The organism is Paraburkholderia diazotrophica (genome assembly GCF_038900755.1).
In the GTDB taxonomy this organism is placed as follows: Bacteria; Pseudomonadota; Gammaproteobacteria; order Burkholderiales; family Burkholderiaceae; genus Paraburkholderia; species Paraburkholderia diazotrophica_A.
On sequence record NZ_JBBPEN010000010.1, the window covers coordinates 229,963 to 286,573 of the forward strand.

51 protein-coding genes, 1 other RNA gene and 1 riboswitch (2 of these 53 running past the window's edge) are annotated in these 56,611 nt (G+C 64.9%); of the genes, 25 read left to right on the forward strand and 27 right to left on the reverse strand.

From position 1 onward, the window contains the following. Positions 1 to 82, reverse strand: partial view of a class I SAM-dependent methyltransferase gene (locus AABE10_RS28020; RefSeq protein ID WP_342936457.1) — the 5' end (the start) only. It extends 671 nt beyond the left edge of the window; only the first 82 of its 753 coding nucleotides appear in the window; its start codon is at positions 80 to 82; its stop codon lies beyond the left edge, outside the window. Positions 83 to 272: 190 nt separating this feature from the next. Between AABE10_RS28020 and AABE10_RS28025 the strand changes: the two genes are divergently transcribed. The 3 genes from AABE10_RS28025 to AABE10_RS28035 all read left to right on the forward strand — a co-directional run bounded on the left by AABE10_RS28025 (position 273) and on the right by AABE10_RS28035 (position 3,721). Beyond that, a complete protein-coding gene (locus tag AABE10_RS28025) occupies positions 273 to 1,088 on the forward strand; it encodes a helix-turn-helix transcriptional regulator (protein WP_342936458.1) in 816 nt (271 codons plus the stop codon). Between the two features lie 150 nt (positions 1,089 to 1,238). Beyond that, the gene (gene argH, locus AABE10_RS28030) at positions 1,239 to 2,645 is read left to right on the forward strand and encodes an argininosuccinate lyase (RefSeq protein WP_342936459.1); all 1,407 of its coding nucleotides are present in this window, start codon (positions 1,239 to 1,241) and stop codon (positions 2,643 to 2,645) included. Between the two features lie 155 nt (positions 2,646 to 2,800). Beyond that, positions 2,801 to 3,721, forward strand: coding sequence for a bestrophin family protein (locus AABE10_RS28035; protein WP_342936460.1), 921 nt, complete (start codon positions 2,801 to 2,803; stop codon positions 3,719 to 3,721). Positions 3,722 to 3,746: 25 nt separating this feature from the next. Here AABE10_RS28035 and AABE10_RS28040 read toward each other — a convergent pair whose 3' ends face one another. The 5 genes from AABE10_RS28040 to apbC form a co-directional block, all read right to left on the reverse strand. Beyond that, on the reverse strand, positions 3,747 to 4,484 hold the full coding sequence (locus AABE10_RS28040; RefSeq protein WP_342936461.1) for a lysozyme inhibitor LprI family protein: 738 nt from the start codon (positions 4,482 to 4,484) through the stop codon (positions 3,747 to 3,749). A 2-nt stretch (positions 4,485 to 4,486) separates the two neighbouring features. Then, on the reverse strand, positions 4,487 to 6,769 hold the full coding sequence (locus AABE10_RS28045) for an arginine/lysine/ornithine decarboxylase (protein WP_342936462.1): 2,283 nt from the start codon (positions 6,767 to 6,769) through the stop codon (positions 4,487 to 4,489). Positions 6,770 to 6,852: 83 nt separating this feature from the next. Continuing rightward, the gene (gene dcd, locus AABE10_RS28050; protein WP_087734426.1) at positions 6,853 to 7,422 is read right to left on the reverse strand and encodes a dCTP deaminase; all 570 of its coding nucleotides are present in this window, start codon (positions 7,420 to 7,422) and stop codon (positions 6,853 to 6,855) included. A 305-nt stretch (positions 7,423 to 7,727) separates the two neighbouring features. Then, complete coding sequence (locus AABE10_RS28055) at positions 7,728 to 8,258, reverse strand: superoxide dismutase family protein (RefSeq protein WP_342936463.1); 531 nt, start codon at positions 8,256 to 8,258, stop codon at positions 7,728 to 7,730. 237 nt (positions 8,259 to 8,495) lie between these two features. Beyond that, positions 8,496 to 9,584 (reverse strand): iron-sulfur cluster carrier protein ApbC, encoded by a 1,089-nt coding sequence (apbC, locus tag AABE10_RS28060; RefSeq protein ID WP_342936464.1) that lies wholly within the window; start codon positions 9,582 to 9,584, stop codon positions 8,496 to 8,498. Between the two features lie 280 nt (positions 9,585 to 9,864). Between apbC and AABE10_RS28065 the strand changes: the two genes are divergently transcribed. The 3 genes from AABE10_RS28065 (at position 9,865) to AABE10_RS28075 (ending at position 15,543) form a co-directional block, all read left to right on the forward strand. Continuing rightward, positions 9,865 to 10,515: an OmpA family protein gene (locus AABE10_RS28065; protein ID WP_342936465.1), complete on the forward strand. Its 651-nt coding sequence runs from the start codon at positions 9,865 to 9,867 to the stop codon at positions 10,513 to 10,515. 678 nt (positions 10,516 to 11,193) lie between these two features. Then, on the forward strand, positions 11,194 to 13,380 hold the full coding sequence (gene metG / locus AABE10_RS28070; protein ID WP_342936466.1) for a methionine--tRNA ligase: 2,187 nt from the start codon (positions 11,194 to 11,196) through the stop codon (positions 13,378 to 13,380). Positions 13,381 to 13,671: 291 nt separating this feature from the next. Next, entirely contained in the window at positions 13,672 to 15,543 is a 1,872-nt protein-coding gene (locus tag AABE10_RS28075; RefSeq protein ID WP_342936467.1) for an adhesin, read from the forward strand. 68 nt (positions 15,544 to 15,611) lie between these two features. Here the strand turns inward: AABE10_RS28075 and AABE10_RS28080 are convergent, their stop codons facing one another. Both AABE10_RS28080 and AABE10_RS28085 read right to left on the reverse strand, forming a co-directional pair. Continuing rightward, entirely contained in the window at positions 15,612 to 19,991 is a 4,380-nt protein-coding gene (locus AABE10_RS28080) for a translocation/assembly module TamB domain-containing protein (RefSeq protein ID WP_342936468.1), read from the reverse strand. 43 nt (positions 19,992 to 20,034) lie between these two features. Next, positions 20,035 to 21,885, reverse strand: coding sequence for an autotransporter assembly complex family protein (locus tag AABE10_RS28085; protein WP_342936469.1), 1,851 nt, complete (start codon positions 21,883 to 21,885; stop codon positions 20,035 to 20,037). Positions 21,886 to 22,210: 325 nt separating this feature from the next. Here AABE10_RS28085 and AABE10_RS28090 point away from each other — a divergent pair, with 325 nt between their 5' ends. From AABE10_RS28090 to panD, 4 genes are all read left to right on the forward strand, one after another. Beyond that, on the forward strand, positions 22,211 to 22,396 hold the full coding sequence (locus tag AABE10_RS28090) for a DUF3460 family protein (protein ID WP_090864585.1): 186 nt from the start codon (positions 22,211 to 22,213) through the stop codon (positions 22,394 to 22,396). Next, positions 22,397 to 23,269 carry a ScpA family protein gene (locus AABE10_RS28095; RefSeq protein ID WP_342936470.1) on the forward strand — a complete coding sequence of 291 codons (873 nt, stop codon included), beginning with the start codon at positions 22,397 to 22,399 and terminating at the stop codon, positions 23,267 to 23,269. It begins immediately after the preceding gene. Positions 23,270 to 23,617: 348 nt separating this feature from the next. After that, a complete protein-coding gene (gene panC / locus AABE10_RS28100; protein ID WP_342936471.1) occupies positions 23,618 to 24,451 on the forward strand; it encodes a pantoate--beta-alanine ligase in 834 nt (277 codons plus the stop codon). A 126-nt stretch (positions 24,452 to 24,577) separates the two neighbouring features. Then, positions 24,578 to 24,964 (forward strand): aspartate 1-decarboxylase, encoded by a 387-nt coding sequence (panD, locus tag AABE10_RS28105; protein ID WP_342936472.1) that lies wholly within the window; start codon positions 24,578 to 24,580, stop codon positions 24,962 to 24,964. 78 nt (positions 24,965 to 25,042) lie between these two features. Here panD and AABE10_RS28110 read toward each other — a convergent pair whose 3' ends face one another. Continuing rightward, positions 25,043 to 25,702 (reverse strand): ParA family protein, encoded by a 660-nt coding sequence (locus AABE10_RS28110; protein ID WP_342936473.1) that lies wholly within the window; start codon positions 25,700 to 25,702, stop codon positions 25,043 to 25,045. A gap of 215 nt (positions 25,703 to 25,917) precedes the next feature. Here AABE10_RS28110 and AABE10_RS28115 point away from each other — a divergent pair, with 215 nt between their 5' ends. Further along, on the forward strand, positions 25,918 to 26,337 hold the full coding sequence (locus AABE10_RS28115) for a PaaI family thioesterase (RefSeq protein WP_342936474.1): 420 nt from the start codon (positions 25,918 to 25,920) through the stop codon (positions 26,335 to 26,337). Between the two features lie 120 nt (positions 26,338 to 26,457). Here AABE10_RS28115 and AABE10_RS28120 read toward each other — a convergent pair whose 3' ends face one another. Continuing rightward, a complete protein-coding gene (locus tag AABE10_RS28120) occupies positions 26,458 to 26,892 on the reverse strand; it encodes a DoxX family protein (RefSeq protein ID WP_342936475.1) in 435 nt (144 codons plus the stop codon). Positions 26,893 to 27,016: 124 nt separating this feature from the next. Then, positions 27,017 to 28,519 (reverse strand): cobyric acid synthase, encoded by a 1,503-nt coding sequence (locus AABE10_RS28125; RefSeq protein WP_428983402.1) that lies wholly within the window; start codon positions 28,517 to 28,519, stop codon positions 27,017 to 27,019. A gap of 159 nt (positions 28,520 to 28,678) precedes the next feature. Between AABE10_RS28125 and cobU the strand changes: the two genes are divergently transcribed. From cobU to AABE10_RS28145, 4 genes are read left to right on the forward strand one after another with little or no spacing between them, the layout of a single operon-like run. Further along, positions 28,679 to 29,227 carry a bifunctional adenosylcobinamide kinase/adenosylcobinamide-phosphate guanylyltransferase gene (gene cobU, locus AABE10_RS28130; protein ID WP_342936477.1) on the forward strand — a complete coding sequence of 183 codons (549 nt, stop codon included), beginning with the start codon at positions 28,679 to 28,681 and terminating at the stop codon, positions 29,225 to 29,227. Next, on the forward strand, positions 29,224 to 30,165 hold the full coding sequence (gene cbiB, locus AABE10_RS28135; protein WP_342936478.1) for an adenosylcobinamide-phosphate synthase CbiB: 942 nt from the start codon (positions 29,224 to 29,226) through the stop codon (positions 30,163 to 30,165). Before cobU ends, cbiB begins: the two co-directional genes overlap by 4 nt. Positions 30,166 to 30,168: 3 nt before the next feature. Then, positions 30,169 to 31,170 carry a threonine-phosphate decarboxylase CobD gene (gene cobD / locus AABE10_RS28140; RefSeq protein ID WP_342936479.1) on the forward strand — a complete coding sequence of 334 codons (1,002 nt, stop codon included), beginning with the start codon at positions 30,169 to 30,171 and terminating at the stop codon, positions 31,168 to 31,170. A gap of 19 nt (positions 31,171 to 31,189) precedes the next feature. After that, the gene (locus AABE10_RS28145) at positions 31,190 to 32,116 is read left to right on the forward strand and encodes a cobalamin-binding protein (RefSeq protein WP_342936480.1); all 927 of its coding nucleotides are present in this window, start codon (positions 31,190 to 31,192) and stop codon (positions 32,114 to 32,116) included. Positions 32,117 to 32,149: 33 nt separating this feature from the next. Here AABE10_RS28145 and cobC read toward each other — a convergent pair whose 3' ends face one another. The 6 genes from cobC to AABE10_RS28175 all read right to left on the reverse strand — a co-directional run bounded on the left by cobC (position 32,150) and on the right by AABE10_RS28175 (position 38,546). Continuing rightward, positions 32,150 to 32,740: an alpha-ribazole phosphatase gene (cobC, locus tag AABE10_RS28150; RefSeq protein WP_342936481.1), complete on the reverse strand. Its 591-nt coding sequence runs from the start codon at positions 32,738 to 32,740 to the stop codon at positions 32,150 to 32,152. Beyond that, complete coding sequence (locus AABE10_RS28155) at positions 32,725 to 33,474, reverse strand: adenosylcobinamide-GDP ribazoletransferase (protein WP_342936482.1); 750 nt, start codon at positions 33,472 to 33,474, stop codon at positions 32,725 to 32,727. The genes cobC and AABE10_RS28155 overlap by 16 nt, the downstream gene beginning before the upstream one ends. An 87-nt stretch (positions 33,475 to 33,561) precedes the next feature. Continuing rightward, positions 33,562 to 34,632, reverse strand: coding sequence for a nicotinate-nucleotide--dimethylbenzimidazole phosphoribosyltransferase (gene cobT / locus AABE10_RS28160; RefSeq protein WP_342936483.1), 1,071 nt, complete (start codon positions 34,630 to 34,632; stop codon positions 33,562 to 33,564). Positions 34,633 to 34,668: 36 nt separating this feature from the next. Beyond that, entirely contained in the window at positions 34,669 to 35,478 is an 810-nt protein-coding gene (locus tag AABE10_RS28165; RefSeq protein WP_342936484.1) for an ABC transporter ATP-binding protein, read from the reverse strand. After that, on the reverse strand, positions 35,475 to 36,524 hold the full coding sequence (locus AABE10_RS28170; protein ID WP_342936485.1) for an iron ABC transporter permease: 1,050 nt from the start codon (positions 36,522 to 36,524) through the stop codon (positions 35,475 to 35,477). Before AABE10_RS28170 ends, AABE10_RS28165 begins: the two co-directional genes overlap by 4 nt. 6 nt (positions 36,525 to 36,530) lie before the next feature. Then, positions 36,531 to 38,546, reverse strand: a complete 2,016-nt coding sequence (locus tag AABE10_RS28175; protein ID WP_342936486.1) for a TonB-dependent receptor domain-containing protein — start codon at positions 38,544 to 38,546, stop codon at positions 36,531 to 36,533. A gap of 64 nt (positions 38,547 to 38,610) precedes the next feature. Continuing rightward, positions 38,611 to 38,873, reverse strand: a riboswitch (cobalamin riboswitch). Between the two features lie 221 nt (positions 38,874 to 39,094). Between AABE10_RS28175 and AABE10_RS28180 the strand changes: the two genes are divergently transcribed. The 5 genes from AABE10_RS28180 (at position 39,095) to AABE10_RS28200 (ending at position 41,553) form a co-directional block, all read left to right on the forward strand. Next, positions 39,095 to 39,460, forward strand: a complete 366-nt coding sequence (locus AABE10_RS28180; RefSeq protein ID WP_342936487.1) for an ATPase — start codon at positions 39,095 to 39,097, stop codon at positions 39,458 to 39,460. Next, a complete protein-coding gene (locus AABE10_RS28185; protein ID WP_342936488.1) occupies positions 39,457 to 39,771 on the forward strand; it encodes a cell division protein ZapA in 315 nt (104 codons plus the stop codon). Before AABE10_RS28180 ends, AABE10_RS28185 begins: the two co-directional genes overlap by 4 nt. 63 nt (positions 39,772 to 39,834) lie before the next feature. Continuing rightward, a non-coding RNA gene (gene ssrS, locus AABE10_RS28190) (6S RNA) lies at positions 39,835 to 40,016 on the forward strand. Positions 40,017 to 40,124: 108 nt separating this feature from the next. Continuing rightward, positions 40,125 to 40,595 carry an EVE domain-containing protein gene (locus AABE10_RS28195; protein WP_342936530.1) on the forward strand — a complete coding sequence of 157 codons (471 nt, stop codon included), beginning with the start codon at positions 40,125 to 40,127 and terminating at the stop codon, positions 40,593 to 40,595. Positions 40,596 to 40,821: 226 nt separating this feature from the next. Next, positions 40,822 to 41,553, forward strand: coding sequence for an SIMPL domain-containing protein (locus AABE10_RS28200; protein ID WP_342936489.1), 732 nt, complete (start codon positions 40,822 to 40,824; stop codon positions 41,551 to 41,553). Positions 41,554 to 41,679: 126 nt separating this feature from the next. Here the strand turns inward: AABE10_RS28200 and lgt are convergent, their stop codons facing one another. Both lgt and AABE10_RS28210 read right to left on the reverse strand, forming a co-directional pair. Beyond that, the gene (lgt, locus tag AABE10_RS28205; RefSeq protein WP_342936490.1) at positions 41,680 to 42,585 is read right to left on the reverse strand and encodes a prolipoprotein diacylglyceryl transferase; all 906 of its coding nucleotides are present in this window, start codon (positions 42,583 to 42,585) and stop codon (positions 41,680 to 41,682) included. A gap of 113 nt (positions 42,586 to 42,698) precedes the next feature. Beyond that, positions 42,699 to 43,652 (reverse strand): LysR family transcriptional regulator, encoded by a 954-nt coding sequence (locus tag AABE10_RS28210; protein WP_342936491.1) that lies wholly within the window; start codon positions 43,650 to 43,652, stop codon positions 42,699 to 42,701. A 186-nt stretch (positions 43,653 to 43,838) separates the two neighbouring features. On the opposite strand from AABE10_RS28210, the gene ilvD reads away from it, so the two are divergent. Next, complete coding sequence (gene ilvD / locus AABE10_RS28215) at positions 43,839 to 45,512, forward strand: dihydroxy-acid dehydratase (RefSeq protein WP_342936492.1); 1,674 nt, start codon at positions 43,839 to 43,841, stop codon at positions 45,510 to 45,512. A gap of 183 nt (positions 45,513 to 45,695) precedes the next feature. Further along, on the forward strand, positions 45,696 to 46,022 hold the full coding sequence (locus tag AABE10_RS28220; protein ID WP_342936493.1) for a c-type cytochrome: 327 nt from the start codon (positions 45,696 to 45,698) through the stop codon (positions 46,020 to 46,022). Between the two features lie 68 nt (positions 46,023 to 46,090). On the opposite strand, the gene AABE10_RS28225 is transcribed toward AABE10_RS28220, so the two are convergent. The 3 genes from AABE10_RS28225 to AABE10_RS28235 all read right to left on the reverse strand — a co-directional run bounded on the left by AABE10_RS28225 (position 46,091) and on the right by AABE10_RS28235 (position 48,902). After that, a complete protein-coding gene (locus AABE10_RS28225; protein ID WP_342936494.1) occupies positions 46,091 to 46,849 on the reverse strand; it encodes a DUF2486 family protein in 759 nt (252 codons plus the stop codon). Between the two features lie 78 nt (positions 46,850 to 46,927). Continuing rightward, on the reverse strand, positions 46,928 to 47,344 hold the full coding sequence (locus tag AABE10_RS28230; protein ID WP_152757886.1) for a DNA polymerase III subunit chi: 417 nt from the start codon (positions 47,342 to 47,344) through the stop codon (positions 46,928 to 46,930). 46 nt (positions 47,345 to 47,390) lie between these two features. After that, positions 47,391 to 48,902: a leucyl aminopeptidase gene (locus tag AABE10_RS28235; protein ID WP_342936495.1), complete on the reverse strand. Its 1,512-nt coding sequence runs from the start codon at positions 48,900 to 48,902 to the stop codon at positions 47,391 to 47,393. A 137-nt stretch (positions 48,903 to 49,039) separates the two neighbouring features. On the opposite strand from AABE10_RS28235, the gene lptF reads away from it, so the two are divergent. The 3 genes from lptF to AABE10_RS28250 are packed head-to-tail and all read left to right on the forward strand — an operon-like array spanning position 49,040 to position 51,711. Continuing rightward, positions 49,040 to 50,152: an LPS export ABC transporter permease LptF gene (lptF, locus tag AABE10_RS28240; protein WP_342936496.1), complete on the forward strand. Its 1,113-nt coding sequence runs from the start codon at positions 49,040 to 49,042 to the stop codon at positions 50,150 to 50,152. Positions 50,153 to 50,155: 3 nt separating this feature from the next. Further along, positions 50,156 to 51,304 (forward strand): LPS export ABC transporter permease LptG, encoded by a 1,149-nt coding sequence (gene lptG / locus AABE10_RS28245; protein ID WP_090864610.1) that lies wholly within the window; start codon positions 50,156 to 50,158, stop codon positions 51,302 to 51,304. Positions 51,305 to 51,330: 26 nt separating this feature from the next. Beyond that, on the forward strand, positions 51,331 to 51,711 hold the full coding sequence (locus AABE10_RS28250) for a CbiX/SirB N-terminal domain-containing protein (protein ID WP_342936497.1): 381 nt from the start codon (positions 51,331 to 51,333) through the stop codon (positions 51,709 to 51,711). Between the two features lie 51 nt (positions 51,712 to 51,762). On the opposite strand, the gene bla is transcribed toward AABE10_RS28250, so the two are convergent. The 5 genes from bla to AABE10_RS28275 all read right to left on the reverse strand — a co-directional run. Further along, entirely contained in the window at positions 51,763 to 52,659 is an 897-nt protein-coding gene (gene bla / locus AABE10_RS28255) for a class A beta-lactamase (RefSeq protein ID WP_342936498.1), read from the reverse strand. 160 nt (positions 52,660 to 52,819) lie between these two features. Beyond that, entirely contained in the window at positions 52,820 to 53,599 is a 780-nt protein-coding gene (gene cobA, locus AABE10_RS28260) for a uroporphyrinogen-III C-methyltransferase (protein WP_342936499.1), read from the reverse strand. A gap of 38 nt (positions 53,600 to 53,637) precedes the next feature. Further along, positions 53,638 to 54,951, reverse strand: a complete 1,314-nt coding sequence (locus AABE10_RS28265) for a sulfate adenylyltransferase subunit 1 (protein ID WP_342936500.1) — start codon at positions 54,949 to 54,951, stop codon at positions 53,638 to 53,640. Positions 54,952 to 54,973: 22 nt separating this feature from the next. Further along, entirely contained in the window at positions 54,974 to 55,936 is a 963-nt protein-coding gene (cysD, locus tag AABE10_RS28270) for a sulfate adenylyltransferase subunit CysD (RefSeq protein WP_342936501.1), read from the reverse strand. A gap of 150 nt (positions 55,937 to 56,086) precedes the next feature. Further along, positions 56,087 to 56,611, reverse strand: partial view of a phosphoadenylyl-sulfate reductase gene (locus AABE10_RS28275; protein ID WP_342936502.1) — the 3' portion only. 216 nt of this gene lie beyond the right edge of the window; 525 of the gene's 741 nt are visible here — the last part of the coding sequence; its start codon lies beyond the right edge, outside the window; it ends in the stop codon at positions 56,087 to 56,089.

The window sequence follows — 56,611 nt, forward strand, 5'->3', positions numbered from 1 at the left end:
CACCCGTCGCGTGCACCTGGCTCGTCAGATACGCGGCCGCTGTCGAGCCGAACGCGTCGGCCACCTGATCGTGATGCTTCATCGTGTGCTCCCGTCCCATGCAAATGATTGCGGCCCTTTCAAGGGCGCCTGTGAGGCTCATGTCCGAAGACCCGAACGGGCCCGCCTATTCGCACGCCCCGTTCCAGTCGCTACAATAGAGCCCGCCCTGTACCGGTACAAGTCAAGCAATTATTCTGGTATCGAGATTACCAGCCACCGCTGTCAGCAACATGACCACGCCGTCTTCCGCCGATTCCGTCCCGCCCCTCGATGCATCGCCTGCCCGCGCGCTCGGAGAATTCATCCGCGCGCATCGCGAGCGCCTGTCGCCGCAAGCCGTCGGCCTGCCGCCCGGACCGCGCCGCCGCACGCCCGGCCTGCGCCGCGAGGAAGTCGCCCAGCTATGCGGCGTGAGCCCCACCTGGTACACGTGGATCGAACAGGGACGGCCCGTGTCCGCGTCCGCCGATGCACTCGCGCGCATCGCCATCGCGTTGCAGCTGTCGCGGGCCGAGCGCGCGTATCTGTTCGAACTGGCTGCGCAGCGCGATCCCGCCGAGCCCGACCCCGCCGCCGCCGATGCCCCCGCGATGTTGCTCAAGACCGTCCAGCTCGTGAACGCGCCGGCCTACGTGCTCGACCGCCAGTTCACGGCGCTCGCGTGGAATGCGCCGGCGGCCGATCTGTTCGTCGGCTGGCTGGACGGCGAGCATGACCGCAATCTGCTGCGCTACACGTTCCTGTCGCCGGATGCGCGCAATCTGATCGTCGACTGGGACATCCGCGCGCGGCGCCTCGCCGCCGAGTATCGCGCCGATTCGATTCGCCATCAGAACGACGCGCCCACACGCTCGCTGATCGATTCGCTATCGGCGGCAAGCGATGCGTTCGCGCGCTTCTGGGCGTCGCAGGACGTCAACGAGCGCGAAGGCGGCCAGCGCCAGTTCAACCATCCGCGCGACGGCCACGTCGTCTACAACCAGATCACATTCAAGCCCGCACATCGCGAAGACCTGAAGCTCGTCGTGCTCGTGCGCGAAGAATGATATCCGCGTCGTTCGCGCTGTCCGCCTGATCCGCTCGCCGCGCCGCGCCGCAAGGTTCGCCGCGCGGCGGGTGTTAAAATTGATGTCTTCCCGAGGCGGCGCAGCGATGCCGCGCCGTCCGCGTCCTCACCTCGCACACTGCCCATCACCATGACGTCCCAACTGCATAAAAAAGGCGAAGCCTGGTCGGCTCGCTTCTCCGAGCCGATGTCGGAACTCGTCAAGCGCTATACGTCGTCGGTTTTCTTCGACAAGCGCCTCGCGTTCGTAGACATCGAAGGCTCGCTCGCGCACGCGTCGATGCTGGCCGCGCAAAAGATCATCGGCGCCGACGACCTCGCGGCGATCCAGCGCGGCATGGCGCAGATCAAGGGTGAAATCGAGCGCGGCGAGTTCGAATGGCAACTCGACCTCGAAGACGTGCACCTGAACATCGAAGCGCGCCTCACCGCGTTGATCGGCGATGCGGGCAAGCGTCTGCACACGGGCCGCTCGCGCAACGACCAGGTCGCGACCGATATCCGCCTGTGGCTGCGCGGCGAAATCGACCGCATCGGCGATCTGCTGAAAGATCTGCGCGTCGCGCTGCTGGACCTCGCGGACAAGAACGCCGCCACGATCATGCCGGGCTTCACGCACCTGCAGGTCGCGCAGCCGGTCACGTTCGGCCATCACCTGCTCGCTTACGTCGAGATGTTCTCGCGCGACGCCGAGCGCATGCTCGACACCCGCAAGCGCGTGAACCGTCTGCCGCTCGGCGCGGCGGCGCTCGCGGGCACCAGCTATCCGATCGATCGTCATGCCGTTGCGAAGACGCTCGGCTTCGACGGCATCTGCGCGAACTCGCTCGACGCCGTATCCGACCGCGACTTCGCGATCGAATTCACGGCCGCGTCGGCGCTCGTGATGACGCACGTATCGCGTTTCTCGGAAGAGCTCGTGTTGTGGATGAGCCCGCGCGTCGGCTTCATCGATATCGCGGACCGCTTCTGCACCGGCTCGTCAATCATGCCGCAGAAGAAGAACCCGGACGTGCCCGAGCTCGCGCGCGGCAAGACGGGGCGCGTGAACGGCCATCTGATGGCGCTGCTCACGCTGATGAAAGGCCAGCCGCTCGCTTACAACAAGGACAACCAGGAAGACAAGGAGCCGCTGTTCGATACCGTCGATACGGTGGCCGATACGCTGCGCATCTTCGCCGAGATGGTCGCGGGCATCACGGTCAAGCCCGACGCGATGCGCTCGGCTGCGCTGCAAGGCTTTTCGACGGCAACCGATCTCGCCGACTATCTCGTCAAGCGCGGTCTGCCGTTCCGCGATGCGCACGAAGCGGTGGCGCACGCGGTACGCATCTGCGATCAGCGTGGCTGCGATCTCGCCGATCTTTCGCTCGATGAGATGAAGGCCGAACTGCCGAACGTCGCATCGCTGCTCGGCGACGATGTGTTCGGTTATCTGACGCTGGAAGGCTCGGTGGCGAGCCGCAATCATCCTGGCGGCACTGCGCCGGATCAGGTGCGCGCGGCAATTGCGGCTGCGCGGGCGGCGATGAACTGATCGCTTCTTTTGCTTTCTGTTTGCTTTGCGCCAAAGGCGAATTCTCTGACGAGGGTTCGCCTTTTTCGTTTCCGACGAGCGCCGCTGCGCAGAGCAAAGGCCGGCACCATTCGATACCATCACGATGCAATTGCCCGCACAGGACTCCCATCGTCATGATCATCCGCCCGCAACTTCACTGGTTCCGCATGCTGCTCGCATGGCGCGGCTCTGTGCTGCCCGAACTGCTGCCGCGCCTCGGCCTCATTCTGCTGATCTCAATCGTCGCGCTCGCCGTGCACGTCCACGTGCTGCATATCAACGTGAACGTCAGCACCACGCCGTTCTCGCTGATCGGCATTGCGCTCGCGATCTTTCTCGGCTTTCGGAACAGCGCGAGCTATGACCGCTATTGGGAAGCGCGCAAGCTCTGGGGACAGTTGCTCAACGAAACACGCTCGCTCACGCGTCAGGTGCTGACGCTGTCATCCACGCAGATCGCCGCAAACGACACCCACGAATTCGTACAGGTGCTGGGCGCGTTTGCGCATGCGCTGCGTCATCAACTGAGAGGCACCGATCCGTCGCAGGATCTGTCGAAAAGGCTCGACACAGCGCTCTTCGAACGCGTCATGATGTCGCGTTATCGACCCGCGACGATCATGCTCTGGCTCGGCGAATGGGTGCAGCGTCAGGCGCGCGATGGCAAGCTCGACGCGTGGACCGTTCACGCAATCGATCGCAATCTCAACGGACTGTCGGATGTGATCGGCGGCTGCGAGCGGATCGTGTCGACGCCGCTGCCATTCGCGTATTCGGTGATGATTCACCGCACTGTGTACTTCTTCTGCGCGGCGCTGCCGTTCGGCCTCGTGGAGAGCGTCGGCGCATTTACGCCCGTCTTTTCGGTGTTCGTCGCGTACACGTTCATGGCGCTTGACGCAATCGCATCGCAGATCGAAGAGCCGTTCGGCACCGATGACAACGACCTGGCACTCGATGCGCTCTCCGCCACCATCGAAGACGCGGCCCGCGATCTGCTCGCGCAGCCTTCGCTGCACAAGGCGGGTTTGAAGGACGACTATCTGCTCACGTAGCGCGTGAGCCTGACGACGGCGCGGCTCAATCGTTGCCGGCCGTATCGCCCATGCGCTTCAACAGCGCAACGCGCGCGCCGATGATGTCGATTTGCGTGCGCGCGTCCATCAGCGGAACGGTCGCGTCGCGATACGCGGTCCACGCGCGTTGCGCGCGCGTCAGCGTCGAGCGCGAATGCGCGGGCAACTTCGCATGCAGACGCCGGTAATAGCGGTTCAGATCGAACATCGCGTGCTCGCATTGCGCGTCGAACGAACAGGCGCGCGGACGCGTCTTCGGGTCCCGCTTGCCCGCGTTCGCCGCCACGGTGCGCAGCGCGAGCGCGCGGTCGCGCACGGGCTGCAACTGCATGTCCGCGCCGGCGATCTGATACGACGTGCCCTGCGTCGTGGCGAGCACGGCCGCGAGCAGCTTGCCGTCGGCGTCGCGCCATGCCTGCCAGCGGCGCTGGCTCTCTTGCCACTTCTTGCGCTGCGCGTCGGGCACGTTCGCGAGCACCTGCTGGAACGACTGGTCCATCGACGCCTGCCACGCAAGGCGCGCCGTATCCGTGCAATGCACCTGCCCCGCCGCCGACGACATATCCGCGCGCGCGAGACACATGCGCATCGATGCGTCGATCGGGTCGGCCGCAGCCGCTTCCGCGCGCGCCGCAGCGGGCGCGATCGTCAGCGCGGCGAGCGGCGCGAGCACGCCCAGCAGCGCCGCGCACGCAGCCGCGCGCACATGACGCCGAAATCCGAAGCGCGATGCCTGCTTCATGATCACGAGTCGCGCACGCAGTCGACGAAGTACTCGATGCGCCCGTTGATCGTTTCGCCCACGAGGCCGTGGATATCCGTATGGAAGCCCGGGAAGCGCTCGTTGAACTCGCGCGCGAAACGCAGATAGCTGACGATGGTCTTGTTGAAGCGCTCGCCCGGAATCAGCAGCGGAATGCCCGGCGGATACGGCGTCAACAGGATCGACGTAACGCGGCCTTCGAGTTCGTCGATAGGCACACGGTCGATCTCGCGGTGCGCGAGCTTCGCGAACGCATCGGACGGCTTCATTGCGGGCTCCATGCTCGACAGGTACATCTCGGTCGTCAGGCGCGCGATGTCGTTCGCGCGATAGACGCTGTGGATCTGCTCGCACAGATCGCGCAAGCCGATGCGCTCGTACGCCGGATGCTGCGCGACGAACTCGGGCAACACGCGCCACAGCGGCTGGTTGTTGTCGTAGTCGTCCTTGAACTGCTGGAGCTCCGTGACCATCGAGTTCCAGCGGCCCTTCGTGATGCCGATCGTGAACATGATGAAGAACGAGTACAGGCCCGTCTTCTCGACGATGATGCCGTGCTCGGCCAGATACTTCGTGACGATCGCGGCGGGAATGCCCGTCTCGCCGAATTCGCCGTCCACGTCGAGACCCGGCGTGATGATCGTCGCCTTGATCGGGTCGAGCATGTTGAAGCCGTCCGCCAGCGCGCCGAAGCCGTGCCAACGGTCGTTCGGGCGCAACATCCAGTCGTCGCGCGAGCCGATGCCCTCTTCCGCGAGCTCTTCCGGGCCCCACACCTTGAAGAACCAGTCGTCGCCGTATTCGGCATCGACCTTGCGCATCGCGCGGCGGAAGTCGAGTGCTTCGGCAATCGATTCTTCGACCAGCGCCGTGCCGCCCGGCGGCTCCATCATCGCCGCGGCCACGTCGCACGACGCGATGATCGCGTACTGCGGGCTCGTCGACGTATGCATCAGATACGCCTCGTTGAAACGGTGGCGGTCGAACGTGCTGTTCTCGGAGTCCTGCACGACGATCTGCGAGGCCTGCGAGATGCCCGCGAGCAGCTTGTGCGTCGAGTGCGTCGCGAACACGAGCGCGCCCGTGCGCGGACGGCCCGCGCCGATCGCATGCATGTCCTGATAGAACTCGTGGAATTCGGCGTGCGGCAGCCACGCTTCGTCGAAATGCAGCGTGTCGAGCATGTCGCCGAGCAGGTCCTTGATCATCTCGACGTTGTAGATCACGCCGTCATACGTGCTCTGCGTGATCGTCAGGATGCGCGGCTTGAGGTTCGGATTCTTCGCGAGCGCTTCGCGCGCGAACGGATTCGCTTCGATCTTCTTGCGGATGTTTTCCGGCTTGAACTCGTCGCGCGGAATCGGACCGATGATGCCGAAGTGATTGCGCGTCGGCGTGAGGAACACGGGGATCGCGCCCGTCATCGTGATCGCGTGCAGGATCGACTTGTGGCAGTTGCGGTCGACGAGCACGATGTCGCCGGGCGCGACGGTCGCGTGCCAGACGATCTTGTTCGACGTGGACGTGCCGTTGGTCACGAAGAACAGATGGTCCGCGCTGAAGATGCGCGCCGCGTTGCGCTCCGACGCCGCGACAGGACCCGTGTGGTCAAGCAGCTGGCCGAGCTCGTCGACGGCATTGCAGACGTCCGCGCGCAGCATGTTCTCGCCGAAGAACTGATGGAACATCTGGCCGAGCGGATTCTTCAGGAACGCGACGCCGCCCGAGTGGCCAGGGCAGTGCCACGAGTACGAACCTTCGTCCGCATACTGCACCAGCTCCTTGAAGAACGGCGGCGCGAGCGAATCCAGATACACCTTCGCCTCGCGGATGATGTGGCGCGCGACGAACTCCGGCGTGTCCTCGAACATGTGAATGAAGCCGTGCAACTCGCGCAGGATGTCGTTCGGCAGGTGGCGCGACGTGCGCGTTTCGCCGTACAGGAAGATCGGGATGTCCGCGTTGCGGCGGCGCACGGCGGCGACGAACGCGCGCAGGTCGATGATCGCGGGCGCCAGCTCGGGCACGTCGTCGTCGCCGTTCTCGACGTACGGCAGCAGTTCGTCGTCGTCGATCGACAGGATGAAGCACGACGCGCGGCTCGACTGCTGCGCGAACGAGGTCAGATCGCCATAGCTCGTGAGACCCAGCACTTCCGCGCCTTCTTTCTCGATGGCCTCGGCAAGCGCCCGGATGCCGGAACCGGAGATGTTCTCGGAGCGGAAATCTTCGTCGATGATGACGACGGGAAAACGAAACTTCATGGGCGATTCTCCAAAAAGAACGACCGCTGCTTGGTCATGCGCAGCGGTCACCCGAGTAGCTGGTGATTCAGTGCGCTGGCTCGTTACGTCTTAGGCAACGTCACGCCGTGCTGACCTTGGTACTTGCCGCCGCGATCCGCGTAGGATACGTCGCAAATCTCGTCGCTTTCGAAGAACAGCACCTGCGCAACGCCTTCGTTCGCGTAGATTTTCGCAGGCAAAGGTGTCGTATTTGAGAATTCGAGCGTGACGTGCCCTTCCCACTCCGGCTCGAACGGCGTCACGTTGACGATGATGCCGCAACGCGCATAGGTCGATTTGCCGAGACACACCGTCAGCACGCTGCGCGGAATGCGGAAATATTCGACCGTGCGCGCGAGCGCGAACGAGTTCGGCGGGATGATGCAGACGTCGCCCTTGAAATCGACAAACGACTTCTCGTCGAAGTTCTTCGGGTCGACGATCGTCGAATTGATGTTCGTGAAGATCTTGAATTCGTCGGCACAGCGAATGTCGTAGCCGTAGCTCGACGTTCCATAGCTGACGATCTTGCGACCGTCTTCCGTCGCGCGCACCTGATTCGGCGCGAACGGCTCGATCATCTTGTGCTCTTCGGCCATGCGCCGGATCCACTTGTCGGATTTGATGCTCATAGGTGAACGCTGCTGACGGGTTGTGTCGGGCCGGCTGACGCACGCGCGCCGCTCACGGAGCGCGCGCCGCCGGACGAAAGGCGCTTATTTTACGCGATCACGGCATGTGCGCCCGATGCGGCGTGTATCGCGTCCGCTCACGCGCTTTGCACCGTGCTTGCACCGAAAAAACGGCCACGGACGATGCCCGATCGGACGGCTGCGGAAATACAAACGGAGAACGATGAGTTTGCGCGCTGCGCAAACGATTGGCCGGGGCGCCACCGCGACGGGCGATGCGCAAGCCATTGCTGAACGACAGGAAACTACGGGCGGATCAGCCCGCATGCGATGGCGGGACCGGCGCCATGCTGCGGATAGGCATACGGATCGGATGCGTCGCGATGCAGCAGCACGGCGCGCTGCATCACGGAACGCACGCCGTCGAGCGATACGTCCGGCGCGACGATGAAGCCCGCCGCCACGCCCGCTGCGTCCGCGTGAATATTGCCGAGATCGCCTTCGACCCGCGCGCCGATCTTCAGGCGCTCCGCCGCCGGCGCAAATATGGCGCCCGCGCCCGAGCCGTCGGCGGAATTGCAGTCGCCGCGTTCGTGGACCTGCAGCGCGTGATCGCTGTTCGGCGGCAGCCCTGTCAGGTTGTAGGTCACCTGCACGCCGTCCGAATGCTCGATGAACGTGACCATGCCGCGCGCGTTGTTGCCGAGCGTCGGCACCAACTGCGCGTCTGCGCGTTTCTCCTGAGGCCTAAGGAAGCTGCACCCCGATAACAGGACACAGGTCGCAGCCAGGACGATGCTTGTCTTGATCGCCTCGCCGCCGATTCGTTTTCTCATGCGATCCTCTTGTCGAGCGCCGGCCGTCCCCGCGACCGCGTTGCCGGACCTGATGAAGCCGACATGATACCGCGAGCGGGCCCGCATTCAGACCCCTTTCAACCCGCCTTCTGATGACTTGCCTCGCCGTCTGACCCGGCAAGCGCGGCGTGCTCGTGCCGCGCTCCGCACACCGCGCCGCGAGCCGCCGCCCCTGGCGCGACGTCCCTCATCGCGCCACAGGCGACGCAGTGCGCGTCACGTGTTCTGCACGACGATTGTCGGGAACTTCGAACTCATGTCGCGCGAACGCTCGGCGATATGAATCGCGACCTTGCGGGCAATCGTCCGATAGATTTCGGCGACGCGGCCATCCGGGTCCGCGACCACCGTCGGATGACCCGAATCGGCCTGCTCGCGGATCGCGATGTCGAGCGGCAGGCTGCCGAGCACGTCGACGCCGTATTCCTTCGACATCCGCTCGGCGCCGCCCTGCCCGAAGATATGCTCTTCGTGGCCGCAGTTCGAGCAGATATGCAGGCCCATGTTCTCGACGATGCCGAGAATCGGAATGCCGACTTTCTCGAACATTTTCAGGCCCTTCTTCGCGTCGAGCAGCGCGATGTCCTGCGGTGTCGTGACGATCACGGCGCCCGTCACGGGCACGCGCTGCGACAGCGTCAGCTGGATGTCGCCCGTGCCCGGCGGCATGTCGACGATCAGATAGTCGAGATCCTTCCAGTTGGTCTGCCGCAGCAGTTGTTCGAGCGCGGACGTGGCCATCGGGCCGCGCCATACCATCGGGTTGTCCTGCTCGATCAGAAAGCCGATCGAGTTCGCCTGCAAGCCGTGGCCCGTCAGCGGGTTCATCGACTGGCCGTCGGGCGACTCGGGGCGGCCTTCGATGCCGAGCATCATCGGCAGCGACGGGCCGTAGATATCGGCATCGAGAATGCCTACCGATGCGCCTTCGCTCGCGAGCGCCAGCGCCAGATTGACGGCCGTCGTGCTCTTGCCGACGCCGCCCTTGCCGGACGCGACGGCCACGATGTTCTTCACGTTGGGCAACAGTTTCACGCCGCGCTGCACGGTATGCGCGGCGATGTCCTGCGACACCTGCACGCGCGCTTCGGCGACGCCAGGCACGCTGCGCAGCGCATCGGCGACGAGCGTGCGGACCGTGTCGAACTGGCGCCTGGCCGGATAGCCGAGTACCACGTCGATGCTGACCATGGCACCATCGACGGCGACGTTCCTGAAGTTTTTGGCTGCGGCGAAAGGACGCTGCGTGTTGGGGTCGGTGATGGCTGCGAGGGCCGCGTCTATCAAAGCCCGATCGATGCTCATTGAGTCTCCGTGGGAACGCTCGGCGCGGCGCGCGATCGAAGGATGCGCGACACGCCGGAAATATTGAAAGAAATTGTTAGCCGGCATTGCCTAAAACCTGTCTCATTGGCACGCTTGCCGCGCAAGTTTTGCTATAGGGCCGAATCGTCGCTGACTCAGTCGTCATTGTAGTGGCTGGCGCCGGGGCTTGCCGGAAGACCCTTTCCGGCTATCGGCGCGATGTCGGACCTTCATCTGTGTGTCGACCGTCTTATTCAAGTCTTACTCAAGAGGACTCAAAATGAATGCAAAAATCATGACGCGCCTGTCGGCGTTGGCTGTCGTTGGCGCGCTGCTCGGCGGCTGCGCAACCCAGCAGGGCACCAACACGGCCGTCGGCACGGGCGTTGGCGCGGGCACGGGCGCTGCGCTCGGCGCGATCTTCGGCGGCGGCAAGGGCGCGGCGATCGGCGCGGGCGTCGGCGCGGCGGTCGGCGGCGTCACCGGCTACAACTGGCAGAACATCAAGAACAAGCTGTCGGGCGCGACGAAGGGCACGGGCACGCAGATCAGCGAGCAGCCGGACGGCTCGCTCAAGCTGAACATCCCGAGCTCGGTCACGTTCGACACGAACAGCTACGCGATCAAGCCGTCGTTCGCGCCTGTGCTCACGCAAGTCGCGCAAACGCTGAACCAGAATCCGGAAGTGGTTGCGCAAGTCGTGGGCCATACCGACAGCACGGGCCAGGCGGCCTATAACCAGACGCTTTCCGTCAACCGCGCGCAGAGCGTGACGAACGCGCTGGCACAGGACGGCGTCGCGCCGCAGCGTCTGTCGGCTTCGGGCATGGGCGCGAACCAGCCGATCGCGGACAACAACACGGAAGCGGGCCGTGCGCAAAACCGCCGCGTCGAAATCTATCTGCGCGCAATGGCGCAGCACGCGCAATAAGGACAGCGGGAAAACGACAGGCTTCTGCCTCATAGAGCCTGTCCGGACAGACTCGCGCAGGAACGAAGGGCGACGCGCAGGACCATGCCGAAGCGCCGCCGATGCGCCCGGAAGCCCTTCGCAGCGGACCGCACAAGCGGATCGAAAATTTTTTCGAACTCTTCTGAAATTCCGCTGTCTGTCTTTACGGTACGCGTGCGGCGAGGCCGCCGCGTCACCATTCTCCTCTTGTCGTTGTTGCTCCGGGGCCCATAGCCCCGGTTTTTTTTGCCTGCTCTTCGGCCCCTCGCCGTCCCCTCCCGCGTAACGCCGCGCACCGCAAATGAGTGCATCGCGACCCTGTTCGCAAGCGCTCAGCTGCGTGATCAATTCGATGCGAACGTGACGCGACTTCTCTCTACTCACTTCGCGAACCCAATCGAGCGCGACACGCATTGCCGCCACCTCGCCGCTAGATGCCGCCGAATGCCCGCGCTCATCTGCGCGCTGCCTCCGCCGGTCCACGCTGGTAAAATCGACGATTCGGGCCGGTTTTACGCGCGACGACAATCCGCGAAGCCGCGTTCGACAACCCGAGCTGCATGAGCGGACACCCCGCCCGTGTGGTCCTGGGCGCAGCGCCGTCCGCGTTGACGTTGTGACGGCCGCCCGTACCTTCCGCCAGTCCATAGAACCCACATGTCAGCAACCGACGCCACCGCGGTTCAATCCGCGGACCTCACCGCCGCCGGCGCGCCCGAGAGCCGCCGCCAGATCCTCGTCACGTCTGCCCTGCCGTATGCGAATGGGCAAATCCATATCGGCCACCTGGTCGAATATATCCAGACGGACATCTGGGTCCGCGCGCTGCGAATGCATGGGCACGAGGTCTACTACGTCGGCGCCGACGACACGCACGGCACGCCGATCATGCTGAAGGCGGAACAGGAAGGCATCACGCCGAAGCAGCTGATCGACCGCGTGTGGCGGGAGCACAAGCGCGACTTCGACAACTTCGGCATTTCGTTCGACAACTACTACTCGACCGATTCCGAAGAGAACCGCGTGCTGTCCGAATCGATCTACACGGCGCTGCAGGCGGCCGGCCTGATCGAAGCGCGCGACATCGAGCAGGCGTACGACCCCGTCAAGGAAATGTTCCTGCCGGACCGCTTCATCAAGGGCGAGTGCCCGAAGTGTCACGCGAAGGACCAGTACGGCGACAACTGCGAAGTGTGCGGCTCGACGTATCAGCCGACCGAGCTGATCAACCCGTACTCGGTCGTGTCGGGCGCGACGCCGATCAAGAAGACTTCGACGCACTACTTCTTCAAGCTGTCGGACCCGCGCTGCGAGTCGTTCCTGCGCGGTTGGGTCGGCGGCCTCGCGCAGCAGGAAGCGACCAACAAGATGCGCGAATGGCTCGGCGATGCGGGCGAAGCAAAGCTCGCCGACTGGGACATCTCGCGCGATGCGCCCTACTTCGGCTTCGAGATTCCGGGCGCGCCGGGCAAGTACTTCTACGTGTGGCTGGACGCGCCCGTCGGCTACTACGCGAGCTTCCGCAATCTCGCGCAGAAGCGCGGCGTCGACTTCGACGCGTGGGTAAAGAAGGGCTCGAAGGCCGAGCAGTATCACTTCATCGGCAAGGACATCCTGTACTTCCACACGCTGTTCTGGCCCGCGATGCTCGAATTCTCCGGCCATCGCACGCCGACCAACGTGTTCGCGCACGGCTTCCTGACCGTCGACGGCGCGAAGATGTCGAAGTCGCGCGGCACGTTCATCACGGCCAACAGCGTGATCGAAACGGGCATGAACCCGGAATGGCTGCGCTACTACTTCGCGGCCAAGCTCAATAGCACGATGGAAGACATCGACCTGAACCTCGAAGACTTCCAGGCGCGCGTGAACAGCGATCTCGTCGGCAAGTACGTGAACATCGCGAGCCGCGCCGCCGGCTTCCTGATCAAGCGCTTCGACGGCCGCGTGCAGGACAGCGCGATGCAGCATCCGCTGCTCGCGTCGCTGCGCGCCGCGATTCCGCAGATCGCCGCTCATTACGAGGCGCGTGACTACGGCCGCGCGCTGCGCCTGACGATGGAACTCGCGGATTCGGTGAACGCATACGTCGATACGGCCAAGCCCTGGGATCAGGCGAAGGACCCGGCAAACGCCGTCGCGCTGCATGAAACATGCAGCGTGTCGCTCGAAGCGTTCCGTCTGCTGTCGCTGGCGCTCAAGCCGGTGCTGCCGAAGGTCGTCGAAGCGGCCGAGGCGTTCCTCGGCGTCGAGCCGCTGACGTGGACGGATGCCGACAAGCCGTTGAGTTCCGCGCGCGCGATCAACGCGTACAAGCACCTGATGACCCGCGTCGATCCGAAGCAGATCGAGGCGCTGCTCGCCGCGAACCGCAGCTCGCTGCAACCGGCCGCCGGCGCGACAGCCGAAGCCGACAAGACTCAGGCACAGGCCAAAGCCAAGGCGCACGCGAAAGCGACAGCGGCCGCCCACGGCGACACCCATGCGAATCCCGACGACAGCGGCATCATCACGATCGACGACTTCGCGAAGATCGATCTGCGTATCGCGAAGATCGTCGATTGCCGCGCGGTCGAAGGCTCGGACAAGCTGCTGCAACTGACGCTCGATGTCGGCGAAGAAAAGACGCGCAATGTCTTCTCGGGCATCAAGTCGGCGTATCAGCCTGAGCAGCTGGTCGGCAAGCTGACGGTGATGGTCGCGAACCTCGCGCCGCGCAAAATGAAATTCGGCTTGTCCGAAGGCATGGTGCTCGCGGCATCGGCCGCCGACGAGAAGGCCGAGCCGGGCATCTACGTGCTCGAGCCGGACAGCGGCGCGAAGCCCGGCATGCGCGTCAAGTAACGCGAGCGCATCGCGCTTTTCGCGCGATCACGCGGTACACGAAAGCACGTCTTCGGACGTGCTTTTTTTCGTCTGGCCTTGGGACTGATGCCACAGCAACGCAACACGAGACGAAACAGCTTTCGCAGCCAAATCCTTTCTCAAACTCAGAGTGTTCCTGCATTCAGCCCAATCGGATTCTTCGAAAATTGCGATCGGTTTGTCAGACGGCGCGACTGCCCGCGTTTCCGCTAACGCGACACGCGCTTCAGAGCAGACACATCCGCTCGCCATCCCGAATCGACCACCGACATGAGCACCGAAGAATTCTCCCTCGACGCGTTCGAAGCCCTCATTGCTTCTCGTGACTACGACACCGCGCACGAAGCGCTGATCGTGTTGATCAACACGCTCATTTCGAATCGCGGCCGGCTGCCGGGCGTCGATCTGGCGTTCGCCGATCCGACGCTTCCAGCGAGCAACGAAGCAGCCGCGACGCTGCAGCGCATCGCCGACGCCGTCACAACGCTCCTCGCCGATCCGCAATTCCGCCTGAGCGACAAACAGTTCAACCAGCTTTTCGCGAGCCGTCACTGGCTCAACATGCTGTTCGTCGCGTCGGCATACGGCAGCACGGATCACATCCTGCGCGCGCTGCTCGAACACGCGACATCATCGGACGATGCCGACAGCGCGAAAGCGCTGGTCAGAAAGCAGATCGTCCTGTACACGATGGAATCGCAGTACGAAATCGATCTTGCCGATCTGGCGAAGAGCGAGCCGGTGCTTGCGGCGAGCCTCGGCATGTCGATCGTCGGGTCGGCCGTCGTGATCTCGCCGGCAGCACACGCAAAGCGCGAGCGCCTGATCGAATGGCTGCCCGGCGCGCTCGAAACCATCGACGACCTCGACGATCTGCCGGGCGCGGCCATCTGCGGCGCGTACATGCATTGCAGCTATTCCGACCTGCCGAACCGCCATGCGATGAAGCGCGGCATCAGCCGGCTCGTGCGCAGGAAACTCGACTCGCTTGGCCTGCTCGCCCACGAGACGGAAGTCGCGCACGCTCCCGCGCCGGAAGAACAGGCCGGGCGCAAGCCGCTGATGATCGTCGTGCTCGAATGGTTCAACGGCGGCCATTCGATCTATCGCACGCATTCGCGCACGATGCTCGCCGCGCGCGAGCGCTTCGAAGTCGTCGCATTCGGCGAAGCGCAGCATGTCGACGAAACAGGCCGCGCCGTGTTCGATCGCTTCATCCCCTTCGAGCATCCGGAGTATGTCGGGGAGATCGTCCGTCAGGTGCAGAACTTCGCGCGCGACAATCCGCCCGCCGTGCTGTACATGCCGAGCGTCGGCATGTTCGCGCACACGATCTTCATGACGAACGTGCGCGTCGCGCCGCTACAGATCGCGGCGCTCGGCCACCCGGCGACGATGCACGCGTCGTGCATCGACTACGTGAGCGTCGAGGAAGATTTCGTCGGCCATCCCGCGTGCTTCAGCGAAAAGCTGATGCGCCTGCCGAAGGACGGACAACCGTATGTGCCATCGAAACTGCTCACCGACATCACCCCGGGCGTTCCCGAGCGCGGCGAGTTCATCGACATCGCCGTCACCGCGAGCGCGATGAAGCTCAACCCACGCTTTCTCGGCGCGTGCCGGCGGATCATCGAAACGGCCGGCATTCCCGTGCGCTTCCATTTCATGACGTCGTGGGCGGAAGGTCTCGATATCGCCTACGTGCGCCGGCTGATCCACGCGGCGCTGCCGCCCGAAAACGTGCTGGTGTACGGCGGGATGCGCTACCCGGCCTATATGAGGGTGATGAACACGATGGACATGTTCGTGAGCCCTTTTCCGTTCGGCAATACGAACGGCATCGTCGATGCGCTCACGCTCGGTCTGCCCGGCGTCAACCTGTGCGGCGCAGAAGTTTTCGAGCGCATCGACAGCGGGCTCTTCGGACGCGCGGGCATGCCCGCCAGGTTGACCACGCATTCGATCGACGAATATGTGCGCGCCGCCGTGCGGCTCGCGACGCGGCACGCCGAGCGCGAGATGTTGCGGCGCCGGTTGATCGAGGAAAAGGCCGTCGAGCGGATTTTCGACGGACGGCCCGAGGCGTTCGGCCGGATCATGAAGGCGCTGATGAATGCGCAACGGCAGGCAGACGCGCGCTAACGCATCTCCGCCAATTACTTGCTCTCGAACCAGGCCGGCCGCTCACGCAATTCGCCGGTCTCTTTCGATCACCACCGCAGCCGGTCGAAGCGCCGCGTGTACTGCAAGTCCATCCCCTGGAACGTGCCGCCGTACGCGGCCACCGACCAGTAGCGCGTCAGGTTCACGGTTGCCTTGATTGCGTTGCTCGCCGACTGCAGGCCCTGTTCATAGCCGATCACGAGCCACTCGCTGATCGCCTTCGACACCATCACGACCTGCGGATCGGTCAGCCCCACTTCGCTTCGGCCGATCGAGAATTCGTCGAGTCCGAACTCCTGCGCGATGCGCTTGCCACTGGCACTGCCGAGCAGCGCGAGCGCCGTTGTCATCGTGCTCTGCTGGCCGACGTTGTTGCCCTGGTCGGTGCCATGTCCGAACAGCAGCCACGAGAGCTTTTCGTTGTCCGGCACGCTCGGCTCCGACACCAGCTTCGCGACGGGCGACTGGATCGTGCCCGTCACCTGCACGCCCGCCTCGACCTGCTGGTTGCGACGCATCGCGAGAATGTTGATGCCGGGATTCGCGACCGGCCCGTTGAACGTGAAGAAGCCGTTTTCGATGCCGAGCTTGCGGCCGAACGCCGTATAGGTCGAACCTTCCGTGACGCGCACGTTGCCGACCGCGCGCAGCGGCATGTTCGGCGCGCTCAACGCGGTGATCGTGCCGCGCAAGCCGACGTCCGCGCCCTGGCCGCGGAAGCGGAATTTCTGGCCCAGATCGATATCGATGTTCGCGCGCGGCGCAAACGCGCCGACCGGCTTGTTCGAATTGCCGGTTTCCTGCGGCTTGCCGCCGGCGACCGATCCGTCCGGGCGCACGACGACGACATCGTCGCCGAGACGCGGCTCGCCCTTCTCGGGCATGTCGAACAACGCGTGATCGATGACGAACTTGCCGTTGATCGCGAGTCCGCCCTGCGCGCCCGCATTCGCCACACTCGCGCTGCCCGACATCGTCAATTGCCGGTCCGGCGCTGCGAACAGTTCGAGCTTGTCCGCGATGATGCTCGCCGTCAGATCGGGCTCGGCGTTGTCGAGCCGCACGCGGCCCGTCGCGCGCAGCGTGCCCGATGCACCATGAAACTCGACCTGCTGGAAATCGACGAGATTTTCGGAGAGCGCGATATGCACCACGCCTTCCTTCAACTGCACGCCCTGGTCGACGAGCGTCGCCGACAATCCGTCGCCGATCAGCGAGCCCGACAGATTCGGCTTCGCGACCGTGCCGCCGAGCGCGAGCTTCAGCGCCAGATGGCCGTCGAGCAGATAGCTCGGCCCGAACAGTCCGCCCGTCGTCTTCAGCGACGGCACGTTCGCATTGATGTTGCCCGTGAGCGGCCCTTCCTGATTGACCGTCAGCACGCCGTCGCGCGGCACGAGCGTCGTATGCGCCGACGCGTCGACCACGCCGATGCGGCTTGCCTGCGCATGCACGGTCGCGTTCAGCTGATTGCCGCCGCTGAAGTCCGCGCGCACGGCGATGTCGCTGATGCCGACGGGCGCGTAGCCGCGCCCCACTTCGAGCGTAATGTCGCCGCCGCGCCGCTTCAGCTCGATATGGCCCGTCGCCGTGTCGGCGAGCGCAAAGTCCCAGTTGCCGTCGAAGACGAGATCGGTCTTGAGCGTCGACGGCACGCCCGTGAACTCCTGGCGCAATTCGAGCATCCGCGCGACCGACACGCCCGTCAGCGTGCCCGCCGAACGGATGCGCCCGTGGTCGAGCGCGAACGACTTCAGATCGAGCACCGCGCCTTCGAGCGTCAGCCGCGTCGCGCCGAGCGTCACGCGCTGGCCGCCCGCGCTGACGGTGAGCGGCGATTCCATGTTCAGCGCAGGCGTGCCCGTGTTCGACAGGCGCGTGACGGTGCCGTCCCAGTGCGTGCCGTCGCGCGCGTCGGTGAGCTTGCCGTTCGCAGCCAGCGCCAGGTCGAGTGGCCGGCCTTGCAGCGTGCCCTTCGCGGCGGCGTCGAGCGTATGTTTCGCGCGCGTGCCGTTCAGCCGCGCGGTGAGCGTGCTCAGCTCGACGCCGGCCGTGCTGACATCGCGCGCGTCCGTCGTAAAGACCATCGCGCCGTTTGCGCCATCGCGCAACTCGACGTGTCCTTCCGCGTGCCCGAGCTTGTTCGACGCGAACACGACGTTTTCCGCCTTGTAGTCGAGCGCGACATTCGGATGCTCGAACGTGCCCGTCACGTCGCCCTGCGCCGCGACGAGACCCGCGAACCCGAAGCCGAGCCTTTCGAGATCGGGCGCGTCGACGTGAAAGCGCAGACGGTCGCCGCGCGCGCCAAAACTGCCTTGCAGATCGACCTGATTGCCCGCGACGGAAAGATTCGCGCGGCTCGGCAAGATGCGCGAGCCGGCCAGCTGCACGGTGCCGCTGCCCGTCATCGGCAGGCCGTCGTAGACGCTTTCGCCGAGGCGGAACTCGGCTTTCGTCGTGAACACGGGGCCCAGCACGCCCGCCGCCGACAGCGTGCCGTTCACGCGCGCTTCGATCTTGCGCGACGCGGGGGCTTTCGCCGGTGAATTCGCCGCTGTTTTCGCGGGCGTTTTTGTCGACGCCTTCGTGGGCGACTTGCTGGGCGATTCAGGCGCGCTCGTCGTGGTGTTGCGGCCCTTGTCCACCTTGTCCGGCTTGCCCTTTCGTGTACCGCCCTTGCCCGCTGGCGCCGCGCGCGACGGCGTTTGCGTGGTCAGCGTCAGCGGATCGAAATCGGTCAGCGTCGCCTTGAGGTTGTACGTGGAATGCTCGTCGCGCTTGATCGCGCCGTTCAGGTCGATGCGGCCTTTGCCGGACGTGATGCGCACATCGTTGAAGCTCGTGCGCGCCGGGTCCAACGTGATCTTGCCTTGCGCGCGCAACGCCGACTTCGGATCGTTCAGGTCGAGCGTAATGCTTTGTATATCGTCGTTCAGCCGGATCGAAACGGGCCCGGCGAACTGCGTCGGGCGCACGCTCGCCTGCAACGCGTTCAGGTCCAGCTTCGCGACCTGAAGATCGAACTGCCCGCGCTTGCCCGTCAGCGTGCCGCCGCCCGTTACGGTCGCGTCCTTCACGAGCCGCACGTTGAGATTGGACAGACGCTGCGCCTGCGCGTCGAGCCGCACGTCGACATGCGCGTCGATCAGCGGCAGCAGGTGCTCGTCGATCGAGCCAGGCTTCGCGTTCACGATCGACACCGCGCCTTGCACGGCGAAAGCGCGCGCGCCGCCCGCTGAGGGTTGCGACGCCGGCGCAGGGGCGCTCGCCATGCTTGCGGGATGGGCAGAACGGGCGACACCGACGGGACTCGCCGCCTTGGCCGGACTTGCATTTGCGGCAGCCACCGGACCCGCCACGCTCGCCGCACCCACGCCGCTGGCGCCGCTCGCCGCCTCTTGCGTGGCCCCATTGATCGCCTCATGCCCCGCCGCGTCGCGCTGCACGGGCTGCAACTCGGCGCGCACGGCGAGATCGGCGAGCGGCGCGCCGGGCGCGAAAGCCTGCGGATTCACGTGATCGAAAGTAAGCGTCGCGCGCTGCAACGGCACATCGGCGAACGGCGTCGCTTCGACGCGCGCATGGCCCGTCAGCTTCATCCCCGTCGCGTCGAGTTCGGCGACCAGCGTTTCGAGCGTGCCCGACAGATGCGCGCGCACCTGCACCGGCTCGTCGTTGACCTTGCCCGAATAACCGGCGTCGCCCGTCAGCGGAAACGGCCGCACGCCGTCGAGCTTCGCCGCCGCCGTCACCGCGCCGAACGGCGTGTCGAGCCGGTCGACGGATACCTCGTGATGCCGGCCGTCGCTGCGTCCGTGGAATTGCAGCCGCGCGTATTCGGAGGTCGATCCGCCCTGGTGCAGGATCAGCCTGTCGACGCTCAGATCGCGCACGGCCAGTTGCAGCGGGAGGCGCAAGTCTTTGGGCAGGCTCATCGGCTCGGACTTCGACGTGGACGGCGCGATGCGCGCGTCGACCGTGCCGATATGCAGATAATCGACGACGAAGCGCCACGGCTTGTCGGATAGCGCCCATCGCCCGTCGATGCGGTCGACGCGGATATCGGTGCCGCTGCCGTCGAGGCTGCGCCAGCGCACGTCGCGCATGTGCAGGCCCGTCGCGATCGCGCCGCCGTCGAGCTTGCCTTCGAGCTGCCCGTGCAGCAGCTTCACGGCCGCCTGCCACGCGTAAGCGGTGCCGCGCTCGGTGACGAACACGCCGTACAGCGCGCCGCCGATCAGCGCGACGAGCACGACGGGCACGACGATCGCCCAGACGATCGCCTTCCACAGCCGTCTGCTGCGGCGCGGTTTTTTTTCGGGCGGCGGCGTGCCGGACCCATCCGGGCCGCGAGGCGGCTCGCCGCCCGGCGGATTGTCGCCTCGCGGGTTCTCTGATGGATTCGCGGATGGGTCCGTCGTCATGCTTAGGAATGGCTATCGGGTTCGGTGTGGGTTCAGAGGGAAATCAGAAGGCGATGCCGAGCGTCAGATACGGCCGCACGCTCTTGTTGCGAATGCCATAGGCAAGATCGATGTTCACGGGACCGACGGGGCTACGCCAGCGCGCGCCCACGCCGACGCCCGGATAGAAAACCTTTTCGCCCCAGGTATCGGTGGCCGTGCCGATGTCGAAGAACACGGCCGCGCCCCAGTCGCGGTTGAACCAGTGCTGATACTCGGACGTGCCCGTCACCAGGTACTTGGTCGGCAGAATCGAGCCGCCGACGTTGTTACCGATACTCTGATATCCGTAGCCGCGCACCGAATTCGAGCCGCCCGCGCGGAACAGCAGCGACGCCGGCACGCCGCTCGACGGTCCGCTCGTGAAGACGCCGCCCAGCTCCGCGCGGAACAGAATCAGGTCGCGCGCACCGACGGGTACGTACTGCTGGCCACGCGCATAGCCGCGAATGAAGGTCTGGTCGGTGAGGAAGCCCTTCACCGCGAAGCCCGCCTCGACGTGCAGCAGGTTGCCCGAGCGCGGGAACAGCACATCGTCGGTGTTGCGGCGCGTCCACGACCAGGCGGGCACGAGCGCGCGGCTCGTCGTCGGTGCCTGGATGTTCTGGTCCAGCCGGTCCTGGTAGTACAGGATCGAGTACGCGTAGTCGATGTACTGCGATGTGCGCGTGCGCTGCACGCCCGCGCGCAAGCTGTAGATGCGCGTATCGGACACGTCCGTGCTGGTGTACGACGCGAGCGCGCTATTGGTCCAGCCACGGCGTCCCGGCGGCATCGCGAGCTTCACCTCGCCATACTGCTGGATCTGGTCGAGCCGCCCGGCGACAGAAAACGGCCACGCCGCGCCGAACGTGTCGAGATACGAATACGAGCCCTGAATGTGCGCGCCCGTGTCCGTCGAATAGCCGACGCCGCCGCGCACGCTGTTGTACGGGTACTCGCTGACCTTCACGTGCACGGGCGTTTCGAGCGGCTTTTCCGTATCGTTGCCGACGTCGATCGCGACGCTCGCGTAGTACGGCGTGTTCTGCAACTGGCGTTGCAGTTCCGTCACGCGCTGCACGTCGTAGACTTCGCCCGGCGAAATCGGATTGACGTTCTCGACGATGCGCTCCGGATAACGCCGCGGCCCCGAGACGTCGAGCTTGCCCATCGTGAAGGTCGGGCCGCTGTCGAAAGTGACGGACAGTTTCGCTTCGTGCGTGCGCGGGTCGACGCGCGCCTCGGAGCGCGCAATCTTCGCGCCCAGATAGCGGCGCGCCTGGAGCGCCTTCAGCGCCGCGTCCTTCGCGTCATCCCAGTCCGACTGCGTGAACGGATCGCCTTCGTGCAGCGAGAACGCAAAGCGCGTCGCGTTTTCCTGCGTGGGGTCTTCCGTCAGCACCGGGCCGCGAAACGACAGCGAAATCGACGAGATCGTCGTGCGCGGGCCGGGATCGACGGAAACGCGCACCTCTTTTTTGTCGTCGACCGTGCGCACGTCGGTCCGCACGACGGGCGTGAAATAGCCTTGCGTCGACGCAAGATCGCGCACCTGCTGCGGCGTCGCCGTCACGAGAAAATCGAACTGCTCGGGGGAAATGTCGTCGCGCTTCGCGAAGCGGGAAATGTCGAGATGCTCTTCGAGCAGCTTGCGCAGCGAGCGCGGCTCCGCGTCGACGTCGACCTTGTACGCCGGCTTCGCGCGCGCGGCATAGGCGTGCGAAGCCGTCAACAGCAGCAGCACGCAGAGCCCGCACGACAGGCACGCGCGCAGCAGCGCCGCCGCATACGATGCGCGATGCATCGCGGCACGGTCTCGTACCTGGATTTCGCTGCGGCGTTTGCATGACCGCTCGATGGCCCACCCCGCCAAACACGACCTCCGGCTCTTGTTGACGATTGGTTGAAGAATGCCGGCACCCGGCCGGTCAAGGCGCAGGGGAACCCCCGCTATTTGACCACATCGGCGCTGGCGCGCAATTTGTCGAACGCGCGCTGCATCAGCCGCGCAAACGCACCGTGACGCATGCAGGACGCATGTCGCGGGTGCCCGCCTTGGACGCCACGGACCGCTCGCGGTTCCGCCGACTTTTCGCTTGACCTGCCCGGGCTTGCGGTAAAATCCTGTTCTGCACCGGCGGCCCCGCCTTCCAGGCCATCTTTCGGGCGCCGTCACCTTCATTCACGGACGTCGAGCCATGTATCAATCGGATATCACGCAGTTCCTGAACCAACTGAAGCAGCAAAAGCCCACTCTGGAGGAAGAGCAGCGTCGCGGCCGCGCGCTCCTGTGGGACAAGCAGCCGATCGACCTCGACGAACGCGCGTCCAATCAGGCCGCGCGCGTAAAGCAGACGCCGTACGTCTACTACCAGAACTTCTAAGTGACCACCGCCGACGAGGCCCGCGCCGCAACGGAAAGGTCCGACGCAGCGCTCGCCACGCCCGCTACCGACTCGACGCCTGACACCGTCGACGGCATCGCTTTCGCTCGCCTGTACGGCGAGCCGCTCTTCAAGCTGCCGCAGGACCTGTACATCCCGCCGGACGCCCTCGAAGTCTTTCTCGAGACTTTCGAAGGCCCGCTGGATCTGCTGCTGTACCTGATCCGCAAGCAGAACTTCAACGTGCTGGACATTCCGATGGCCGAAGTGACGGCCCAGTATCTCGGCTATGTCGAACAGCTGCGCAAGACCAATCTCGAACTCGCGTCCGAATATCTGCTGATGGCGGCGATGCTGATCGAGATCAAGTCGCGCATGCTGCTGCCCGTGAAGAAGGCGGACACGGGCGAGGAAGCGGAAGACCCGCGCGCGGAACTGGTGCGCCGCCTGCTCGAATACGAGCAGATGAAGCTCGCGGCGCAGCGCCTCGATCAGTTGCCGCAACTCGGCCGCGACTTCCTGCGCGCCGAGGTGTACATCGAGCAGAGCATCACGCCGCGCTTTCCGGACGTGAACACGGACGACCTGCGCGCCGCGTGGGCCGATGTGATCAAGCGGGCGAAGCTCGTCCAGCATCACAAGATTTCGCGCGAGGAGCTGTCCGTGCGCGAGCACATGAGCGTGATCCTGCGCAAGCTGCAGAATGCGCGCTTCATGGAATTTTCGGAGCTGTTCGATACGACGCGCGGCGTACCTGTCGTCGTCGTGAACTTTATCGCGATGCTCGAGCTGTCGCGTGAGTCGTTGATCGAGATCACGCAGGCCGAGCCGTTCGCGCCGATTTACGTGCGGCTGGCTTACCTGCCGGCCTGACGGACGGCATCGGCGCGGGGAACGATCGTTGCGGCATACTCCCGTCGTAGCCATCCGCAAACGCGTAGCGGGATCTTCGGGGCGCTCCGACAGACGCGCTCCCGGCAGCGGCTGCGGCCCCGACACCAAGGGGCGAGACCAGGCGCCAGGCCAGGCGTCTACCCCCCGCCTCGATCTGGTGCACCACAACAACAAATCCACTACAATCCCGCGCTTTGAAGGCTTCAAAGCCGGCCCGCCGGCTCTGCGTGGATATCACGAAAGCGCGCGACATTTCGCGCAAACGAGACAACCGCGAGCTATCCAGCCGCCGTTAGCGGCCCGAATGGCTCACAACACCGCCCGATCATGAAAGTCATCAGCTCGATCCAGGAATTGCGCGACCAGTTGCGCGGCCAGAACCGCACCGCCTTTGTGCCGACGATGGGCAACCTGCACGAAGGCCATCTGTCGCTGATGCGCCTCGCGCGGCAGCACGGCGACCCGGTCGTGGCGAGCATCTTCGTGAACCGCCTGCAATTCGGCCCGAACGAAGACTTCGACAAATATCCGCGCACGCTCGAAGCGGACATCGAGAAGCTGCAGAAGGAAAATGTCTATGTGCTGTTCGCGCCGACGGAACGGGACATGTATCCGCAGCCGCAGGAATACCGCGTGCATCCACCGCACGACCTGGGCGACATCCTCGAAGGCGAGTTCCGGCCCGGCTTCTTCACGGGCGTCTGCACCGTCGTGATGAAGCTGATGTCGTGCGTGCAGCCGCGTGTCGCCGTGTTCGGCAAGAAGGACTATCAGCAATTGATGATCGTGCGAGCGATGACCGAGCAGTTCGCGCTGCCCACCGACATCATCGCCGCCGAAACCGTGCGCGACACCGACGGCCTCGCGCTCAGTTCGCGCAACCGCTATCTGAGCGAAGCCGAACGCGCCGAAGCGCCGATGCTCGCGGCCACGCTCGGGCGTGTGCGCGAAGCCGTGCTGTCGGGCAACCGCGATTTCGCGAAGCTGGAGCAGGAGGCGATGGCTTCGCTCGCCTCGCGCGGCTGGAAACCGGACTACATCGCGATCCGCAAGCGCTCGAACCTGATCGCGCCTGCCGCGCACGAACCGGACGCGCCGCTCGTCGTGCTCGCCGCTGCGAAGCTGGGCGTGACGCGCCTGATCGACAACCTCGAAATCTGAACTCGACCGCGGCGCCGGCACGGGCACCAGTTCGCGCCCGGGTTCCGGATTCGGGCCAAACGCAGGCCGAACGCGGGCCAAAGCGACCAAAACGGTCAAAGCAGTAGCAACGCCAAAGGATTAGCCATGCAACGCAACATGCTGAAGTCGAAGATTCACCGCGCGGTAGTCACGCACTGCGAGCTGCACTACGAAGGCTCGTGCGCAATCGACGAAAACCTGCTGGAAGCGGCGAACATCGTCGAGAACGAACGCATCGACATCTGGAACGTCAACAACGGTGAGCGCTTTTCGACGTATGCGATCAAGGGCGAGCGCGGCAGCGGCATGATTTCGCTGAACGGCTCGGCGGCGCGGCGCGCGCAGCTGGGCGATCTCGTGATCATCGCGGCGTTCGCGAACGTCGACGAAGAAGAGTTGAAGGCGGGCTGGAAGCCCGATCTCGTGTTCGTCGACGAAAACAACGTGATCAAGGGCAGCCGCGATCACGTGCCGACGCAAAGCTGGACCTGATCCAATCGCCAGCCACGCTCGCCGGCAACGCTCGCTGGCAACAAAGGCTGAAGCGGCTATCGGATCGACAAGCGGCCTTCAGCCTTTCTTCCCGCTCCCCTTCCCGCCCGAGCCCTTCCCGTTGAGCCACGCGGTGATCGACTCCCACTGCTCCAGGTCTTTCTCGACGCGGCTTTTCGCGACGTCCCACAGCGTCAGGCCGTGCGCCGCCAGTTGCACGTAGTTCTGCGTATCGCGCAGGTAGCCGAGCACGGGCAGATCCAGTCCCTCGACGAAGCGATGCAGCTGGTCGGCCGACTTGGTGCGCGCATCCACGCGCATGCCGACCACGCCGATCTCGATCGCCCCTTTGCGCACCGCCTTTTCCTTCGCGAGCCGCTCGAGAAATTCCTTCGTAGCGAGAATGTCGAAGATGGACGGCTGCAGCGGCACGATCACCTTGTCCGCGAGCGACAGCGCCACGTTCAGCCGGTTTCCGTGCAGCCCGGCGGGCGTATCGACGACGGCCTGCTCAAGACCCTTGGGCGGCTTGGCAGGCGCATCCGGATCGACGTGCCACGTTTCGATGGCCGGCAGCGTGTCCGGGCGTAGATCGAGCCACGCATGTGCGGACTGCTGCCGGTCGAGATCGGCGAGCGCGACCCATTGGCCCTCAGCCGCGAAATAGCCAGCCAGATTGGTCGACAGTGTGCTCTTGCCCACACCGCCCTTTGGATTCGCCACCACGATCACCGTCATGAATTCTCCCGGGAAGATGGCTGGCGCTGCCAGCCGGTTTGCCGCTCGACTTCCGGCCTGTCCGCGCTCCGCGCCCCGCTGACAAGGCATGGGCGCTTCGGCTCGGCGCGGGCCGATTATTCCAGCCGTTGATAATATCGGCAAAACCTGTCGCGTCGAAGTCCCTACGCGCTTGAGGGGCGCTTCCCTCCCTTTTTTTCGAGAGTACCAGGATTATGAGCAAACTGCGCAGCGATTACACGATCGACCGGCTCCACGAACGCCAGAAAGGCTCGCTGCCCGGCTTGCTGGGCGTGCGCGTCATCGACCTCGCCGAAGGCACGCTGACGGCCGAGCTGACCGTGCGCAGCGAGCTTCTCGCGCCGAACGGCTTCCTGCACGCGGCGACCGTGATCGGTCTCGCCGATACCGCGTGCGGCTACGCGTGCCTCGCGCATCTGCCTGACAACGCGCGCAATTTCACGACGGTCGAACTGAAGAGCAATTTCCTCGGGACGTCGACGGAAGGAATGATCCGTGCGGTCGCGAAAGGCGTGCATCTGGGGCGCAGCACCCAGGTATGGGACGCAACCGTGACCGATCCGAACGGCAAGACGATGGCTCTGTTCCGCTGCACGCAGATGGTGCTGTACTGACTACCGCAAACCATCGACGACAAAACGGCACGGGGCTCACGCCCGCGTGCCGTTTTTTCATTGAGAGGCTGGCAACACGCCAGCCCCGGAACGCCGCATCAAGCAGGCATTGAGCAGGAATCAAGCAGGCTTGCGGCTCTGCCCCAGCGATTCCGCGTTCGCGCCGCCGACAGCAAAAAGGCCATTGCCGAGCAGCGACTGCACGACCAGCGTGACGGCCCAGAACGCCGGATACTCCCAGCCGCCGTGCGGCGACGCAAAGCCCCAGCCGTTCGGCAGATGCACGGACAGCGCGCCGAGCATGAACGGCAGCAGCACGAGCGCGACCCAGCGGACCTGCACGCCGAGCAGCAATGCGATCCCGCCGAACAGTTCGACGAACGTCGTCACGTAGGCGAGCCAGCCCGGAAAGCCGATCGACACGAAGAATTGCGCCGCGCCCGGCAGCGTGAAGACGAAAATCTTCTGGAGGCTGTGCGCCAGATACAGCACACCCAGCGCAACGCGCAGGATCGTGGCGGCGAGATCGGCTTTGTTGCTCGCGGTCGGGTTCATGTCGGTTCCTTGATGGTGATGGTTTGACGGCGCGGGTTGCACTGTCGATGGAACGGACTTTATTCGAACGAATGCGGCAGAAAAACCGCCTCCCCGGCTTAGATTAATTCGCGCCAAGAACGAATCAGCCGACGGCCGACCACAGGCGCTTCAGGTCGAGGTGCGCGGCGAGCGTATCGGCGAGCCGCTCCAGCGACGCCTCGCGCAACGCCGGATAGTCGACGGGCTCGGCGTTCGCGAGCCCTGCCCACGCGAGCAACGAAGCGCACGCGGCGGGTGTATCGAAGAGACCATGCACGTAGGTCGCGAGAATCCGGCCATCGGCGGAACGGGCGCCGTCCGCGCGCGAGCGTCCGTCCGCGTCGTCGAGCAGCAGCGCGGGCGCGTCGAGCGCGGGGCCGTGCGTCTCGCCCATGTGGATCTCGTAGCCGGCGATGTCGGCGGCATCGGCGACATCGAACGCGGCGAGGCGTCCCGTCACGTTCCTGAGCGTCTTGTCGCGCGTGAGCGTCGTCGAGAAGTCGAGCCAGCCAAATCCGGCGACCGTCGCGGGCGGCCCTTCGACACCATGTGGGTCCGCGATTTCGCGCCCGAGCATCTGCATGCCGCCGCACACGCCGATCACGCGCCCGCCGTAGCGCAGATGGCGCTCCAGCACGGCATCCCAGTGCTGTGCGCGCAGAAACGCCAGATCGCCCTGCACGTTCTTCGAGCCCGGCAGGATGATCAGATCGGCGGGCGGCGGCGCGCTGCCCGCGCGCACGTAATGAAAATCGACTTGCGGATGCGCGCGCAGCGCATCGAAATCCGTGTGATTGCTGATGTGCGGCAGTGCGGGCACGACGACGCGCAACGTCCGTGCGGCGTCGCCAGCGTGCGCGGTGCGCAGCTCGCGCGGCAGCATGTCTTCGGCGTCGAGCGTGAGGCCGTGCAGATACGGCACGACGCCGAGCACGGGCTTGCCCGTCTTTGCTTCGAGCCATTCGAGCCCCGGCTTCAGCAGACCGACGTCGCCGCGAAAGCGGTTGATGACGAAGCCGCGCACGCGCGCCTGCTCGCTTTCGGAGAGACAGGCGAGCGTGCCCGTCAGATGCGCGAACACGCCGCCACGGTCGATGTCGGCGACGAGCACGACAGGGCAATCGACGGCTTCCGCAAAGCCCATGTTCGCGATGTCGCGCTCGCGCAGATTGATTTCGGCCGGACTGCCCGCGCCTTCGACGAAGATGGTGTCATACGACGCTTTCAGCCGCGCATACGACTCCAGCACCGCTTCGAACGCAACGGGCTTGTAATCGTGATACGCGCGCGCGTCGAGATTCATGCGCGCCTTGCCGTGGATGATCACCTGCGCGCCGCGATCGCTCGTCGGCTTGAGCAGCACGGGGTTCAGATCGGTGTGCGCGTCGATGCCCGCGGCCACCGCCTGCAACGCCTGCGCGCGGCCGATCTCGCCGCCGTCGACAGTCACGGCGCTATTGAGCGCCATGTTCTGCGGCTTGAACGGCGCGACTCGCGCGCCCGCGCGACGCGCGAGACGGCACAGGCCGGCGACGAGCGTGCTCTTGCCCGCGTCGGAGGTCGTGCCCTGGATCATCAGCGTGCCGCGGGGCACGTTCAAGGACATATCGAGCGGTACGTCGAGCGCTTCGGCAGAAGCAGAGGAAAAAGCGGACACGGTGGCCATGTGCGCAGCTGGAGGAAGGGAAGCCCGCATTATCCCATCGCGCTCGCGAGCGCGCGCTTTCGTCACGGCACATGCGGACAGTGTCGGTACAATCACGCGATGATTTCCCGCGACCTCACCTTCGTGCTCGGCGGCGCGCGCTCGGGCAAGAGCCTGCACGCCGAACGGCTCGCGACCGCGAGCGCGCTGCCCGTTACCTATGTCGCGACCGCGCGCATCGGCGACGACGAGTTCGCCGAGCGCGTCGCGCGCCATCGCGAACGGCGCCCTGCTCATTGGGCGCTGCTCGAAGCGCCGCTCGACTTGCCGCGGGCGCTCGCGTCAATCGATCAGCCGGGGCAGTGCGTGCTGATCGACTGCCTGACACTGTGGCTCGCGAACCTGCTGTGCCCCGCCGACGGCTCGCCGCCGCTCGACGATTACCTCGCGCGTTTCGCGATGCTCGAAGAAACGCTCGCGCAGGCGCGCGCGAAGGTCATCGTCGTCAGCAACGAAATAGGGCTCGGCGTTGTGCCGCTCGGCGCGGCGACGCGTCTTTATGTCGACGAGCTGGGCCGGCTGAATCAGCGCATTGCCGCGATCAGCACGCAGGTCACGATGATGGTCGCGGGCCTGCCTCTGCATCTGAAAACGGCGGACCGCTCATGATGCTGCTGTCATTGCCCCTCGTTGCGGCGCTGGCGACGGCATCCGTCGCCATCGACCGATGGTTCGGCGAACCGCGTCGCGCGCATCCGCTCGTCGGCTTCGGCAAGCTCGCAGCGAAACTCGAAGCCGCGCTCAACACAGGGCGGCGCGGCCGGCTGCTCGGCATTCTCGCGTGGCTGCTGGCCGTCGTGCCGCCCGTTCTCGTCGCGACATGGCTCGTGCTGGCGCTGCCGTTCGTGCTGGCGTGCGCGCTGCACGTCGCGCTGCTTTACTTCGCGCTCGGCGCGCGCAGCCTGCACGATCACATCGCGCCCATCGGCCGCGCGCTCGCGAGCCGCGATCTCGCGCAGGCGCGCGTGCTGACGTCGCGCATCGTCTCGCGCGAAACGTCGCACGCGGACGAAGGCGCGCTGTCGCGCGCAGCCGTCGAATCGGCGCTTGAAAACGGCAACGACGCGATCTTCGGCGCGCTCTTCTGGTTCGCGATTTTCGGCGGACCGGGCGCGCTCGCGTTCCGTCTCGCGAACACGCTCGATGCAATGTGGGGTTATCGGACGCCGCGCTATTTGCGGTTCGGCTGGGCGGCCGCGCGTTTCGACGATGTGCTGAACTGGCTGCCCGCGCGCCTCACCGCATTCAGTTATGCGTTGCTCGGCGACACGCGCACCGCGCTGCAATGCTGGCGCGAGCAGGCGCCGCGCTGGGACAGTCCGAACGCGGGGCCCGTGATGGCCTCCGGCGCGGGCAGCCTCAACGTGTTGCTGGGCGGCGCGGCTGTGTATCACGGCGTGATAGAACAGCGTCCGATGCTCGGCGCGGGGCACACGGCGAGCGCGCGGCATATCGAAGCGGCGCTGATGCTCGTCGAGCGGACCGTCATTCTGTGGCTCGCCGTCTTCATCGCGCTCGCGCTTTTGAGCGTGCCGTTTCAGGGCTAGACGATGACGCGATCCGTTCAGCACGGCGGCAACCTGCACGAAGCGGCACGCCGTTACGCAATCCCCTATGACGCCTGGCTCGATCTGTCGACGGGCATCAATCCGCATGGCTACCCGGTGCCGCCCGTTCCCGCCGATGCATGGCGGCGTCTGCCCGATAGCGGCGACGGTTTCGCGGAACGCGCGGCGCGCCACTACGGTGCGCCCGATGCATCGCATGTGCTGCCCGTCGCGGGGAGCCAGGCGGCGATCCGCATGCTGCCGCTCGTGCTCGAGCGCGGCACCGTAGGCATTGCGTCGTTGACGTACGGCGAATACGCGCCCGCGTTCGCGCGCGCGGGGCATCGCGTGACGACGCTCGACGTCGGCCGTTCGACGTTGCCCGATGAGATCACGCATGCCGTCGTCGTGAATCCGAACAACCCGACAGCCGAGCACCTGAGCGCTTCGCTGCTGCTGCGATGGCATGAAGCGTTGCGCGCACGCGGCGGCACGCTGATCGTCGACGAAGCGTTTGCCGATTCGATGCCTGCGCAATCGCTCGCTGCCTGCACCGATCGCGAAGGACTTGTCGTGCTGCGCTCGCCGGGCAAGTTCTTCGGTCTTGCGGGCGTGCGAGCGGGCTTCGTGCTCGGCTGCCCTCGCCTGCTCGAAGTGCTCGACGAAGCGTTGGGCGCGTGGACGGTCAGCGGTCCCGCGCGTCATGCCGTGAGCGCCGCGTTCGCCGATACGGCCTGGCAGCACGCGATGCGAGAACGGCTCGTGCAAGACAGCGCGCGTCTCGTTGCGCTGCTCGACGCGCACGGGTTCGACGTGCATGCGACGCCGCTCTTCGCATGGATCGCCGACCCGCGCGCCGCGCAACTGCATCGCGCGCTCGCGCAACGAGGCGTATGGACGCGGTTCTTCGCCGATCCCGCGAGCGTGCGCTTCGGATTGCCCGCAACGCAAGCGCAGTGGCTGCGCTTCGAAGAGAGCCTTCGGACGAGCATGGCAGCGCTATAAAAACAATGCGATCAAAACGATGCAACCAGCCCGACGATTCCGCGCGCTGAGCGCAGCATTCGCACTCGCTTCGATGCTGCTCCATGCGAACGCGAACGCAAGCACACCGATAACCGTCACCGACGACACCAATACGCCCGTCACGCTCTCGCAACCCGCGCAACGCGTAATCAGCCTCGCGCCGCATGTGACCGAGATGATCTATGCGGCGGGCGGCGGCGCAAAGCTCGTCGGCGCAGTGAGCTATAGCGACTACCCGCCCGAAGCCAAACAGCTGCCGCGCGTCGGCGACAACAAGTCGCTCGACCTCGAACGCATCATCGCGTTGAAACCCGATCTGATCGTGGTGTGGCGTCATGGCAATGCGCAGCGTCAGATCGACCGCTTGCGCGACATGCACATCCCCCTCTATTTCAGCGAGCCGCATCATCTCGACGATATCGCCGTCACGCTGACGAAGCTCGGCGAGTTGCTCGGCACATCGCAAGCCGCCGATGCGGCAGCGCGCGCGTGGCGCGACGACATCGCCAGCCTGCGCGCGCGCTATTCGACGCAGCCGGGTGTCAGCGTGTTCTACCAGGTATGGGACGAGCCGCTGATGACGCTCAACGGCGAGCACATGATCAGCGACGTGATTGCGCTATGCGGCGGCCGCAATGTATTCGCGAAGCTCGAACCGCTGGTGCCGACGGTTTCGACGGAAGCCGTGCTGGCCGCGAACCCGGAAGTCATCGTCACGGCTGCGCCCGGCGCGACGAAACCCGACCGGCCGCTGCCTTCGCTCGACAGATGGAACGCATGGCCGGGCATGACGGCCGTCGCGCGCAACAACCTCTTTGCAATCGACGGCGATCTGATCAACCGCCCCGCGCCGCGTCTCGCGCAAGGCGCGGCGCAACTGTGCAAGGACCTCGATATCGCGCGCTCGCGCCGGCCAAATCGTTGACGCAGTAGTTGAAGCAGAACGTGGGGCAAAACGTCAGGCGTTCCAGCGCACCATCGACCAGTCGTTCGTGACGTCGTCGCGGCGCAACCAGACGCAACCCGACATGTCGAGCGACCATTTCAGGCAGCGCTCGACGGGCAACCCGAGCACCGTCGCCGCGATCGCGCGCATCACGCCCGCATGCGTGACGACATAGGCAGGCGACAGTTCGCGCGTCTGCTGGAGCGCGTCGAACCATGCGCGCACGCGGCTCACGAACTGCTCGACGCTTTCGCCGCCATGCGCGCGCGCGCCTTCGAAGTCGTTCGCCCATGCGTCGATCAGCGCGCGATCGATATCGTTCCAGCGCTGTAGCTCCCACGTGCCGAAGTCCATTTCCTTCAGGCTGTCGTCGCAGCTATGCGCGCAGCCGAAATTCGCGGCGAGCGCGGCGGCCACCGACGCGCAGCGCGTGAGCGGACTCGACAACAGCACGCGCGGCGCGGGCACCTGCAAGGTCGCGAGACGCACGGCCAGCGCGGCCGCCGATGCTTCCGGCGCATCGGCGAGGGCCACGTCGCTATGGCCATAGCAGACGCCTTCTTCGACGTCGACAGCCGGGTGACGGATCAGAACGATATCCATGCGAGACTCACCAGATAGATGGCCAGTTCGAAAACCTGCTGGGCAAAGCCCAGACAGTCACCCGTATATCCGCCGATGCGCCTGACGAAATAGCGGCCCAGCGCAACACGCAACACGACCAGCACGAGCAGCGTGATGCACCCTGCCTGCCATTGCGGCCAGAAAAGCCATGGCACACCCAGTACGATAGCGCAGCAAAAAGCATTGCGTGACATGCGCTGCGCGACGGGCTTCGCCTTGCCTTCCGCGCGCACGTAGTCGAGCGTGAAGAGATAGCTGATCGCGCATGCGCGGCTTGCCGCATGCGCCGCGATCATCAGCCACGCCGCGCGCAGCGGCGGCAATGACGCGAGCGTTTGCCACTTCAGCGCGAGCGCGATCATCAGCGCAATCGCGCCGAACGCGCCGATGCGCGAGTCGTGCATGATGCGCAGCGTATCTTCACGCGTATAGGCGCCGCCGAACGCGTCGACGCAATCGGCCAGTCCGTCTTCGTGGAATGTGCCGGTGACGAGCAGCGTCGTCGCCATCGAAAGCAGCACGGCCACGCCCGCGGGAAAGATGCGCAGCGCGGCCATGTACACGACCGCGCCCGCCGCGCCGACCAATGCGCCGACAAGCGGAAAGTAGCGCGCCGCCGCGTTCAGATAATGCGGCTCATAGCCGACCCAGCGCGGCACGGGCACGCGCGTGAAGTAGCCGAGCGCCGTGAAGAAATAACGCAGTTCATTCATCGCTGGTCGTCGCTCGCGGTTCGCTCTTCACGGTCATCCTTCACGATAACGGTTAATTCGGACGCGCCTGTTCGCGCGCGCGTGGCATCACGCGTCGCGTTGCGCGACGCCCGCCGATTCGAAGCTCGCCATCTCGTCGATGAACGCGACGGCCGCGCGCAGCAGCGGCATCGCCAGCGCCGCGCCCGTGCCCTCGCCAAGACGCAGATCGAGCGCGAGCAGCGGCGCGGCGCCGAAGTAATCGAGCATGCGCCGGTGCCCCGCCTCGTTCGACGCATGCGCGAACACACAATAGTCACGCACAGCGGGCGCCAATGCATCGGCGACCAGCAACGCCGACGACGCGATGAAGCCGTCGACGACGATCGTCATGCGCGCTTGCGCCGCCGCGAGATACGCGCCCGCCATCATCGCAATCTCGAAGCCGCCGAACGTCGCGAGCACATCGAGCGGATCATCCGAGGCCGCGTGATACGCGAGCGCCGCCGCCAGCACGTTGCGTTTTTTCGCGAGGCCGGCGTCGTCGAGCCCCGTGCCGCGCCCGACGCATTCGTCGATCGAAATGCCGCACAGCCGGCTCATCAAGCAGGCAGCCGATGATGTATTCGCGATCCCCATCTCGCCGAAGCCGATCACGTTGGTGCCGAGCGCCGCGTGATGACGCACGCGCTCCGCGCCCGCGCGCATTGCGGCGAGCGCTTCGTCGCGCGTCATCGCCGGTTCTTGCGCGAAGTTGCGCGTGCCCTTGCCAATGGGGATGTCGACGAGCCGTTCATGCGGCGCGAAATCGTAGGCGACGCCCGCGTTCACCACTTCCAACTCGAGGCCCGCGACGCGGCTGAACGCGTTGATCGCCGCGCCACCCGCGAGAAAGTTCAGCACCATCTGCGCGGTCACGGCTTGCGGATAAGGACTCACGCCCGCGTTCGCGATACCGTGATCTGCGGCGAAGACGATCATCGCGGGACGCACGATCGCGGGCTGTGTCGTCCGCTGGATCATGCCCATCTTCAACGCGAGCGCTTCGAGCTGGCCGAGGCTGCCGGGCGGCTTGGTCTTCAGATCGATGATGCGTTGCAGTCCGGCGCGCAGCGTCTGTTCGAGCGGTTCGACAACGGGCAGGGCTGACGAGGCGTGCAGTGAGGGCGAGGTGGTCATGTTCGTATCTGCGTGAAAGGTTCGATTCATGCGAAATCACGTGCGAGCCGATGGACGCGTTGCCGGAATCAGCGCTTCGTCGTCGCCGTCGCGGATCAGCACGATTGGATAGCCGAATGCGCGGCTCGCGAGCGGCGGCGTCAGCACATCGCGCACGGGTCCCGCATGCGCGACGCCATTGCCTTCGAGCAGCAGCGCATGCGTCGCGAAACGCCGCGCGAGATTCAGATCGTGGCACGAGAACATCACTGTACGCCCGGCGCCGCGCGTCCATGCGTTCAATGCTTCGAGACAATCGATCTGATGATGCAGGTCCAGATGCGCGAGTGGTTCGTCGAGCAGCAGCAACGGCGCGTCCTGGCACAGCACGGCCGCGAGCGCGACGCGCTGGCGCTCGCCGCCCGACAGCGACAGCACGTCGCGCGAAGCGAAATCGGCGAGACCGAGCGTATCGAGCGCCGCGTGCGCAGCCGCGCGGTCTTCGTCGCGCTCCCAGCCCCAGCCGGCCAGATGCGGAAAGCGATTCAACAGCACGATATCAAGCACGCTCGCGCTGAACGCATCGTGCGACGCTTGCGGCATCAGCGCGCGACGCTGCGCGAGGCGCGCAAGCGGCCATTCGTTCACGCGCATGCCGTCGAGCTCGACATGACCTTTCGCCGGATGCAGCAGGCCCGCGAGCGTCAAGATCAATGTGGTCTTGCCCGCGCCGTTCGGCCCGGCAATGCACCAGACCTCGCCGGGATGGAACGTATGCGTGAAATCGTCGAGCAGCGTGCGCGAGCCTGCGCGCAACGTCAGTTGGTCGGCGTGCAACGTGAGTTCGATCGCGGCGCGTGCGTTCATGCGCGCCTCCGCCGCAGCAGCATCCACAGAAACACGGGCACGCCCGTCAATGCCGTAATCACACCGACGGGCAACTGCGCGGGCGCGATCACGACGCGCGCAATCAGATCGGCGCCCATCACGGCGACGCCGCCGCCGAGCGCGGACGCGGGCAGCAGCATCCGCTGGTCGTTGCCGAACGCGAGTCGCAGCATGTGCGGCACGACGAGCCCGACGAAGCCGATCGTGCCGCCCGTCGTCACGGCCGCCGCGGCCGCCAGCGATGCGACGAGATACACGCGAAGCCGCGCACGCATCACGGGCACGCCGAGCGCCTGGGCCGCTGCATCGCCGCGCAGCAGCACATTGAGTTGCGGCGCGGCGGGCACGATCGCGATCAACGCGGCGCACAACGCGGCAAGCGCGAGCCACGGCGTGCCGCCGCCGTTCAGGTCACCCGTGAGCCAGAACAGCATGCCGCGCAGACGGCTCTCGGGTGCGACGGTCAGCAGCAGCGTGATGATGGCGCCCCACCCCGCGGCGATGACGGCGCCCGTCAGTAGAAGACGCGGCGACGCGTCCTGCGGCTCGCCGCGCCACAATGCGCCGCGCGCCAGGCCGAGCACGAGCAGGATCGATGCGAATGCGCCGGCGAAAGCGGATACATCGACGATCCACCATGCGCAGCCCGCGATCATCGCGACGAGCGCGAAGCTCGCCGCGCCGCCGGACACGCCGAGCACATACGGCTCGGCGAGCGGATTGCGCAACAGCACCTGTAGCAACGCGCCCGCAAGCGCGAGCAGCGCGCCGCATCCGAAGCCCGCGAGCGCGCGCGGCAGGCGCAGCGTGCGAACGATCTCGACGGCCAGATCGCCCGCTGAATCATGCGACGGCAGCAACGCTGTCAGCACATGCAACGGCGCGACGCTCACGCTGCCCAACGCAAGCGACGCCATAAACACGACGAGCGCCGCGACGCCTAGCGCGGCCCAGATCGCGAGCGCGCGCTTCGCGTTCATGCTTCGCGCGACATGAAGGGGCTGACGTTGCGCGGCGCCGTTCATCGCGGGTTACTGCTGCTGCCAGCCAAGCGTGATGTACGCGCCGCGCCGCGGCGTGTTGTACGTGTAGGCGAGTTCATAGTCCTTGTCGAAGAGATTCTGGATCTGCGCGGCCACATACCATGCCTTCGTGATGCGATAGCGGGCGGACAGATTCACGATGCCATAACCGCCGAGCGGCGTGCCGCCATCGACGCGCTCGCCGCTCAAAATCCATTCCCCGCCTACGCGCCAGCTGCCGATATTGCGGTTCGCGGTGAACGACGCGAAGTGACGCGCTCGCCGGTTCAGATCGGTATGCGTGTCTTCGTCGACGGGATTCTGAAACGTCACGGCCGCGCGCACGTCCGTCCTGCCGACATGGCCCGCCCACGATCCTTCGATGCCCTGCACTTTCGCATGCCCGACGTTCTCTGCAACGTAGATGCCCGGCGTCGTCTGCACATAGTCGATCAGGTTCGTATAGCGCGTCTCGAATGCGGTGAGCTTCATCAGGCCCAGCGCATCCGATGCGTACTGCAAGGCCGCCTCGACGGAATGACTGCGCTCCGGCTGGATCAGCGGATTGCCGCTGAACGGGTAGTACAAGTCGTTGAAGCTCGGCGCGCGAAACGCATCGGACCAGCTTGCAGTCGCCTTCCAGTGCTCGTCGAAGTCGTAGCCATAGCCGAGATAGTAACTGTTGGCACCGCCGAAATCCGAGTACTGGTCGCGCCGCACGTTCGCCTGAATCTGGCTGTTGCCCAGGCGCCCCGAGTAGCCCGCGAACACCGAGTTCACGTGACGGTCGGGCGCCGTGTACTGATTCGAATCGAGCGTCTGGTCCAGATGCTCATAGCCGATCTGCAGCTTGTGATCGCGCGCAAACGTCAAATCGTTCTGCCAGGTGTACTGCCGGTTGTCCGAATCGTAGCGGTACAGATAGTCGCCGTTGAGGGCCGTGTTGCTGCGATCGTTGCCCGTCGCGGCGATAAGATGCGTCGTCCACCAGTCGGTCAGCTTGCCGTTCGCGAACGCGGACGCCGTCTGCACCTTGCTGTGCAGATTGTTCAGATCGGTGGGCAGCCCGAACGGATTGTCGAAGCTGTCGTTGCCGTTCGATTGAAAATAGCGCACGCCCACGTCCCATTGGTCGTTGAACCTGTGACGCAGCGACGCGCTCACGCTCTCGTTGAAGTAGCCGTTCGCGTTCGGATTGACGGGCGCGAGCGCAGGATCGATCGACGAGAAACCATCCGTCTTCGCGCGCGCGAGCGTGACGCTGAAGGTGGTCTTGCCGTCCTTGTCGAGCGCGCCGTCCACGCCTGCCGCCTGCCGCTGCGTGTGATAGCTGCCGTACTCGAGCTCGAAGTGAAAGCGCGGCGGATGATTGCCGCCGTCCTTCGTGAACACCTGCACGACACCGCCGATCGCGCCCGAGCCATACAGCGCCGACACATTGCCGTTGACCACTTCGACATGATCGATCTGGTCGAGCGGAATCTGTTCGAGCTGCGCGCTGTTCTGGCTCACCGAATCGACGCGCACGCCGTCGATCAGCACGAGCGATTGCGTCGCCGACGCGCCTCGCAGAAAGAGACTCGACGTCGAGCCGGGACCGCCGTTGCGCACGATCTGCGCGCCGGGCGCGAGCTGCAGCAGACCGGGCAGATCGCGTGCCGTCGTATCGGCGATGTCCTGTGCGTCGAAGAGCGTGGTCTGCGGAATGGCGTCGGCGAGACGTTGGGCGCCGCGCTCCGCAGTGACCACGATGGGCGAGAGCGTCGGCGCATCGGTGCCGGCGTCCGTGGAGATGGTCCCCGCAGACGGCTCTGCTGAGGGATTTTCGGTGCCGGTGTCCGATCGATCCGTCGTCGTTGCCGACGGTCCCGCGTGATGACCGGGTGGCTGCGCCTGGGACTGCGCTTGAGACAGCGCGTCGGTCTGCGCACAAGCGGCGGACGGCGCGCACGAGAGTGCGTATGCAAGGACGGCAAGCGCAGCGTACGGCGCATGCGCAACGCGCGGGAACAGCGGGGTGGGCATCGAAAGAGTCCTGTGGGCCTATGCGCGGCCCGCTCCTCGTGGGCCGTTGCCTGTCCAAGGGGCGACGCGCCCCTTGCCTCTGGCCGGTATCCGGGCTGACGACGCGCCGACCCGCCTTCCCGCGCGCAACGCGCAGTGGCTTCGCGCACGGCGTTCGAACACAGATGGCTCGACGCGTGCATTGGGTCGACCTGCAAGAACTGCGGTCGTTGTACCGTTGCGAGGACAGCGCAGGTTGGCTCGTCCAGGAGGACTTCGCTCCCTGCTTCCCGTTTAACTGCGCGCGGCGCGATACCGTGCGCGGGCACCAAAGTGCCGCAAGTGTAGAAGTGGTGAGCAAACGCGTCAAGAAACGCGGGACATCGTACGAATGTCCAAAGAGGGACCGTTAAAAAAAGCCCCTTTTTAAGGGGTAAAAATGCGTTAAATGCGGCCGGGCACCTGGATAATGCGGCATTAACGCGCTACTGTTACGTCTCGAAACGAGACAAATGTCCGAGCGTGCGACATTCCGCGCTAGAATGCCATGTCTTTAGAGGACGCAGCACATGCTCACCGAACTCGAAACACTGTCACAGAACATCGGCCGGCTGATCGAGATCAGCCAGCGCTATAGCGAGGCGCGCATCGCGCTAGAAGAACAGCTCGCGCAAGCGCGTGCCGAATGCGAATCCACCCGCGCAGAACTCGAACAGGCCCGTGAAGAACGCAACGCACTGCAGGCGGAGCGCGATGCGCTGTCCGCGAAGATCGACGACGCCCAGGTGCGTCTGAACGCGATCCTCGAGAAGCTGCCGCGCGCGCGTGGTCATAACGAGCCCGACAATCAACTCGATCTCCTCGCGCCCGAACAGCAGGCGCAGGCCACTCACGACGCGAACAACGACGCGACCCGCCACGGAGAAAATGCATGACCACGAAGCAGATCGAAGTGTCGATCCTCGGCCAGTCCTATCGTCTCGCCTGCTCGCCGGAAACGGAGTCGGCGCTGCTCGAAGCGGTGGCGCGTGTCGACGCCGAGATGACGAAGATCCGTGCCAACAGCAGCGTGCGCGGCCAGGACCGTATCGCCGTGATGGCGGCGCTGTCGCTGGCATCGGAACTGCTTAGGCTGCAAGCCAGCGTGCGTCACGGAGAATCGTTTCCCGCCGAAGAAATCCGGCGTACAATGCACCAGATGAACGAGCAGCTGGGCACTGTTATTCAACAGTACAGCGTGCAGTAAATGAATCGCGATGGGCTTGATTGATCGGCAATCAGGCCCATGTTGTAGAGCAAACGTTTTTCAGCTTCCCTGCCTGGTTCGCCAAGGTCATATATTCCTTGAACCAATGCTATGTGCACGGTTGCGGAAATTTGTAGCACGGGCGTGCGCGTCACTCAGTCTGATGTACCCGAAGTGCTGCTAACTGCGACCAATTCTGAACCTCAGGTTCAGGATGCCGGCCTAGCGGCTATGGCGGGGACCCAACAAACGGCATCGGACTTTGTCCGGTGCCGTTTTTCTTTGCGCGCGTGCCTGTGCGAGAACTGAACTGGTCGGCAAACCCTTCCCTCTTCTTCACGTTCAATCGACTCATGCGCTACTGGCTGATGAAGTCCGAACCGGACGAAGCAAGCATCGACGATCTCGCTAATGCGCCGCAGCGCACGCTGCCCTGGACGGGCGTCCGCAACTATCAGGCGCGGAACTTCATGCGCGACGTCATGAAGATAGGCGACGGCGTGCTCTTCTATCATTCGAGCTGCCCGGAGCCCGGCATTGCGGGCATCGCCGAGGTGTCGTCGACGCCTTATCCCGATCCGACCCAGTTCGATCCGAAGAGCGACTACTACGACGCAAAATCGACGCGGGAAACGCCGCGCTGGACGCTCGTCGACGTCGTGTTCAAGAAGAAGATCCAGTTGATCCCGCTCGCCGAGTTGCGCGCGCATTCCGAGCTCGCCGACATGCGCGTGCTCGCGAAGGGCAACCGCCTGTCGATCACGCCCGTCACCGAAGCCGAGTGGGCGTTCATCACGAAGCAGCTTGCAAAGAAAGCCTCGTAAAGCCCAAGGTGCATGAGGCCGACGGAGTCCGCGCTCGAATCGCGCGGCATCGGGTCGCAAGCTCGCATCATTCGAAGCAATGCTCGAACGGACTCGGGGAACCAGATGGCCCTTTCAAACGCCTAATCGCTCGCAAGCGCCATGCCACGAGCAAGCGTCGAACGATCGGCGCAAGCCGCGCCGTCGATGCATGCGCGCACAACCTGCTCAACGAAGGAGTCGAACAATGACGAAAAAATCCGCGCTCGTGTGGGCGCTCGCCGGCGCATGCGCAGCGCCCGTTGCACTCGCGCTCACCCCCGCCGCCGCGAATGCGCAAACCGTTGTGCAGCAGTATCAGCCTGCGGGCGTCCTGTCGCTGAACGCGCAGGCGAGCGCCGAAGTGCCGCAGGACGTCGTCGATATCACGCTGTTCTACGAACAGGAAGCGAGCGATCCGTCGTCGCTGACGGGCACGCTCAACCAGCACGCCGACCAGGCGCTGCAAAAAGCCAAGGGCGTCGCGGGCGTGACGGCGCGCACGGGAGCGTTCTCGATCTATCCGTCGACGGACCGCGACGGGCGCATCTCCGCATGGCGCGGCCGCACGGAGATCGTGCTTGAATCGCACGACTTCGCAGCGGCGTCGAAGCTCGCGGGGCAACTGTCGTCGATCATGCAGGTCGGCAACGTGCAGTTCTCGCTGTCGCCGGAAGCGCAGCGCGCCGCCGAGCAAAAGCTGACGGGTCAGGCAATCGCGTCGTTCAGACAGCAGGCCACAGCTTCCGCGCAGGCGTTCGGCTACAGCGGCTATTCGATCCGCGAAGTGAACGTCGGCCACGGCGGCGTGCCGCCCCGCCCGGTGATGATGATGAGCATGCGCTCCGACGTCAGCGCGAAGGCCGCCGCGCCCGTGCCTGTCGAAGGCGGCACCTCGACGGTGACGGTCAACGTGTCGGGATCGGTGCAGATGAAGTAACGCGCATCAAGCGCACCTGCGGACCGCAGTCGCCGCCGCACTTGCCAACTGGTACGCGCAAACAAAAACGCCACGGCATGCCGTGGCGTTTCTCATATGTGAACGCACGCGAACGCGACGCGACGCTCAGTTCGCGTTGACGGTTTGCGCCGTGTCGCGACGATCGCGCCGATACGCCCACAGCAGCATCAGGATGCCCGCGATGATCATCGGCAGCGACAGCCATTGGCCCATCGACAGGCCCAGCGCCAGCAAGCCCAGGAAGTCATCCGGCTCGCGCGCGAACTCGACCGTGAAGCGCGCGAGACCATAGCCGATCAGAAACACAGCCGATGCCGCGCCGACGGGACGCGGCTTGCGCGTGAAGAACCACAGCACGAGGAACAGCACGACGCCTTCGAGCGCGATCTCATACAGTTGCGACGGATGGCGCGGCAGCATGTGATATTGCGCGAACACATCGACAAGATGCCATTGCGTGGCCTGCGCCGGATGCGCGGCGATCCAGCCCGCGTCTTCGTTCGCGGCGCCCGGGAACAGCATCGCCCACGGCGCATCCGGCGACGTCACGCGGCCCCACAATTCGCCGTTGATGAAGTTGCCGAGGCGCCCGGCCGCGAGCCCGGTCGGCACCATCGGCGCGACGAAGTCCGTCACCTGAAGCCAGGTGCGCTTGCGCTGCCACGCGAACAGCACCATCGCGAGCGTCACGCCTAGAAAGCCGCCGTGGAACGACATGCCGCCTTCCCAGACCTTGAAGATGTCGAGGGGATGCGCGAAGTACCAGCTTGCCTTGTAGAAGAGCACATAGCCCAGACGTCCGCCGAGAATCGTGCCGAGCACGCCGTAGAACAGCATGTCGTCGATATCCTTCGCAGTCCAGCCTTGCGCGGCGACATGCGGCAGACGCAGCCGCAGGCGGCCCACGACGATCGCCATGACGAAGGCGACCAGATACATCAGGCCGTACCAGCGGACGGCCAGCGGCCCCAGATGGATGGCGATGGGGTTGAAATTCGGGTGGATGTGCATCGTATCGTTATAGGGGTTTTGTCGTTATTCAAGCGCATTGGACGCGCGCGGATATAAAGGGTTCGCAGCGCGTTCGCCGTGTCGGCCGCTAACGCATCGCCGCGTGCCGGCCGCTAGCCGGCGAGCACATCGGCATGCGCGCGCACGATGTCGATGAAACCGGCCAGCACGGGGCTCACCTCCGCCGTGCGCCACACGAGCCCCGTGACGACAGCAGGCACGGCTTCGCGCAGCGGACGATACACCACGCCCGTGCGCCGCAGGTTACGCAACGATTGCGGCACCAGTGCGACGCCCATCCCCGCTGACACGAGGCTTACGATCGTCTGCATCTGGATCGCTTCCTGGCCGATGCGCGGCGTGAGGCCGGCCGCGCCGTAGCAATCCATAATGATGTCATAAAAGCCTGGCGCCAGACGCCTTGGGAAAACGACGAGCGGCGCGTCGCCGGCTTGCGCGAGGCTCAACGGCCTGTCGCGCCATTCAGCGGCACTCTGCGCGTCGCCTTCGATGTGCACCGCCATCTCCGTCGACATCGCGATCACCAGCGGCTCGCGCGCAAGCGGCAGCCACGACAGTTGCGCCGCGTAGCGCGGCGGCAGCGGCCCGATTACGAGACCCGCGTCGATGCGCGCCGCCACCAGTTCGTCGATCTGCACATCGCTCGTCGCTTCGAGCAGTTCGAGCCGCACGCGCGGATGCCGCGCGCCGAACTCGCGCAAGAGCGGCGGCAAGAGCCCGTAGTCCGCCGTCGACACGAACGCCAGCGACAGCACGCCCGCCTCGCCGCGCGCGAGGCTCTGCGCGAGCGGCCGCAACCCTTCCGCGGCCGCGAGCAGGCGCCTCACTTCGGGCAGCAGATCCGCGCCGACTTGCGTCAGTTCGACGGAGCGCTTCGTGCGCGCGAACAGCTCGACGCCCAGCGTGTCCTCAAGAGCGCGGATGGCCTGCGACAGCGGCGGCTGCGTCATCGACAGCCGCGCCGCCGCGCGCCCGAAATGCTTTTCTTCGGCGACGGTCACGAAGTAGCGCAACTGACGGAGATCGGGAATCGCGGGCAGGCTCATTGATATATTTTACGACCTAATGAGCGCAAAATAATATATTGGACATTCGTTTGCAGAAACTGCATTCTTGCGCCACGCGCCCGAACTAGACTTAAGAACCCGCGCCCGAACCGCCCTGAGCCCTTGCGCCGTCGCGGCACGGGAGCAGCGCGGCGCACGGATCAAAACAACTGGATGGAGCTCCCCATGCCGTACAACCGTCGTTCGAAGAACATCACGCAAGGCGTCGCGCGTTCGCCGAACCGTTCGATGTATTACGCACTCGGCTATCAGAAAGATGACTTCGACAAGCCGATGATCGGCGTCGCCAACGGCCACTCGACGATCACGCCGTGCAACGCCGGCCTGCAACGCCTCACGGATGCCGCCGTCGAAGCCGTCAGGCGCTCCGACGCGAACCCGCAGACCTTCGGCACGCCAACCATTTCGGACGGCATGTCGATGGGCACGGAAGGCATGAAGTACTCGCTCGTGTCGCGCGAAGTGATCGCCGACTGTATCGAGACCTGCGTGCAGGGCCAGTGGATGGACGGCGTCGTCGTGATCGGCGGCTGCGACAAGAACATGCCGGGCGGCATGATCGGCCTCGCGCGCATGAACGTCCCCGGCATCTACGTATATGGCGGGACGATCAAGCCGGGCAACTGGAAGGGCACCGACCTGACCATCGTGTCGTCGTTCGAAGCCGTCGGCGAATTCACGGCGGGCCGCATGTCGCAGGAAGATTTCGACGGAGTCGAAAAGAACGCATGCCCGACCACGGGCTCGTGCGGCGGCATGTACACGGCCAACACGATGAGCTCGTCGTTCGAGGCGCTCGGCATGTCGCTGCTGTACTCGTCGACGATGGCGAACCCGGATCAGGAGAAAGTGGATTCGGCCGCCGAATCGGCGCGCGTGCTCGTCGAAGCCGTCAAGAAGGACCTGAAACCGCGCGACATCATCACGAAGAAGTCGATCGAAAACGCGGTCGCGCTGATCATGGCGACGGGCGGCTCGACCAACGCCGTGCTGCACTACCTCGCGATTGCGCACGCCGCGGAAGTCGACTGGACGATCGAGGACTTCGAGCGCATGCGCAAGAAAGTGCCCGTCATCTGCGACCTGAAGCCGTCGGGCAAGTACGTCGCGACGGATCTTCACAAGGCAGGCGGGATCCCGCAAGTGCTGAAGATCCTGCTCGACGCGGGCCTGCTGCACGGCGACTGCATGACGATCACGGGCAAGACGATCGCCGAAGAACTGAAGGACGTGCCCAGCAAGCCGCGCGCGGACCAGCACGTGATCTACCCGATCGACAAGGCGCTCTACAGCGAAGGCCACCTCGCGATCCTGAAGGGCAACCTCGCGGAAGACGGCGCGGTCGCGAAGATCACCGGCCTGAAGAACCCCGTCATCACGGGCCCGGCGCGCGTGTTCGACGACGAGCAGAGCGCGATGGAAGCGATTCTCGCCGACAAGATCAAGGCCGGCGATGTCGTCGTGCTGCGCTATCTCGGCCCGCAAGGCGGCCCCGGCATGCCGGAAATGCTCGCGCCGACTTCGGCGATCATCGGCAAGGGACTCGGCGAATCCGTCGGCCTCATCACCGATGGCCGCTTCTCGGGTGGCACGTGGGGCATGGTCGTCGGTCACGTCGCGCCGGAAGCGTTCGTCGGCGGCACGATCGCGCTCGTGCAGGAAGGCGACTCGATTACGATCGACGCGCACAAGCTGCTGCTGCAACTGAACATCGACGATGCGGAACTCGCCCGCCGCCGCGCAGCATGGAAGCAGCCGGCGCCGCGCTACACGCGTGGCGTGCTGGCCAAATTCGCGGCGCTTGCGAAGCCGGCGAACAAGGGCGCCGTCACGGGCTGAGGCGTCAGCGCCACTGACGCCGCAAGCGCTGTCTTCGCTGACGCAACGCAGCAACGCCGGATCGCTGTGAACGAACGCAGCGCGATGCTTCGATGGACGAAGGGGCACACGGATCGCCGTGTGCCCCTTTGCTTTTATAATGCGTCCACCACAGGCCGGGCCCAGTCACCGGCGGAGACCATAATGAAATCGAAGTCGTATGCGGCAGTCTTGCTGGCAGGCGCTTTGACACTCGCCGGCACGGCGCGCGCTGAATCGGCCCAAGGCCTGACGCTCGCACAGAAGGAGAACTGCATGAGCTGCCATTCGGTGACGCGGCAGTTCATGGGACCGGCACTGCATGATGTCGCCGCCCGGTACGCGTCGCGCAGCGATGCCTCGCATTACCTCACGCGCAAGATCATCGAAGGCAGCGCGGGTGTCTGGGGCGCCGTGCCGATGCCCGCGAACACCCAGGTCACACCCGACGAGGCAGCGTCGCTTGCAAGCTGGATCATGACGCTCAAATAGCGCACGTGGGCCGGATACGGCGTCGTGGATCGCGCGCCGGCGCGCGGATTAAAACGTCCAAATGCCGCTTACTTGCCGTCCGCGCTCTTGCCGAGTTCTTCCCGGATCGCTTCGCGCACCCATCTCAGCATTTCCGTTTCGAGCGCGAGCGCGACTTCGCGCGTGATCTGGTTGACGAGCCACGTCGTGTGATCCTGAAACGCGTCGCGGCAACGCGCTTCGATCAGGTTGCGCCCCTCGCCTTTCAGATAGGTCGCAAAGCGTGCGCGCAAGCGTTCGGCCAGCACGTCCGCGTCGTATTCGGGCGTGTCGGCGGGTGTATGGATGCGCTCGGCCGGCGCGTGCGCCGGGTTGAGGTCAGGCGGCGCGACGTAGCGTTCAGCCGCCGATCCCGATGTGAACTCCGCTTCGCCCGGCACGAACTGCGCGGGCTCGCGCGCGGGCGCAAGCGCTTCTTCGTGCGCGGCCTGCGGCGCATGCGACTTCACTCCGTCGAGTTCGGGATGCATCGCTGGCTCGCCCGGTAGATCATCATGCACGGGTTCATACACGGAATCGAGCACGGGCACGTCGTCTTCTTGCGCGGACGGCTCCTGCGCGCTCTCGCGAGGCGCTTCGTGTGTCGCTTCATGCAACACATCATCGCCCTCTTCATGCGCTTCGTGATGAGCGTCGTCATGCGCCGCTTCATGCCGTGCATGCGAAGAACCGTGCCCATGTCCATGCCGCTTCGAGCGCTTCGTCTTCGCATGGGGATCGTGGCCCGTCGCCATCACGTCGGTCAGAACGGGAATGTCTTGATCGGAAGAGTCAGAAGATTGGGACACGAAAGCCTCCCTTTAAGGATCGGACGATGCGGTTCCGCGCGAATCGGACAAGACCGCGCATCGAGCGGACATGAACCGTCAGGCGCCCTGCTTGTAGTTGTTTAGAGCATAGCCGCGATCGCGATAGAAGCGGTAGCGCTCCCGGCCCGCGGCCAGTTCGTCGGGCTCGTTGCCGACGATTTCCAGCAGACGTTCGAAGCGCGCGAACTGCGGCGGCACCGTCGCACTCAGGTTCAACAGTATCTGATGATGAGGTACGTCGTCGAGCGACGACGTGAGCACGACGGGCGTTTGCGCCGCGAGCGGACTCGCCGCCATGCAGTGCGGCACGAAGTCGAGCGGAGAGAAGGTCCAGAGCTGCTCGTCGAACGCGCGCAGCCGGGGCGGCTCGGCCAGCACGATCAGCGGCTGGCCGGCCTGATACGCCTTGCGCACGAGACGGCACGCATAGAGCAGGGAATCGCCGACGTTCGAGTGAAAGTCGATGCGGGTCATCGGCGAGCCTGCTTCATTGCTTCGTGCGCGCGGGGACTGCGATGCGTCATTGTGCGGCGCGGTCGATCAGGAATTGCGCGAGCAACGGCACAGGACGGCCCGTTGCTCCCTTCGCCGCGCCGCTCTTCCACGCGGTGCCCGCGATGTCGAGGTGAGCCCACGGGTAAGCGTCCGTGAAGCGCGACAGGAAGCACGCCGCCGTCACGCTGCCCGCGGGGCGTCCGCCGATGTTCGCGATATCCGCGAAATTAGACTTGAGTTGTTCCTGATACTCGTCGTCCAGAGGCAGGCGCCATGCCGGGTCGCCCGCTTCCTTCGATGCGTCGAGCAGTTCGCCCGCCAGCACGTCGTCCTTCGAGAACAGGCCGCTGTTGTGATGGCCGAGCGCGATGATGCACGCGCCCGTCAGCGTCGCGATGTCGATCACGGCGGCGGGCTTGAAGCGCTCCGCATAGGTGAGCGCGTCGCACAGAATGAGACGCCCTTCCGCGTCCGTGTTCAGCACTTCGATCGTCAGCCCCTTCATGCTGGTGACGATATCGCCCGGCTTCGTCGCGTTGCCTGCGGGCATGTTCTCGCAGGTCGGAATGATGCCGACGACGTTCAGCTTCAGGCCCATTTCGGCAACGGCGCGCATCGTGCCGAGCACCGAGCCCGCGCCGCACATGTCGTACTTCATCTCGTCCATGCTGTCGCCGGGCTTGAGCGAGATGCCGCCCGTGTCGAACGTGATGCCCTTGCCGACCAGCACGACGGGCGCAGCCTTCGCGGAGCCGCCCTGATGCTGGAGCACGATGAACTGCGGGGGCTCGATGGAGCCTCTCGTGACCGAGAGGAACGAGCCCATCTTCAGGGCTTCGAGCTGCTTCTGGCCGAGCACCTCGATCTTCAGCTTCCAGTCTTTCGCGAGTTTCTTCGCGGCGTTCGCCAGATAGGTCGGCGTGCAGACGTTGCCGGGCAGGTTGCCGAGGTCCTTGGTCAGGTCCATGCCGTTCGCGAGCGCGACGCCCTGCTTCGAGGCGACCTTCGCGAGCTTTTCATCGGCGGCGTCGACGCTGAACACGATGCGCTTCAGCGCGCGCGCGCCGTTATCCGGCTTGCTCTTCATCTGCGTGAACTTGTACGTCAGCTCGCGCAGCGCAAGGATCGCGGCGCGCACCGCCCAATCCGACGAGCGCTCCTTGACGGGCGCCTGCGCCAGCGTGAACGTGACCTGCGCGACCTTCGTGCCGAGGATGGCGCGCCATGCCGCGCGCACCGCGTCGCCGTAGGCTTTCTGCGTGAAGGCATCCTGCTTGCCGAGGCCGACCAGCAGCACGCGCGACGCGCCGATGCCCTGAACTTCATGCAGGAACACCGTGCTGCCGATCTTGCCGTCCATGTCGCCGGCCTTGACGATGCGCGTAAGCAGCCCATTGGTGGCCGCGTCGATTTCCAGCGCTGCGCCCGACAGCGTCTGCGACTCGAACACGCCGATCACGATGCAATCCGATTTCCCGGTAAGGAACCCGTTGGTCGAGCCTTTGCTCCAATCACAGGCTTTTATGCTAAAGTCCATCGCGCTTGTCCTCGGATAAAATCTGGGCTTAGGATGAAAGCCGCAATTATCCGCTATTTTTCCCGCGGCGGCTGCACGGAAGGCGTGATGGGGCGCAACCCCGCCGTCCACCGGGGCGCGCCCTCTCCTCATCAACCATGATTTTTGAACGCTCCCTCCAGCGCGAACTGGCGTACACGGCTGGTGCCGTGTTCATGGTCCTGCTCACGCTGGTTCTGACGACGATGATGATCCGCATCGTCGGCTTCGCGGCATCCGGTGAAATCGATCCGCGCGACGTGCTCGTGCTGATCGGCCTCACGGTCATCGGCTATCTCGCGATCATGCTGGTCGCGACGCTGTTCGTGTCGATCCTGTTCGTGCTCACGCGCTGGTACAAGGATTCCGAAATGGTCGTGTGGCTCGCGTCAGGCGTGAGCCTTACGCGCTTCATCAAGCCGGTCGGACTGTTCGCGACGCCCATCATCATTCTGATTGCGTTCTTCGTGTTCGTCGGCTGGCCGTGGTCGAACCAGCAGAGCAAGCTGATCCGCGCGCGCTTCCAGCAGCGCGACGAAGTCTCGCTGCTCGCGCCGGGTCAGTTCCGCGAATCGGCGGTGAGCCATCGTGTGTTCTTCATCGAAAAGATGTCGCCTGACCAGGGCCACGTCGAGAACGTATTCGTTACGAGCACGGAGAACGGCAAGGTGAACGTGGTCGTGTCGAAAAACGGCCACACGGAAACGCAAAAGAACGGCGACCGCTTCGTCGTGCTCGAAAACGGCCGCCGCTACGATGGCGAGCCGGGCCATCCCGACTTCCGCATCATGGAGTTCGAGCGATACGGCGTGAAGATCCAGAGCCAGCCCATCGTCAGCACGCCGACCACGACGGGCACGCCTACACTCGACCTGTTCCGCGACCCGACGCGCCAGAATCTCGCCGAATTCGCGTGGCGCGCGGGCTTGCCGCTGATCGCGATCAACCTGATGCTGCTCGCCATTCCGCTCGCGCACCAGAATCCACGCCGCAGCCGCACGATCAATCTCGTGATGGCCGTGCTGATCTATCTGACGTATTCGAATCTGCTGAACGTCGTGCAGTCGTGGATCGAGCAGGGCAAGATGTCGTTCGGCGTGGGGCTCGTGGGGCTGCATATCGTCGTCGCGCTGGTTGTCGCGTTCATCTTCTGGCTGCGGGTGCGCAACCGGCCGCTGTTCACGCGGGCGATGTTCAGCCGGACTGCAAACACGCCGGCGCAGGGAGCGTGACCGATGCGCATCTATGAAAAGTACTTCGCGCGTCAGGTCTACCTCACGTTCATCTTCATCCTGTTCGCGTTCTCCGGTCTGTTCTTCTTCTTCGACCTGATCAACGAACTGAACTCGGTCGGCCATGGCAACTACAAGTTTCAGTACGCGGTGCTGCGCGTCGCGTTGCAGACGCCGTCGCGCTTCTACGAAATCATTCCCGTCGCCGCGTTGATCAGCGCGATCTATGTATTCGCGCAGATGGCGGCGAATTCCGAATACACGATTTTCCGCGTGTCCGGTCTCGCGACGAATCAGGCGCTGCGCTCGCTGCTGAAGATCGGCATTCCGCTCGTGATCCTCACGTACATCATCGGCGAAGTGGTCGGCCCGTACACGGACCAGCTGTCGGAGCGCGTGCGCCTCGAGGCATTGGGCTCGTCGGTGTCGAGCAATTTCCAGTCGGGCGTCTGGGTGAAAGACACGCTGACGTCCCGCGCCGACGGCGAGCAGGTGACGCGCTTCGTCAACGTCGGCCAGTTGCAGCCCGATGCGACGATCACGAACGTGCGCATCTACGAGTTCGATTCGAAGTTCCGTCTGTCGAACGTGCGCATCGCGAAGTCGGGCAAGTATCAGCCGCCGGGACATTGGGCATTGACGGACGTCACCGACACGCAACTGATCGACGTCGCGCCCGACGCGGGCAAGCCCGCCGATGCGTTGAATCCTGTCTATCGCGCGAAGCAGGTGACGCTGCCCGAATACTCGTTGCGCTCGGAACTGACGCCGCAGATTCTGTCGGTGCTGCTGGTCGCGCCGGAGCGGATGTCGATGTTCAATCTGTTCCGCTATATCCAGCACCTGACCGAGAACCATCAGGACACGCAGCGGTATGAGATCGCGTTGTGGCGCAAGCTGCTATATCCGTTCGCGGTGTTCGTGATGCTGGTGCTGTCGTTGCCGTTTGCGTACTTGCACACGCGTGCAGGCGTAGTGGGCATGAAGGTGTTCGGCGGGATCATGCTGGGGATGAGCTTTCAGCTCTTCAATACGCTCTTCTCGCACATCGGTAATCTGAACACCTGGCCGGCGCCTTTGACGGCTGCGACGCCGGCGTTGTTGTATCTCGTGCTTGGGCTCGTCGGGCTCAAGTGGGTCGATCGGCACTAGCCGCTTTTTTTACGGACGCTCCGGCTATGGGATCGCATGGCATTGTGCTGTTTGCGCATGGCGCGAGAGACGCCCGCTGGGCCGAGCCGTTCGAGCGTCTTGCTGCGCGCTTGCGCGAGTTGCGCGGCGGCGATGCAGGGCCCGTTTCGCTCGCGTTCCTCGAACTGATGACGCCCGATCTGCCGTCCGCTGTCGCCGATCAGACGGCTGCGGGGGCGTCTGTCGTGACCGTCGTGCCTGTGTTCTTCGGCCAGGGTGGCCATATCCGGCGCGATTTGCCCGTCATTCTCGATCAGTGCCGCGCGGCCAATCCGAATGTCGAAATCCGCTGCTCCGTTGCCGTCGGCGAGGATGCCGATGTGATCGAGGCTATCGCCGGCTATTGCCTGCGGCAGGCTTCTTCCTGACCGCCTTTACACGGCTTTACACGGCTCTACGCCGCGCACGACAAGCACGCTTCACTTCTTCATCGCGTCGAACACGATACGCGCGGCTTCATCGACGATCTCGTCCTGGGGCCGCGTTTCCTTGGGCGTTACGCCAGTGAAATAGATGGCGACGACGAACGCCGCCGCGTGCGAGTACACAATGGCGACATCGTTGGCCGTGCCGTAATCGCCGCTTCCCGTCTTGTCCGCCACTGGCCAGCCGGAAGCACGGACGGCCGCCCGGATGCGTCTTTCGCCCGTCGTATTGCCGAGCAGCCACGTCTTCAGCTTTTCGCGTTGCGGCGGCTCGAGTACATCGTCGGACAGCAGGATCTTCTGCATGTCGTGCATCATCGCGCGCGGCGTCGTGGTGTCGCGCATGTCGCCCGGCACGGCGTCGTTCAGTTCCGGCTCCCGTCGCACAAGATCGAACCATGTATCGCCGATCGAGCGCGCGAACTCGTTCAACACTTGAGGTCCGCCCAGCGCGGTCAACAGCAGGTTGGCCGCCGTGTTGTCGCTGTACTGGAGCGCCGCGACGCAGATGTCGGCCATCGACATGCCCTCGCTCACGTGCCGCTTCGTCACTGGTGAATTCGCGACGAGATCCGTCTCGCCATAACGAATGTGCGTGTCGAGCAGCGCGCGCTCGGCGATGCTGCGCTTCAGGATCGCGGCGACGGCCAGCAGCTTGAACGTGCTGCACATCGGAAAGCGCTCCGACTCGCGATAACCGACATACGACCCATCGGACGTATTGAGCGCCGCGACACCGAGGCGTCCGCCGCTCCTTGCTTCCAGTTGTTCGAAGCGCTCATGCGCGGCCAGATTGATCGCCACGGACGAAGCGGGCTGCGCGCGCACGCCCATCACGGGGCCAGCCGCGAGCGCAATCAGCAGTGCACGACGCAACGAAGAATGGGACATGAGGCAGTGGTGAATGCAGAGCGAAAGCGAATGTTATCGCAACGCATGTGCCTGCCCGCGCGTGTCTGCCCGACTGTCCGATAACAGCGAACCAAAGACAATCGGCCGCATTCACTCACGCGAACGCGGCCGACAATCCATAGCAGCAAAAGCTGTCGCGCTACGCGACCCTCAACGCGAGTTCGCCCGACGCAGCAAAAGACGAATCGTCCGCGTGCGACTCGCTCTTCAGCACGCGCTCGGCGAATGCATCGCCGATCATCAGCAGCGAAGGCTGCGCGGGATCGAGCCACAGTTGCGCGTCGCCGGCCGCGAGTCCTTCGAGCGTCAGCGTCAACGTCCGCTCGCGCGGCGTCGAGCATGCCTCGACGATCGCCACGGGCGTCGAGCCTGCGCGGCCCGCGTCGATCAGTTGTTGCGCGATCTCGGGCGCGCTGTCGCGGCCCATGTAGAACACCAGCGAATCGGCGTTCACCTGCTCGCGAATCTCGGCGGAATCCGCCGCGCGGCTGTGCGTCGCCAGCGCGACGCTGCGCGACACGCCACGCAGCGTCAGCGAGCGGCGCAGCGATGCCGCGCTCGCCAGCGCCGCCGTGATGCCCGGCACGACTTCATATTCGATGCCCGCTGCTTCGAGCGCGCGCATCTCTTCATCGGCGCGGCCGAAGAGCATTGGATCGCCGCCCTTCAACCGCACGACGACACCGTGCTCGCGCGCCGCATCGACGATCTGCTTGTTGATGAAGTGCTGCGCGGTCGAGCGCTTGCCGCAGCGCTTGCCCACCGCGATCTTGCGTGCTTTCGGCGCGTAGTCGAGCATCGCCGGCTCGACGAGCGCATCGTGCAGCACGACATCGGCAACGGCCAGCAGCCGCGCGCCGCGAACCGTGATCAGGTCCGCCGCGCCAGGCCCCGCGCCGATCAGATAAACCTTGCCCATTTGCTGCTCCGTTCCGCTTCGTTACCTGCTCTGTTCCATTATGCAGAGACAGAACGAATCATGCCGGCCGCCACCGTGTGATGCGTCGCTTCGTCGATCAGCACGAACGCGCCCGTGCCCGGATGCGCATCGTACTCGTCGGCGACGATCGGCTTTTGAAGCGTCAGCGATACACGGCCGATGTCGTTCATCGTCAGCTCGTGACGGTCCGTCGCGTGCGATAGCGTATGCACGTCCAGCACCTGCTTGATGCCGCCGACGCGCGCGAACACGGTGTTCGTCGTCTGCTTCAGCAGATACTTGCGCGCTGTCGACAGCGGTGCATCGTCGAACCAGCAGAGGTCCGCTTCGAGCTTCTTCGCCGGCTGAACCGTCGCGGACGCGTGCACGAACGTGTCGCCGCGCGACACGTCGACGTCTTCCGTAAGACGGATCGTCACCGTCTGGCCCGCGAACGCGCGGTCGACTTGCGCCGTCCCGCCCGGCACGGGCGCGATGATTTCGGCGACCGTCGCCTGGCGGTTCGCCGGCAACACGACGATCGAATCGCCGAGCTTCACTTCGCCAGATTCAACGCGGCCCATGTAGCCGCGAAAATCGTCGGCCTGGCTGCCGTCCTGGCGCGCGACCCATTGCACCGGAAAACGCAGTGCGTCGTGCGTCGCCGTATCGACGGGCAGCGCTTCGAGCACGTCGAGCAGCGGCTCGCCGCCGTACCACGGCATGCGCTCGCTCGCCGTCACGATGTTGTCGCCCTTCAGCGCCGACACGGGCACGAAGCGCACATCGTTCAGGCCGAGCTGGCGCGCGAGCGTGACATACGCGTCGCGGATCTCGTTGAAACGCGTTTCGCTGTAGTCGACGAGGTCCATCTTGTTGATCGCGACGATCACGTGCTGCAAGCCCAGCAGCTTGACGATCGCGCTGTGGCGCTTGGTCTGCGGCAGCAATTGCGCGACACCGTTCTCGAACGTGACGCGCGTCGCGTCGACGAGAATGATTGCAGCATGCGCCGTCGATGCGCCCGTCACCATGTTGCGCGTGTACTGCTCGTGGCCCGGCGTGTCGGCGATGATGAACTTGCGCTTCGCGGTCGCGAAGTAGCGGTACGCGACGTCGATCGTGATGCCCTGCTCGCGCTCGGCTTCGAGGCCGTCCGTCAGCAGCGACAGATCGATTTCGTCGCCGACCGTGCGCTTGTTCTTCGCGCGCGACAGCGCGGACAGCTGATCCGACAGCACAGCCTTGCTGTCGTACAGCAGGCGGCCGATCAGCGTGCTCTTGCCGTCGTCGACGCTGCCTGCCGTGATGAAACGAAGCACGCCGAGGTCTTCAGGTTGATGAATGCTCATGGTTGTGTCGCCCTCGTGTGCCTTAGAAATAACCTTGCTTCTTGCGCTGTTCCATCGCGGCTTCCGACGTCTGGTCGTCCATCCGCGTCGCGCCGCGCTCCGTGATTTCCGTCACGGCCGTTTCGGCGATGATCTTCTCGACATCGTCGGCATCGCTTTCCACCGGGCACGTGCAGCTGATGTCGCCCACCGTGCGGAAGCGCACCAGCGCTTCTTCGCTCGCCTCGCCTTCGCGGATCGGCGTGAGCGGCGTCACGGGCACGAGCAGGCCGTTGCGGCGAACGATCTCGCGCTTGTGCGCGTAGTAGATCGACGGCAGTTCAAGGTTTTCGCGGGCGATGTATTGCCACACGTCGAGTTCCGTCCAGTTCGAGATCGGGAACACGCGCAGGTGCTCGCCCTGATGCAGGCGCGCGTTGTACAGGCTCCACAGCTCGGGGCGCTGCGCCTTCGGGTCCCATTGGCCGAACTCGTCGCGGAACGAGAAGATGCGCTCTTTCGCACGTGCCTTTTCTTCGTCGCGGCGCGCGCCGCCGATCATCGCCGTATAGCCGTATTGCTCGATGGTTTCGAGCAGCGTGACGGCTTGCGCGGCGTTGCGCGAATCCGTTTCGCGGCGCAGGCGCACGGTGCCGCGCTTGATCGAGTCTTCGACGTGGCCGACCACGAGTTCCGCGCCGATCTCTTTTGCGCGGCGGTCGCGGAAGTCGATCACTTCGTCGTAGTTGTGACCCGTGTCGATGTGCACGAGCGGGAACGGCAGCTGCGTCTTGCGGTTCGCGCCGAGGCCGAACGCCTTCAACGCGAGCGCCAGCACGACGACGGAATCCTTGCCGCCCGAGAACAGCAGCGCAGGCTTGCTGCATTCGGCGACCAGTTCGCGCAGGATGTGAATCGATTCGGCCTCGAGCCAGTCGAGGTGATCCATCCGGTTCGCCGTGACGGGCAGCGGTGCGTTGACAGTGGAATCGAGCGTCGTGCTCATTTTCTGGTCCTTCATTGGTTCGTGTCGCATGTTCGGGTGCTCATCAGATGCGTGCGGCACGTAGGGATTCAATCGAAACCGGCAATTGGGCGGCGCACGGCGTCTGCGTCATCTTACGCCGGCGCCTGTGCGGCTCACAGCAGGCCCACGTCAGGCCGAGGCGTTCTCCGAGACGACCGTGACAGGGATCGTCGTGATGTGCAGTCCGCATTCCTTCGTATCGCGCGACTCCCACCACCAGCGCCCTGCCCGGCTGTCTTCGCCGGGACGCACGGCCCGCGTACACGGCTCGCAGCCGATGCTCGGATAGCCGCGCGCATGCAGCGGGTTGACGGGCACGCCGAAGGCCTTCAGGTACGCCCACACATCGGCTTCCGTCCAGTCTGCGAGCGGGTTGTACTTGGCGATGTTGCGCGCGCCGTCATGCTCTTCCTCGTGCAGTTCCGCGCGCGTGACCGACTGCTCGCGACGCTGGCCCGTCACCCATGCGCCGACGTCGCCGAGCGCGCGATTGAGCGGCTCGACCTTGCGGATTTCGCAGCAGCGCTTGCGCAGATCGATGCTTTCATAGAAAGCGTTCAGGCCGTGCTGCGCGACATACTCGTCGACAGCGTCCGCTTGCGGATGAAACTGCTCGATGTCGTAGCCATAGCGCTCGCGCACGCGGTCGATCAT

Bases quoted from the DNA above. Each gene is read 5' to 3' on its own strand.
- AABE10_RS28025 (WP_342936458.1), top strand. From the start codon at position 273: ATGACCACGCCGTCTTCCGCCGATTCCGTCCCGCCCCTCGATGCATCG.
- argH (WP_342936459.1), top strand. From the start codon at position 1,239: ATGACGTCCCAACTGCATAAAAAAGGCGAAGCCTGGTCGGCTCGCTTC.
- AABE10_RS28035 (WP_342936460.1), top strand. From the start codon at position 2,801: ATGATCATCCGCCCGCAACTTCACTGGTTCCGCATGCTGCTCGCATGG.
- AABE10_RS28040 (WP_342936461.1), bottom strand. From the start codon at position 4,484: ATGAAGCAGGCATCGCGCTTCGGATTTCGGCGTCATGTGCGCGCGGCT.
- AABE10_RS28045 (WP_342936462.1), bottom strand. From the start codon at position 6,769: ATGAAGTTTCGTTTTCCCGTCGTCATCATCGACGAAGATTTCCGCTCC.
- dcd (WP_087734426.1), bottom strand. From the start codon at position 7,422: ATGAGCATCAAATCCGACAAGTGGATCCGGCGCATGGCCGAAGAGCAC.
- AABE10_RS28055 (WP_342936463.1), bottom strand. From the start codon at position 8,258: ATGAGAAAACGAATCGGCGGCGAGGCGATCAAGACAAGCATCGTCCTG.
- apbC (WP_342936464.1), bottom strand. From the start codon at position 9,584: ATGAGCATCGATCGGGCTTTGATAGACGCGGCCCTCGCAGCCATCACC.
- AABE10_RS28065 (WP_342936465.1), top strand. From the start codon at position 9,865: ATGAATGCAAAAATCATGACGCGCCTGTCGGCGTTGGCTGTCGTTGGC.
- metG (WP_342936466.1), top strand. From the start codon at position 11,194: ATGTCAGCAACCGACGCCACCGCGGTTCAATCCGCGGACCTCACCGCC.
- AABE10_RS28075 (WP_342936467.1), top strand. From the start codon at position 13,672: ATGAGCACCGAAGAATTCTCCCTCGACGCGTTCGAAGCCCTCATTGCT.
- AABE10_RS28080 (WP_342936468.1), bottom strand. From the start codon at position 19,991: ATGACGACGGACCCATCCGCGAATCCATCAGAGAACCCGCGAGGCGAC.
- AABE10_RS28090 (WP_090864585.1), top strand. From the start codon at position 22,211: ATGTATCAATCGGATATCACGCAGTTCCTGAACCAACTGAAGCAGCAA.
- panC (WP_342936471.1), top strand. From the start codon at position 23,618: ATGAAAGTCATCAGCTCGATCCAGGAATTGCGCGACCAGTTGCGCGGC.
- panD (WP_342936472.1), top strand. From the start codon at position 24,578: ATGCAACGCAACATGCTGAAGTCGAAGATTCACCGCGCGGTAGTCACG.
- AABE10_RS28110 (WP_342936473.1), bottom strand. From the start codon at position 25,702: ATGACGGTGATCGTGGTGGCGAATCCAAAGGGCGGTGTGGGCAAGAGC.
- AABE10_RS28115 (WP_342936474.1), top strand. From the start codon at position 25,918: ATGAGCAAACTGCGCAGCGATTACACGATCGACCGGCTCCACGAACGC.
- AABE10_RS28120 (WP_342936475.1), bottom strand. From the start codon at position 26,892: ATGAACCCGACCGCGAGCAACAAAGCCGATCTCGCCGCCACGATCCTG.
- AABE10_RS28125 (WP_428983402.1), bottom strand. From the start codon at position 28,519: ATGTCCTTGAACGTGCCCCGCGGCACGCTGATGATCCAGGGCACGACC.
- cobU (WP_342936477.1), top strand. From the start codon at position 28,679: ATGATTTCCCGCGACCTCACCTTCGTGCTCGGCGGCGCGCGCTCGGGC.
- cbiB (WP_342936478.1), top strand. From the start codon at position 29,224: ATGATGCTGCTGTCATTGCCCCTCGTTGCGGCGCTGGCGACGGCATCC.
- cobD (WP_342936479.1), top strand. From the start codon at position 30,169: ATGACGCGATCCGTTCAGCACGGCGGCAACCTGCACGAAGCGGCACGC.
- AABE10_RS28145 (WP_342936480.1), top strand. From the start codon at position 31,190: ATGCAACCAGCCCGACGATTCCGCGCGCTGAGCGCAGCATTCGCACTC.
- cobC (WP_342936481.1), bottom strand. From the start codon at position 32,740: ATGGATATCGTTCTGATCCGTCACCCGGCTGTCGACGTCGAAGAAGGC.
- AABE10_RS28155 (WP_342936482.1), bottom strand. From the start codon at position 33,474: ATGAATGAACTGCGTTATTTCTTCACGGCGCTCGGCTACTTCACGCGC.
- cobT (WP_342936483.1), bottom strand. From the start codon at position 34,632: ATGACCACCTCGCCCTCACTGCACGCCTCGTCAGCCCTGCCCGTTGTC.
- AABE10_RS28165 (WP_342936484.1), bottom strand. From the start codon at position 35,478: ATGAACGCACGCGCCGCGATCGAACTCACGTTGCACGCCGACCAACTG.
- AABE10_RS28170 (WP_342936485.1), bottom strand. From the start codon at position 36,524: ATGAACGGCGCCGCGCAACGTCAGCCCCTTCATGTCGCGCGAAGCATG.
- AABE10_RS28175 (WP_342936486.1), bottom strand. From the start codon at position 38,546: ATGCCCACCCCGCTGTTCCCGCGCGTTGCGCATGCGCCGTACGCTGCG.
- AABE10_RS28180 (WP_342936487.1), top strand. From the start codon at position 39,095: ATGCTCACCGAACTCGAAACACTGTCACAGAACATCGGCCGGCTGATC.
- AABE10_RS28185 (WP_342936488.1), top strand. From the start codon at position 39,457: ATGACCACGAAGCAGATCGAAGTGTCGATCCTCGGCCAGTCCTATCGT.
- AABE10_RS28195 (WP_342936530.1), top strand. From the start codon at position 40,125: ATGCGCTACTGGCTGATGAAGTCCGAACCGGACGAAGCAAGCATCGAC.
- AABE10_RS28200 (WP_342936489.1), top strand. From the start codon at position 40,822: ATGACGAAAAAATCCGCGCTCGTGTGGGCGCTCGCCGGCGCATGCGCA.
- lgt (WP_342936490.1), bottom strand. From the start codon at position 42,585: ATGCACATCCACCCGAATTTCAACCCCATCGCCATCCATCTGGGGCCG.
- AABE10_RS28210 (WP_342936491.1), bottom strand. From the start codon at position 43,652: ATGAGCCTGCCCGCGATTCCCGATCTCCGTCAGTTGCGCTACTTCGTG.
- ilvD (WP_342936492.1), top strand. From the start codon at position 43,839: ATGCCGTACAACCGTCGTTCGAAGAACATCACGCAAGGCGTCGCGCGT.
- AABE10_RS28220 (WP_342936493.1), top strand. From the start codon at position 45,696: ATGAAATCGAAGTCGTATGCGGCAGTCTTGCTGGCAGGCGCTTTGACA.
- AABE10_RS28230 (WP_152757886.1), bottom strand. From the start codon at position 47,344: ATGACCCGCATCGACTTTCACTCGAACGTCGGCGATTCCCTGCTCTAT.
- AABE10_RS28235 (WP_342936495.1), bottom strand. From the start codon at position 48,902: ATGGACTTTAGCATAAAAGCCTGTGATTGGAGCAAAGGCTCGACCAAC.
- lptF (WP_342936496.1), top strand. From the start codon at position 49,040: ATGATTTTTGAACGCTCCCTCCAGCGCGAACTGGCGTACACGGCTGGT.
- lptG (WP_090864610.1), top strand. From the start codon at position 50,156: ATGCGCATCTATGAAAAGTACTTCGCGCGTCAGGTCTACCTCACGTTC.
- AABE10_RS28250 (WP_342936497.1), top strand. From the start codon at position 51,331: ATGGGATCGCATGGCATTGTGCTGTTTGCGCATGGCGCGAGAGACGCC.
- bla (WP_342936498.1), bottom strand. From the start codon at position 52,659: ATGTCCCATTCTTCGTTGCGTCGTGCACTGCTGATTGCGCTCGCGGCT.
- cobA (WP_342936499.1), bottom strand. From the start codon at position 53,599: ATGGGCAAGGTTTATCTGATCGGCGCGGGGCCTGGCGCGGCGGACCTG.
- AABE10_RS28265 (WP_342936500.1), bottom strand. From the start codon at position 54,951: ATGAGCATTCATCAACCTGAAGACCTCGGCGTGCTTCGTTTCATCACG.
- cysD (WP_342936501.1), bottom strand. From the start codon at position 55,936: ATGAGCACGACGCTCGATTCCACTGTCAACGCACCGCTGCCCGTCACG.